Raw genomic sequence first — 56,434 nt, forward strand, 5'->3', positions numbered from 1 at the left:
TGCTCATCGACCGCAGCTGCGCCTCGGCCTGCGAACACTTCAGCTCCGCGGTCAAAGACCTGCGCGTCGGCCAGTTGATCGGCACCAGAACCGCCGGCGTCATCTCCGGACCGGCACAGCCGTACCTCCTCGCCAACAACACCACACTGAGCTTTCCCACCCGACACCACCTGGGGCCCGACCACGAGGTGATCGACCGGATCGGCGTACCCCCCGACCACCACGTACCCCTCACCCCGAAGGACGCGGCCACCGGGCGAGACCCCGCCCTGGCCAAGGCCCTGGCCCTACTGCACAAGTGAACGGACCTCTCCGATGAGACACCTCCTGGCAGTCGCCGCCGGACTGGCCGTCCTCGCCGCGTCCGCCTGCTCCGCACCCACCCCGCCCCGCTCCGCCGCCCCCTCGGCCACACCCACCGGCCCCGCCACCCTGCCCGCCCCCACCGGCCCCCACCCCGTCGGCACCACCACCCTGTACCTCAACGACACCTCCCGCCCCGACCCCTGGGACCTCGACGCCACAACCAGACGGCTCAAGGTCACCCTCTGGTACCCGACCAAGCAGCGCGACGGACAGCGAGCCCCGTACATGACCCCCAAGGAATCCGAGCTCACCCTGAAGGGAGGCAGGATCGCGGGCGTCCCTGACGACACCCTGAGCAAGACCCGAACGAACGCCACCAAAGACGCCGAACCCACAGGCCGCGACCTTCCCCTGGTGGTGCTCTCCCCCGGCTTCACCAAACCCATAAGCACGCTCACCGCCCTGGCCGAGGACCTGGCCAGCCGCGGCTACGTCGTCGCGGGCATCGACCACACCTACGAGAGCTACGCCACGACCCTCGCCGACGGGCGCATCGCCGAATGTCTCGCCTGCGACAGCGACGCCGACCCCGGCTTCGGCACCGGCGTGGTCGCGGGCCGGGCCGCCGACGTCTCGTTCGTGCTCGACCAACTGCCCTCGACCTGGAACGGCGCCGACCGGATCGACCGCTCCCACATCGCCATGGTCGGCCAGTCCATCGGCGGGGCCGGCGCCATGGCGACCATGGTGAAGGACCCCCGGATACGCGCCGGGATCGATATGGACGGCACCACCTACGCCCGGATCCCCAAAACCGGATTCTCCCGGCCCTTCATGTTCATCGGTTCACCGCAGCACATCCCCGGCGGCCGCGACAACTCGTGGGATCGCGACTGGAAACTGCTCACCGGCTGGAAGCGCTGGATCGTGCTGTCAGGCGCGGACCACCAGTCCTTCACCGACCTCCCGCTCCTGTCAGGCGCCCTCGGCATCAAACCCGCCTACGGCATCCTGCCCGCGGCGCGCGCCGCCGAGCTCACCCGCACGTACGTGGCGGCCTTCCTCGACCAGCACCTGAAATCGCAACGGCAGCCCCTCCTGGACAAGCCGTCCGCACGCTACCCCGAGGTCAAATTCTGCCCCGCGGCCTGCGGCCAATCCTGAGGCCCGTTTCAGAGTTTGTGGTTTTGTGCCGTTTTGGATGGGTTTTGCTCTAACCGACGCCCTTTACATTGTAGATTTACACCGGCGCTAACCCCAGGTGAGCGGGTCGAGGTGGAGGTAGAACCGCTCGCGGTCACGGTCTAGGACGACGCCGTACCGCTCGGCGAACCTCTCGTCCGCCAAGCCCGCCTGCCGCTCGTCGGGCCACGTCTCCCGCGCGTTGGCGAGCAGGAGCGCGATGTCGGCGTAGGGGTCGGCCCGTCCGAGGCGGCCGAGGTCGATGAAGCCCGCCACGTCCAGGGTCTCCGGGTCGAGGATGATGTTGGGCAGGCACAGGTCGCCGTGGCAGACGACCGTCTCGGCGGCCTCTTGCGCGAGGCGGTGCTGCAGCTGGAGTTCGAGGCGGGCGAGCAGTTCGCCGGCGGGCGTGTCCTGCTGTTCTTCCGGGAGGAACTCGGGGTTGACCGCGCCTCGCGCGACGACGTCGCGGGCCATGGCGAACATCCGTGTGAGATCCCGCGCGAACGGGCACCTGCGAGCGGGCAGGTCGTGCAGGCGGCGTACGGCATCCGCGATCTTCTCCCAGGCCGCCCGCAGCTTCGCGGCCGGGACCCGATCGGCGGGGACGCCCGCGACGGCGCTGGTCACCAGGTAGGCGCCGTCGGCCGTGGCGCGCCAGTCGAGGACGCGCGGGCCCGGAACGCCCTGCGTGCCCAGCCACTCGACGCGGTCCCGCTCCTCCTCCAGCGAGGTCACGGAATCGGCGGGGACGCCCTTGGCGTATCGGGTGCCGTCCTCGGAGCGGAAGACATCGGCCCCGGACTCGCCGCCGGTGACGGGGATCCATCCGTCCCCGTCACGGCCGTCGTACAGCAGTGCCCGCAAGGCCGATGTCGAGTCGATCATGTGAACCACCCTAGCCGCCGGGTCCGGCCGTGAAGCCCGCCTCCCCCTCACTGGGGAGGGGCCTGCCTCTTGCGGGGGTGCCCGGGCACCCCCGCCGGCCGCGAGGCTCCTGTCATGCGTCTACACATCGAGGTCCGTACGTTCGTGCTGGTGCGCCGCGTCGCCGGGTTCGGCGCGGCGGCGGCGATGTCCCTCTACCTGCTGGTCAAGCTGGTCTGGATCGCCGCCGAGGTGTGGCAGGGCACGGCCCAGTGGGTGCTGCTCAACGCGATCACGGTGGTGATGGCGCTGGCCGGCGTCGCACTGGGCCTGGCGCTGGCCCAGTCGTGGGGGACGCGGCTGCCGGACTGGCTGGTGCTGCCGCTCGGGTGGGTCGCCGGCGGCTTCCTGGTTTCCATGATCCCGTACATGATCGTCGGCAGCCTGGTGGCGCCGAGCGCGCCCGAGCCGGCGGCCACCACGCCGGCCTGGGAGAGCGCGCTCATCGGCGTCGGGTTCGCGGGCATGGCGGTGGCGCTGGTCGTGGGCCTGCCGCTCTTCCTGCGTGAGCGATGGCCCCGCGCCTTCGCCGGGCGGGTGGGCCGGGAACGAGCGGACGGCCGCTTCCTTTGGGTGTTGCCGCCGCTCGTGGTGCTCACCGCGACCTGGATCTCCTGGGCCGCGGGCAGCACCTACGGGCTGCTCACGGTGTGCGACACCCAGGGCAGGCTCCTCATGGCCAACAGCGCGCTGTGCGCGGCGGGCGCCGGTTGGAGCCTGTGGGCGCTCGGCCCGTGGGGCAGCGGGCGGACGCCGGTGTGGCTGCCCATGGCCGTGGGGTTCGTCGCCTCCGGGTCGTTGTTCTCATGGGGAGCGTGGCGGCTGGCGTGGCTGGTGGCCGGAACGTACCAGCCGGTCGAACTTCCCGGGGTGGCCGTGGTCGAGCACTGCGTCGCCGTGGTCGCGGGCCTCGCCGTCCTGCCGGCGTTGACGCAGGCGTACGGGCGCCGGTGAGCGTGCACGCTGCGGGTTGGGTCAGGGGGCTTGGACGAGCGGTTGCAGCACCGTGAGGCCGTAGGACTCCGCCGGTGACGGCGGGGCGGCCTCCGGTGCGGTGCGGCGGAACGTGGTCGGCGCCATCCCGTAAATCGCGCGGAAGCGGCGGGAGAAGTGGTAGGCGTCCGCGAAGCCGCACTGCGCGGCGATCGCCCGCATGGACAGGTTGCTCTGCCACAGGAGCGGTTCGGCCCTGGTCAGGCGGAGGAGTTCGAGGGCGGCGACCGGACCGACCCCGAACGTGCGGCGGAACGTCCGGCACAGCGTGCTCGGCGAGACCCGGGCGGCCGAGGCGAGCTCCCGCATCGGGACCGGCCTGGCCACCCCGTCGGACCAGTGCTCGCGCACCGCGCGCAGCATCGCGGTCACCGGTGACGGCAGGACCGAGGGCGGGCGCTGCGCCGGCGCCGGATCGGCCAGGAACGTCAGCACCAGCAGGCGCAGCGTCTCGCAGGCCTGGACCCGCCACCGCGGCGGGCACTCGGCGCCCAGCCAGAGCAGATACTGGCACAGGGCGCCCATCGGGTCGTGCCGCCCGGTCAGGTCCCGTACCAGCGGCCAGTCCGCCGGCACCTGACCCGTGAGCGTGAAATGCACGTACGCGTGCCGGGTCGGGGTGCGGGGATCCCAGCGGAACGCGTCACGCATACCCGGCCGGATGAGCAGCAGCTTTCCCGGGGTCAGCGACAGCGCGACGTCGTCCCACAGCCAGGTGGCACTGCCGCGGAGCAGCCAGACGAACTGGTACGACCTGGCCTCCCGCGGGCCGAACGTCGAGCCGGGCGGATAGTCCGCGACGCTCGGCTCGAGCCGGGCCACCAGATCGACGGAGATCGTCATCTGTCACAGCCGCCGTCGCGATTCGGGCGGATCCGCGGCCGGCGCACGTCCTGGAGCCCTTTGTAGGCGTACGGGTCGGTGCCGGCGACGAGGACGACGTCCCGGAAGTCCGCCTGCGCCATGCCCGTCCCCTCCGCCGGGACGGCCCAGGGCAGCAGGGATTCGGCGCTCATGTAGTGGTTGACCAGCGCCCGCCGGTAGCCCCGCCGTCCGGTGTTGGGCAGCGACTTGTGCAACAGGTAGCCGTTGAACACCACCACGGTCCCCGCCGCGACCTCGACGGGCACCGCGTCGGAGTCGTCGAACGGGAAGCCGTAGGACTCCACCGTGCAGTCGTAGCGGGGGTCGTCGTGCTCGCGGTTCGGGTAGAGCACGCCGCGCCGGTGCGATCCGGGCAGCACCCAGAGGCACCCGTTCTCCACGGTGGCGTCGTCGAGCGCGATCCAGGCCGCCGCGAGCGAACGGTCGCGGGTCGGGATGAACAGCTCGTCCTGGTGCCAGGCCTGCCCCGGCTCACCCTCGGACTTGATGAACAACATCGACTGCATCGCCTTGACGTTCGGGCCGATCAGCGAGGTCAGCGCCGAGACGATCGCCGGATGGCGCATCGTGTCGAGCATCAGGCCGGACAGCTTGTGCGGGTAGTGGACGCACAGGAACCTGCGCAGCACGTCGTCGTCGCTGTCGGCGTCCCCGGCGGGGAGCGCGCCGCTGATGTCGCCGAGCTCGCCCCGGCAGATGCGGACGGCCTCTTCGAGCAGCTCGCCCACCTCGCCGGGGTCGAGGGCGCGGTCGAGGACGAGGTAGCCGTCGCGCTCGTACGGGGACGTCAGGCCGGGGTTCGTCATCGCCCCATCATCGCCATCGCGGCCCGGTCCCGGCCATGGCCCGATCACGCATCCGGATGGCGAATCGTGTCATCCGCCGACGCCACCTGGGACGAAGAGGCGTCGGCGTAGCGGCGGGCCAGGTGCGCGAAGGCGTCCTTGAGCGCGGCGGGGCCGACGACCTCGATGCCGGCGTCGAACCTGCCGACGCTCGCGGCCAGCCCGACCCAGGACCAGGAGCCCAGGATCAGCCGGCACCGGTCCGGGCCGAGCTCCTCGACCACCCCGTCGTGGACGTAGGGGGAGACGGCGGCGGCCGGCAGGCCGAGGATGACCTCGCCGCGGCAGGGCCAGTCGCCGGAGCCGCCGGAGCCCCGGAACCGATCGGCCACGAAGGCGGCCACCCCTCCCCCGGGCAGCTCGCGCGGCGCGAAACGGGGCCCCGTGGGGACGCGCGGCGCGATCCGGTCGGCCCGGAAGGTCCGCCAGTCCTCCCGGTCGAGATCCCATGCCACGAGATACCAGCGCCCGCCCCAGGTGACGAGGTGGTGGGGCTCCACGCGGCGCGGCGGGCCTCCGTCGTCGCCTCCTGGCGTGGCGTAGCCGAAACGCAGCACCTCCCGGGCACGTACGGCGGCGCCGACGGACACCAGCACCCCGCTGTCGACCTGGGGATCCGGCGCGTACCGCTCGACGGCGGTGATCTGGAGGGCGTCGATGCGGTGGCGCAGCCGTGTCGGCATGACCTGCCGGACGGTGGTCAGCGCGCGGGCCGCGGCCTCCTCGATGCCGGCGCCGGTCGTGGTGGCGGCCTGGAGCGCGATGGCCAGGGCGACGGCCTGCTCGTCGTCGAACAGCAGCGGCGGCAGCCGCGTACCGGCGTCGAGCCGGTAACCGCCCTCGGGTCCCTTGGTGGCCACGATCGGATAGCCGAGCTCACGCAGCCGGTCGACATCGCGGCGCACGGTGCGCGGGCTGATGCCGAGGCGCTCGGCCAGCAGCGCTCCCGGCCAGTCCCGGGGCGCCTGGAGCAGCGAGAGCAACGACAGCAGCCGAGCCGAGGTTTTCTGCACCCGTCCAGTATCGCGCGGAGAAGAGGCCACAACCTGACCGCTACCCCCGGAAGTGTGGTCGGCGACCGGGAAGACGACCGACGAAGGAGCACATCATGTCCGTGAACACCGTGACCCATCTGAACTTCCGCGGAGACGCCCGGGCGGCGCTCGCGTTCTACCAGTCCGTGTTCGGCGGGGACCTGGCCGTGGTCACCTACAAGGACGCCGGCAACGTCCAGGAGCCGTCCGAGGCCGACCAGGTCATGTGGGGCCAGGTGAGCGCCGCCGGCGGATTCGAGGTCATGGCCTACGACGTGCCCTCGCGCCTGCCGTACAGCCGGGGAGAGAACGCGTTCTTCGTCTCGGTGCGCGGCGAGACGGCCGAGGAGATCACCGCGTACTGGGAGAAGCTGTCCGACGGGGCGACCGTGCTGCAGCCTCTGGGGCCCGCGCAGTGGGCCCCGCTGTACGGGATGCTGACGGACCGGTTCGGCGTGACCTGGGTCATCGACGTCGCCGCCCAGTACTGATCATCACAGCACGCGCTGCGGCAGGATGATCGCATGACTGTGCTCGACACCCGGACACTCAACCGCGCGACGCTGGCGCGGCAGCTACTGCTCGACCGCGCCGACTTACCGGTGCGGGACGCCGTCGCGCACCTGTGCGGCCTGCAGGCGCAGGAACCGCAGGAGCCGTTCGTGGGGCTCTGGTCGCGGCTGCGCGCGTTCGAACCGGCGGCGCTCTCGGACCTGCTGACCGGGCGTCACCTGGTGCGGACCATTCTCATGCGCCGCACCGTTCACCTCCTCACCGCGGAGGACGCCCTGGCCTGGCGCGCCCGCCACGACGCCATGCTGCGCCAGCGCATGCTCGGGACCTACCGCCGCGAGCTCGACGGGGTGGACCTCGACGAGCTTTTGGCGGCGGGCCGGGCGGTGATGGCCGACGGGGAGCCCCGCTCGATGGGCGAGATCGGGCGGGCGGTCGCCGAGCGCTGGCCGGCGCCGGGACCGCGCGTGCTGGGCGAGATGCTGGTCGCCGCCCTTATCCCGATGGTGCAGCTGCCGCCGCGCGGGCTGTGGCGGACGAAGGCGGGCGTGAGCAACGCGCTGCTGTCCTCCTGGCTCGGCCGGGAGATCGACCCGCCCGCCCCGAACGGCTCGGACCCGGTCGGCGAGGCGCTGGTGCGGCGCTACCTGGCGGCCTACGGCCCGGCTGCCTCGGCCGACCTGCGCGCCTGGTGCGGCCTGGCCGGGCTGCCGGGCGCGGTGGCCGTGGTCCGCCCCGAGCTCGTCTCCTTCCGCGACGAGCGCGGCCGGGAGCTGCTGGACCTGCCCGACGCGCCGCGTCCCGACCCCGGCACGCCCGCGCCGGTGCGGTTCCTGCCCGCCTTCGACAACGCGATCCTCGGCTACCACGACCGCGGCCGGATCATCGACGACGCCCACCGCGGCCTGTCGGTCGCCGGCGCACGCGTGGTCCTGGTCGACGGCCGGGTCCGCGCGACCTGGACCGTCGAGGACGGCACGGTGGCCGTCACGCCGCTGGGCCACCTGTCCGGAGCCGACCGCGACGCCGTCGGCGAGCAGGGGCGGGCGCTGGCGGCGTTCCTGTCCGACGGCGACAGCCACCGCGTGCGGATCGGCGACGGCTGAGATCACCCAGCCCGGCGGTCGCGTCACCCCATGATGACCGTGAGGTCGAACGTGCCCTGGTGCGGGATGCGGAGGGCGTGGAAGCGGCGGGCGCCGTCGCGGAAGTAGCGCACGCTACCGGCCGCCAGGGTCGCCTGCAGAGGGGTGTTCCAGCGCAGGCGGATCGTGGTGCGGCCCCTGCGAAGGTCGAAACCGTCGGCGGTGGCGGTGGTCGTGCCGCCGAACGCCGCCCGGGTGCCGTCGGTGAAGGTGAGGACGTCCGTGGGGTGCAGGACGAGGGGGATCTGCTCGGTGGCGGCGGCGTTCGCCGTGACCGTGCGCCGGGTCGTCCGGCGGGTGACCAGGACGTCCGTGGTGACGTTCGCGTTGCCGTAGCGGATGCCGAGGGCGGCGGGGGCCCGGCCGCCGCTCCACTCGCGGCCGCCTGGGGCTCCGTGGAAGTAGGTGGCGGGCAGGGAGCCGTTGGAGTCGGGCGCCTGGCCGGGGAAGACGGTGGACCAGCAGGCGTAGTTGTTGTCGTTGAGCCCGCAGATGATCGTGCCGGCGTCGGGGTGCCACAGGAAGGTCAGGCCGGTACGGCTGCGGGAGGCGCGCGTGCCGAAGTAGCCGCCCAGGTACAGGCCGGGCTTGCGGACGTACAGGAAGTCCTGGCTACCGTCCCTGCGCAGCTCGGCGAAGTCGTTCGAGCGCAGGTAGGGCAGGTCGGCGATGGCCTCGGCCCGCTGCCGCCGGCTGGGGAACCGCTCGCCGTACAGGCCGTGGGTGAGGATGCGGGGCGAGGTGTCCTGCTTGGCGAGCGGCGTCACCGGCTCGGTGGAGGCCGCCCAGGCCGTACGGGCCTCGGCCAGGTCCTCGCGGGCGGTCATGAAGGCCGACAGCAGCGGCACCTGGCGGGTGAACGTCCAGTTGAGCGCGGTCCTGTCGGGGTCGGGCCGGACCTCGTCGTACCAGCGGGCGCTGGTGCGGGTGGAGGGAGCGACGTTGACCAGGTATCCGGCGCCGTCGGGCTCGCGCAGCAGGTTGTAGGACAGGAAGCCGGTGAACGCGCGGGCCATGTCCACCAGGTGCGCGTCCTGGCTGTGGAGGTAGGCGTCGGCCAGCTCGGGGAGCATGACCTCGAAGTTGTAGTTCATGTCGTGGCCGCCCTCCTCGTAGAAGAAGCCGGCGGGGCTCTGGCCGACCGCGGGGAGCCGGGCGAACGCCTCGGTCAGGCGGGTGGCGAGCGCGGGGTCGGGGTCGAGCTGGAGCGCGTGCGTGGCCCCTGCCAGGCCCGAGGTGGTCTGGTTCGCCCAGGTGAGGCGATCTTGCCAGACGACCCGGTTGCCGGCGTCCAGGAACCACGTCATGGCCTTGCGCAACGCGGCGGTGAGCTGCGCCTGCCGCGCGGGCAGCACCCCGGACGCGCGCAGGAGGCGCAGGGTCTTGGCCAGGTAGCCGAGGCCGAACCCGGTGGGGGCCAGGCCGTGCTGGTCGCGGCTGTACTCGGGGAAGGAGCCGTCGGGGTGCTGGAGTGACAGGTAGTGGCCGAGCGCCGCGTCGAGCGCGGCCAGCAGGCTCGCGTCCCCGGCGTACGGGTTCCACGGGCGGGCGTTGGCGTGGAACCAGGCCAGCGTGAAGACGTGCTCCTGCACGCGGGCGTTGTACGACGCCGCCGGCGTACGCCACCAGCCGCCGGCGAAGAAGCCGCTGCCGTCCATGTCGTTGACCATGGGCGCGAGGGTGGCCAGGTACGGCGCGAAGCGCTGCTCGTGGGGGGCGAACGACCTACGGTCCACCGCCGGCGGGAGGGAGGGGATGGCGGCGAAGGCGGTGCCGGGCGCGAGCACGGGGACGGCCGGGAGCAGCGCGGCGGCGCGGAGGAGGGTGCGGCGGGAGAGCATGGTCAGCCTTTCAGACCGGTGTGCGCGAGCCCCTCGATGAACTGCCGCTGGGCCAGCACGAAGACGACCAGGATGGGCAGGGCGGTCATCGTGGCGGCGGACAGCTGCACGTTCCACAGGGGCGAGCCGTAGGCGTCGACGAACTGGGTGAGCGCCTGCGGCAGGGTGAACTTCGACGGGGTCGACAGGAACACGATGGGTTCGAGATAGAGGTTCCACGAGTGCAGGAAGGTGAAGATGGCGACGGCGCCGAGCGCCGGCCTGGCCAGCGGCAGCACCACCCGGCAGAAGGTGCCGAAGCGGCCGAGCCCGTCGACCCTGGCGGCCTCCTCCAGCTCGTCCGGCAGCGTGATGAAGAACTGCCGCATGATGAACGTCGCCAGCACGCTGGGCGCGCCCAGGATCGGCACCAGGATCAGCGGCCAGTGCGTGTCGGTCATCCCCGCCGCGTGGAACATCTGGAACAACGGGACGATCGTCACCTCGCTGGGGATCAGCAGGCCGACGAGCACGACCAGGAAGAGCACGTTCTGGCCGGGGAAGCGGATGCGGGCGAAGGCGTAGCCGGCCATCGCGGCCACCGCCATCGTGCCGACGGTCACCACCGCGGCGATGTAGAGGCTGTTGAGGTACTGCTGCCCGAACGGCTGCAGCTCGAAGACCCGGCTGTAGGTGGAGAAGTCGAACCTGGAGGGCACCAGCGCGGGCGGGAAGGCGAAGATGTCGCTGATCGGCTTCACCGACGAGGTGACCATCCACCAGGTCGGGAAGACGAACGGCACGCACAACACGCACAGCAGCGCGTACAACGCGAGCTTGACCCTACGACTCATGGAAGACCCACCTCCGGCGCAGCCGCCACTGCAGCAACGTCAGCGCCGCGACGATCAGGAACAGCAGGACCGACAGGGTGGCGCCGTAGCCGAGGTGCCGGAACTGGAAGGCCTGCTGGTACAGGTAGTAGACGAGGACAGTGGTGGACATACCGGGCCCGCCCTGGGTGAGCACGGCGATCTGCGCGAACACCTGCAGCGACCCCACCACGGTGATGATCGAGGTGAGCAGGATCGTCGGGCTGATCAGGGGCACCGTGATGCGCAGGAACCGGGTCCAGGCGCCGGCGCCGTCGAGCTGCGCCGCCTCGTACAGCTGGCGCGGCACGCCCTGGAGCGCGGCCAGGAACAGGACCATGTTGAGCCCCACGTTCTTGACGACCTGGACGACGACGACCGACAGCAGGGCGGTGGTCTCGCCGCGCAGCCAGTTGGGGCCGTCCACGCCCGCCGCGCCGAGCAGGCCGTTGATGCCGCCGTCCTGCTGGAGCAGGAACTGCCAGACGATGGTCCAGGCGACCAGCGACACCAGCACCGGCGAGAAGAACAGCGTGCGGAAGAACGTGGTGCCGCGCAGCCGCTGGTCGAGCAGGATGGCCAGGGTGAGGGCGAGGGCGAGGTTGAGCACGACCAGGCCGACCGAGAAGAGCGCGGTGCTGGTCAGCACCTGCCCCATGTTCGGGTCGGCGAGCAGCTTGGCGTAGTTCTCGCCCCCGACGAACTCGAACGTGCCCGCCAGCACGTTCCACTCCTGAAGGCTGTAGTAGACGACCAGTCCGAGCGGCAGCAGGACGAACAGCGCGCTTCCGGCGAGCTGCGGCGAGATCAGCAGGTAACCGACGAGAGCGTCGCGCCGGGGGATGGTCCAGAAGTGGCGGGGCCGGGCGGCGGCGCGGTCAGCCACCCGGTTGCCGAGATCCGTCACCGCCACGTCATCCGCCCAGCAGCGGCTGGATCTTCGCGCACACGCCGTCCAGCACCGCCTTGACGTCGGCGTCCGGCTTCCACAGCGGGTCGAGTGCGGCCCTGGCGGTCTGGGCGAGCTCGGCCTGCCCCTTGTGGCTGGGCTTGACCACGCCCTTCTCGATGCCGTCGATCACCACCTTCTGGAGCTGATCGCCGTTCAGCAGGGGGCTGGTCTTGGCCATGGTGTCAGCCGTCAGCAGGGAGGTACGCGCGGGCGGGAAGTACGCGGCGAGCTTGGCGGAGTTCGCGGAGTTGGTGAAGTAGGCCAGGAAGTCGGCGGCCTGCGCGGCCCTCGGCGACTTCTTCAGCACGCCGATCCCGGCCTGGCCGATGACCGCGTACTCGCCCTTCGGCCCGGCGGGCAGCGGCACCAGGTCCCACTTGAACGTCGCGTCCTTCAGCATGGCGGCGCGGGAGATCTGGGCGACGGCCATCGCCGTGTCGCCGGAGAAGAAGTCCACGGAGGTGCCCGGCCCCGGCATGGACTTGTCGGTGAAGATCGCCTTGTGCATGAACGTCATGGCTTCGACCATCTCGGGCGCGTTGAACTGGCACGTGCCGCCGTCGTCGCTCCACGCCTTGGCGCCCCAGCCCTGCCAGACGGTGGCGAGGTTGTCCCAGGCCTTGTAGTCGAAGTTGAGGATGGTCAGGCCGTTCTTGCCCTTCGCCGCCACGGCCTTGTTGATCTCGTTGGCGTGCTCCCAGTCCCACTGGCCGGCCTTGATCAGCTCGCGCGGCGCCTTCTGGCCCGCGGCCTTGACCAGGTCGGTGTTGACGAAGACGCCGAAGGGCGAGGTGGAGAACGGGTAGGCGTACAGCTCGCCGTCGCGCTCCCACAGCCGGGTGGCGGCGGGGACCAGCTCGGCCGCGTTCTCGACCTTGCTCTTGAGCGGGACGAGGGCGCCGGAGCCGACGAAGTCGGGGGCGGAGTTCTCGAGGATCCAGGCCAGGTCGGGGGCGTTGCCGCCGGCGATCTGCGTGGTCAGCGTGGTGGTGTAGTTCTCGAACGGGATCGGGTCGAAGGTGATCTCGCCGACCTGCGGGTGGGACTTGCGGTATTCGGCGGCGATCTCCTTGAACAGCGTCAGGTGGGCCTCGTTGGAGGTCCAGATCGACATGCGCAGCGGCTGCGGGCCCTGCGCGGCCGGCGCTTCACCGCCGCCACAGGCGGTGACCGTAAGGAGGGCGGCCAGCGCGAGGGCAGCCAGGGGTGCTTTCATGGGGGATCTCCTTCTGGCGTCAGTAGCCGGTGACGTCGGGCCAGCGCAGCTCCACGCCGTCGCGGACGAGCCGGTCCTGGTAGTCGGCCAGGAGCCGGCCGTCCGCGCGCACGGCGTGCGGCGTGGTGGCGCGGTCCAGGCAGAAGGCGGCGAGCGCGCCGGCCGCCTCCCCGACGTTCCACTCCACCGGGTGCAGGCGGTAGGCGCCGTTGGTGATGTGGGTGGTGCCGATGTTCTTGCAGGCGGGCAGCAGGTTGCTCATCCGCTGCGGGATCAGCGCCCCGAGAGGGATCTCGAACGGGGAGCAGGCGACGTCGATGTAGTTGTCGCCGCCGGTCGACGGGTGCAGGTCGATGCGGTACATGCCCACGCCCACCGAGTCGTGATAGGAGACGGCGCCCTTGTCGCCGCGTACCGCCACGGACAGGTCCTGTTCGGTGACGGTGGTCAGGGCCCGGACGCGCCGGGACTCGCGGATGTAGGGGGCCTGGGCGAGCCCGTCGGCGCCGCCGGTGACGTCGCCGCGCAGCCGCAGGCCCGGGTAGCCGGTGCCGCCGTCGTGGCGGGGGGCCTCGGTCTGCAGCCAGTACAGCACCGACATCGACAGCTCGCGGGCGGCCGCCAGGTGCCGGTCGGCGTCCGGCACGTCGATGACCGGCCCCTCCAGGTAGTCGATCATCGGCCAGTTGACCAGCGCGATGTCGCTGCCGTACGCGCCCGGCAGGAAGTTGTCGCGGGCGGCGATCCTGCGGAACGTCCACAGGTTGCCGTCTCCCGGGTTGACCCGCTGGTCGGCCGCCACCAGGCGGGGGTCGTCACCCGGGTTCGGGGTGAAGGAACGCTCCACGATCTCCAGCGTCCGCGGGCTCGGGCAGCGCCACGACAGCAGCCGGTCGCCCCAGAAGGGCGGCTGGTAGGCGCGCCAGAAGTCGTACGACGCGGGCTTGTCGACGGTGTGGTCACCGTCCACGTGGTCGATCGCGAAGCACACGGACACGGCCTGCATGTTCATCGGCTGCGCCGCCGCCGGGGCGCTCGGCTCGCCGGTGTCGGCCTGCGACTCGAAGCCGGTCACGTACTCGGTGCCGGTCAGCGGCAGCAGCTCGCCGGTCTCGGTGGCGTCCAGCACGTACGGCGCCACCGCGGTGATCTCGTCGCCCCCGTCGCGGTGCGCGAGCCGCACCGCCGTGACGCGGTCGCCGTCCACCTCGGCCCCGACCGGCCGGTACGGCTGGAGCACGCGCAGCCTGCCCGACCCCCGGTACGGGGCCAGCATGGCCTCGATGACCGCGACCGCGACCCTGGGCTCGTGGCACAACTTGCTGACGTGCCCGGCGCCCGGGTTCAGCTCCGGCCACGCCCGCGCCCGCTCGGTCAGCGGGTAATGGTCGCGGTAGTAGCGCCGGATGCCGTCACGCAGCGCGCGGTAGCTCGCCGTGACGCCGAACCGCTCCACCCAGGTGTGCTCGTCCGGCGGCACCGCCTGGCTGGTGAGCTGGCCGCCCAGCCAGTCGTACTCTTCGGTGAGCACCACCGATCGCCCGGCCCGCAGCAGGGCCAGCGCGGCGGCCACGCCGCCCAGCCCACCGCCGACGACGAGCGCGTCTGCCGATATCTCAACCACGTGGGGGATTACCTCTCCTCATGTACGGGTGCCAGCGTCGATCCCTCGACCAGCTCGCACACCAGCAGTTCCTGCGGGATGCCGCCGCGTTCCAGCACCTGGGTGAGCAGCTCGACGGCCCTGCGGCCCATCTCCCGCCGGGGGATGCGGAGCCCGGAGAAGTCGATGTCGGTCGACACCGGCCTGGTGGGCGCGCCCATCGCGACCATGGACAGGTCGCGCGGCACGTCCAGCCCGCGGGCCTCGGCGGCCTCGGCGATGGCCACGCCGTCGGCCAGCTCCTCGGCGAACACCACGGTCGCGCCACAGTCGAACAGCCCGTCCGCGGTGGTCAGGTGCAGCCCCTCGACGCCGGTCGCGGCCACCCCTTCGGTGAAACCGCGAAACCGGTCGGCGTAGGACTCCGGGCCCTCCCCCGCTCCGACGTAGGCCATCCGCCGGTGCCCGAGCGCCGCCGCCCGCTCGACCAGCGCGCGCACCGCCGGCGGGTAGTCCGCCCCGACGTACGGCACCGGACCGCCCGCGTCGTCGCGGCGGCCGACGGAGACGAACGGAATGCCTTCGGACAGCAGCCTGGACAGATCCTCCCGGTCGATCGTCCGGCCGAGCAGGACGCATCCGTCGGCCAGCCGGATCCGGCTCTCCGCGCTGAAGATCCGCCGGCGCTCCCCCTGCTGCACCTTGGCGCTGGTGAACAGCAGCAGGTCGCAGCCCGCCTCCTCGACGCACTCCTCGATCCCGACCAGGAACGGGTGATAGAAGTCGGCGCTCTCCGCGGGGAAGACGGCCTCGTAGGTGAACACGCCGTAGATGCGGTTGCGCCGTTCGACGAGCCGGCGCGCGGCGGGGTCGGCCACGTACCCGGTCTCCCTGATCACCTGAAGGACCCGATCGCGGGTTTCGGGCGAGATCCGTACCTCGCCCTCGGCCCTTCCGTTGAGCACCAGGGACACCGTCGTCTGGCTCACTCCAGCCATGCGCGCGATGTCCTGCTGCGTCAGCCGCCGCCCTGAAGCAGTCACAGTGCGTATCACCTGTCGTTTCGATAATGCGTATTAGTTCGGTCATTCTGGGACCGGGCGCAACTGGGCGTCAAGAGATAATCGCTGAGTAATTCGTATTATCAGGTGGTACGGCTTCCTCCGGCCATGGCAACATACAGTGACGCCGAGGGGCGCCGGCGAGTCGAAGGCACTGCCGGTCGCACGGCGCCCATCGCCTGTCGCGACCAGGATCGGAGGGCATGTTGACCATCCATCAATCAGGCCGGGACTTACGTCCGCCCACCCGACGCGGCGTGTTACGCGGCGCCGCTTCTCTGGGTGCCGGGTCTTTGGGCGCCGTGGCCACTGCCGGCCTCATCGCCCGGCCGGCCGGCGCCGGGACCGCCGCCCAGCCGGCGGGCATGCCGGTGTTCCGATACGTGCGGGACGCTCTCGCTCTCCCCCTGCACTACAACCGCACCGGGGAGTTCATCTTCCCCTGCATCAGGGGGGTGTACGACAAGCTCGGCAACCCGCGCTCGCGCTACTACCTCTACTACGCCCCCCATGAGAACCCCGGCGGCATCTGCGTGGCCTTCAGCGACACCCTGGAGGGCCCGTTCCACGACTACAGCGGCAACCCGATCATCGACAGGTACCTGCCCACCACCACGGTCAGCCACGTGTCCTCGCCGCACGCCACCTGGGACGCCGCCACGAAGCAGTTCTTCTGCTACTTCCACGGCGAGAACTTCACCACCCGCGTGGCCCGCTCCACCGACGGCATCACCTTCACCGACGAGACCCCCATCCTGAGCACCCGCCTGGTGTCCGGCACCTCCGAGACCTCCTACGCCCGGGTCTTCGAGCATTCCCTTCCGGGCCGCGGCAACAAGTACGTCATGGTCTTCATGGGCGTGAAGAACGGCCGCCGCCTCTTCTACGGCTGGTCCCCCAACGGCTGGGACGGCTGGCAGTTCAGCCAGCAACCGCTGGTCAACCCCGAACCCGACGGAGTGACCGACATCTCGGGCCCGTCCCTGGTCAAGCGCAACGGCACCACGTACGTCGCGTACCACGGCAACGACGGCAACATGCGCATCACCGAGGTCGGCAACGCCTTCGACAAGGAGGTCCACCTCGGCGTCTTCCACTCGCCGATCGCCTCGGACAACGGTCGCGTGGCCGCGCCCTCGTTCGGCACCCAGGGCGGGGTCGAGTTCATGTTCTACGAGGCCGGGCCCCGGCTGCAGGCTCGCATCTGCATCGCCCGCGCCGTTCCCGCCTGACCTGCCCGCACGTCCGGGCACCCTCTTGCCCGTCGACGACCCCGCTGTCCGGCCGGGCCTCCGGAGCGACCCGGCCTGACAGCGACGCCCTCCTCCCCGGGGCCGCCGCTACCGGCCTGCCCCGGGGAGGAGGGCATCGACGAGCAGGTCCAGGAGCCGGCCGGTCTGCTCGGGGGTATCGCGGGCCGCCGTGGCGAGAAAGATGCCCAGGAGCATCGTGGTGACCTCGTCCGGGTCGACGTCCGCACGGAGTGAGCCCGTTTCGGCGCCCTTGGCGAGGATCATCGCGATCGCGGCGGTGATGCGTTCCCTGGTGGTGGAGGTCGGGATACGGCCCGAGGCCTGGCCGGCGCGCAGCGCGTCGGCCATCCCGCGTTTCACCGCGCTGAACGCCGCGTACCGCTCCATCCAGGCGCGCAGCGCGATCTGCGGCGGGAACCGTTCGAGCAGGACGGGGGCGCTCGTCGCGATGTCGTCGAGCTCGGCGGCGTAGACCGCCTCCACCAGCGCTTCGCGGGTGGGGAAATGGCGATAGAGGGTGCCGATCCCGACACCCGCCTCACGGGCGATGCTTTCGAGCGGGACGGTGTCGTCGGCCGCCGCGAAGGCGGCCCGGGCGACGGCGATGAGCATGTCCCGGTTGCGCTGGGCGTGGGCACGCAGCGGGCGCTGTGTCGCGGCCGGCCGCTCGGCGGAGGTGCCGGCGGACGCCGATTCGGGCGAACTCAAAGCGGAGGAACCTCCGGTATTGCTCTATAGTCAGTCAGAGATAGCGGAGGATCCTCCGTTATCTCTGACATCCTACGTGGACGGGGATCCTCATGGCCTCCAGCAACCCCCTTTCCGACGAGCAGCCGGTCAACGCTCTTCGGCCCGGCGGCACCGCGCCGTTCGCCGGACGTACCGTCTCCCGCCTCGGCCACGGCACCGCACAGCTCGAACGCCTGCACCACGACCGCGCCACGGCCCTGGCGCTCCTGCGCCGCGCGATCGACCTCGGCGTCGACCACATCGACACCGCCCAGTTCTACGGCAACGGCTTCGCCAACGAGCTCCTGCGCGAAGCGATCCGGCCGCAGGACGACGTCATGGTCGTCAGCAAGGTCGGCGCCGACCCCAACCCCGGCGGCCCGATCCCACTGCGCCCCGCACAGCGACCCGAAGAACTCCGCGCCAGCGTCGAGGACAACCTCATCAGCCTCGGCCTGGAGCAGATCCCGGTCGTGAACCTGCGCCGCCTGGACGCCGGCCCCGGACTACGGGCCACCGGCGAACAGGCGGTCGACCTCGACGACCAGCTCGCCGTGATGACGGCGATGCGCGACGAGGGCAAGATCGGCGCGATCGGGCTGGGCAGCGTCACCCTCGACGGGCTGCGCCGGGCGATCCCCGCCGGCATCGCCTGCGTACAGAACGCCTACAGCCTCGTCACCCGCGACGACGAGGCCGTGCTCCGGCTGTGCCAGGCCGAGGGGATCGCCTGGGTCCCGTTCTTCCCCCTCGGCGGCGCCTTCCCCCAGATGCCGAAGGTGACCGACGAGGCGGCCGTCCTCACCGCGGCGGCGTCCCTCGACCGCACACCCTCACAGGTCGGCCTCGCCTGGCTGCTGCACCACGCCCCCCACGTCCTGCTCATCCCCGGCACCTCCAGCATCAAGCACCTCGAAGAGAACATCGCCGCCGCCACGATCACCTTCGACCGCGCGACGCTCAACACGCTCGACGCCGTCCCCTCCCGCTCGGCAGAGGTCCCGCTCGGCTGATCCCCGCTTGAGGCTTCTGTCGGGCCCGGCGCAGGGTTCCTCCAGCCCTGCTTGGCGTACCGGCGACCTCCGATCTGGCGCCATCGATCGAGGCCAGGACGCGGCCTTGCGTCTCCGTTCGTGCCGTGAGCTGGTTGCCATGGGAGGGCCGGCTCAGCCGCGCGCGACGTAGCCGCCATCGACCGGCAGGGTGACCCCGGTGATATAGCTCGACCGCGGGGAGGCGAGGAAGAGGATCGCTTCGGCGACCTCCTCCGGACGGCCGAGGCGGCCGAGCGGGTTGCCCGTACGCCCCCACTCCTCGAACATCTCTTCACCGAGGGCCTTCACCACGTTGTCGGTCCTGGTGTTGCCAGGGGCGACGGAGTTGACCCGCACCCCGCGATCGCCGAACTCAGCGGCCCAAGAGCGGGTGAGGGCGTCGAGAGCAGCCTTCGTCGCCCCATACGCGGCGGCGTCCGCGATGCCCTGAAGAGCGGCGATCGAGCTGACATTGACGATGCTGCCGGACCCCTTGGCCCCCATCCTCGGCGCGAGGGCGGCGGTCAGGAAGAACGGCCCCCGCACGTTGGTGTCGAACACCTGCATGAACGACTCCAGATCCTGCTTCGGGGTCGGCATGAAGGGGTAGACGCCCGCGTTGTTGACCAGGATGTCGACGTCGCCGACCTCGTCGGCAAGCCGCTGCAGCGCGTCCAGGTCGTTGAGATCCGTGGGAACGGCACGAGCCCTGCCACCCGCGGCCTCGATCTCCGCGACCGTCTCGGCGAGGCGATCGGCGCTGCGACCGGCGACGATGACGAAGGCCCCCTCGCGGGCGAGCGCCAGCGCGGTCGCCCGGCCGATGCCCGAGCCGCCTCCGGTCACCAGCGCGGTCTGGTTCTGAAGTTCCATGATCGAGCCCTTGATCAGAGAAATGCCGAGCCTGAGGCCGCTCCAACGAGGACCAGGACCGCGATCACACCCCCTGCCGGTCATCAGCGTCCAGCCCGACTCCCGTGACCGAATATGCCCCTAACCAGCCACGATACACGCGACGTCCGACGACCCACTCGGGGGCGAAGGTCGGATGTTGGTCAGGTTGTCGCACCATCCCCACCCGGCGCCTTTACGATGTAGATTCGTTCGGCGCAGAAGGACTGGTCGTGCTCATCAGTCCGCACCGCCGAGGCCACCAGGGTCATGGCTTCACGCGCGCCGGTGCGCGCGTCGTGGGCGGCCGGCAACCCCTCGGGAGTCGCGAGGTAGAGGCGTCCACCGGCCAGGACCGGGCCGGAGATCGGAGAGTGGCCGCCGCCGGCACGCTCGGGGTGCCGCCGGTACGGGTACGCGGCAGGCTGTACCGATAGAGGGGGTATCTCCTGATCAGTACAGCCAGATGGCGTTGCGACGGTGTCGGGCAGGGTGGACCTCGAGATCGTCGACGGCCTCGGTGGCGTTGGCCCTCTGGCGGATCGCTTCGAGCTGGAGACGCAGGCGCTGGCGCGCTCGGCGCTCTTCGATCTTGGCCCATTCCGCCACCGACCGGTCCCGACGATCGGCCCTGGCCCAGGAGTAGACGTCGACCCTGCGGCGGACAGGGGCCGGGCATGCTCGATGGCCGGCTCGTTCTGCCTCGCGCAGGCACGCGGCGCTGTAACGGAGATCGACTATCGTCACCGATCGCCACGGGTCTCCCCGCCGATCACCTCCAGCGGGAATCGGGCGGTCAAGGTGATGGGCGGTGCGGGACATGGGGCTCCCCTGGTAGCACCGCCAGGTATCTCCTGGCGGACTACGTGAAGCCGGTCGGCCCCGTTGATCGCTCGTGATCCATGGCCGGACCCTAGCATCGCGGGCAGCGAGGTTGGGAATGCCCTTGGCCGGACTGGCGCGACGGCGAGGAGGAGGCGCGCCGGAGCGCGGGGCACGATCCGGCGATGGGCGCCGAAGCCGGTCCCGCTCTGCGCCCATCGCTTCCTGCCCGGCGGACGCGGCACCTCCGGCAGCCCTCGGTGGTCAGTCCCAGTGGCCGGCGGCGGCGCTCTCAACGACGTAGTCCTCGAACGACCTCGGCGGCCGGCCGAGGGCCCGTTCCACGCCGTCCGAGACCGGCGAGCCCCGGCCGTCGCGGACGGCCACGAAGAGGCCGGTGAGCAGCCGGGCGACGTCGGCGGGGACGCCATTGGCGACCTGACGCTCGACGAAGACCTCGGGCTCGACGTCGACGTGACGGACCGTACGCCCGGTGGCCTTGCCGATGAGGTCGGCCGCCTCGCCGAAGCTGATCGCCCGCGGTCCGGTCAGCTGGTAGGTCCGGCCGCCGTGGCGGTCCTCGGTGAGCGCGGCCGCGGCGACCTCGGCGATGTCCTCGGCGTCGATGAACGGCGTACCCCCGTCACCGGCGGGCAGGACCAGCTCCCCGGAGAGAACCCCCTGCCGCCAGAAGCTCTCACTGAAGTTCTGCGCGAACCAGTCCGGCCGCAGGATGGTCCAGCCGACGCCGGAGTCGCGCACGGCCTGCTCGGCGGGCTTGAGGGGATGGCTGTCGCCGGCCTCGCCGACGCCGTAGGCCGACAGCAGCACCAGCCGCCGCACCCCCGACGCGACCGCCTCGGCCACGAACCCGGGGATGCGCGCGCGGTGGTCGACGCTCCCCCGCAGGTCCGGCTCCATGAGGTAGCCGGCGGTGACGCCGTCGAGCGCGGGCGCCCACGTCGTCGGATCGCCCAGGTCGAAGGGGAGGTCTCCGCTGGTACGGGCCACCGCCCGTACCGGATGGCCGGCGCTCCGCAGACGCCGGACGATGCGGCGGCCGGTCTTGCCGTTGCCGCCCAGGATGAGGATGTTCGTCATTCCCCCAAGGGAACTCCACAACGCGAAGACGATCCATGGGAGAACATCCGGGATACCTTTGTGATCGTCTACCGTGATGGGCATGGATGTCCTGAGCGATCTGCTGCACCGGGCCCGCGCCAAGAACGCGCCGGTCAGGAAGCTGGTCCAGCGGCCGCCGTGGTCGCTGGGCTTCGCCGACGCTCCCCCGCTCACGGTCGTGGCCACGCTCGGCGGCCACGCGTCGGTCCGGCTCGACGAGGACGTCGCCCCCGTACATCTCGCCGCCGGTGACATCGCCCTCATCAGCGCCACGAGCCGCTACACGATCGCCGACAGCCCCTCCACCCCACCCCAGGTGGTGATTCAGGGGCAGAAGAAGTACGCCGTCGGCGGCGACCAGGTGGCGGCTCACCGGAGCCTGGCGCCCCGCACCTACGGTGACGGCCTGCCCGGGGCCACGGTCATGATCCGGGGCGCGTACGAACTCCGCGGCGACGTGGGCGACCGCCTGCTGGACATGCTCCCGCCGCTGGCGGTCGTGCCCGCCGGGCCGCGGACCCGAGCGGCGCTGGAGCTGCTGGCCACCGAGATCGCCTGCGACGAACCCGGCCAGGACGCCATCCTCGACCGCCTCCTGGATCTGGTGCTCGTGCTGGCGTTGCGCGCTTGGTGCGCCAGGCCGGATCCGGCCCTGCCCGCCTGGCATCGGGCGCTGGGCGACCCCGCGATCGGGGACGTACTGCGCCTGCTGCACGAGGACCCCGCCCACCGGTGGACGGTCGCCGAGTTGGCCGCCAAGGTCGGCATGTCCCGCGCCGCCTTCGCCGCGCGCTTCACCGGCCTGGTCGGCGAGCCCCCGCTCACCTATCTCACCGGCTGGCGCATGGCCCTGGCGGCGGACCTGCTCCGTGACACCGAGGCGACCGTCGCCACCGTGGCCCGGCAGGTCGGGTACGAGGACGCCTTCGCCTTCAGCGTGGCGTTCAAGCGCGCCCGCGCTCTCAGCCCCTCGGTCTGGCGCCGCCAGGCCCGCTGACCTCCGCCGTCGCGGAACGCGGCATCAGGCATGGCCGACATCGCGCAGCCCCGCGAGGGCCGCGGCGGCGAAGGCCGTGGCGACCTCGCCGCCCTGCACCGGCAGCCACACCGCCGAGGTCGACCAGGTCAGCCGGGGTTCGTCGATGGGCCGCCACACCAGCCCGGCGGGCAGCTCGTCGTACGGCTCCTCGTTGAGGTGCGCCCCCAGCCCCGACATGACGAGGCCGTGCACGAAGTGAGGGTTTCTGGCGTGCCTGATCGCGCCGGGCAGGAACCCGTTGTCCCGGCACGCCTCCAGCACGTGGTCGTAGAGCTGAGGCGCCATCTCCCGGGGAAAGATCACCAGCGGTGACCCGTCGAGCGAGCGCAGGCGTACCACCTCCTGACCGGCCGCGCGGTGGCCGGCGGGCAGCACCACGCCGAGCCGCCGGTGGACGACCTCGCTCGACTCCAGCCCCACCGTGTCGCAGGGATGCCGGACGAGGCCCACGTCGAGCTCCTCCGCGCGCAGCTTGGCGAGCTGGCTGGCGGTGGTCAGCTCGTGCAGCTCCAGCAGCACGTCGGGGACACGCTCGGCGAACGTGGCCACCAGCGTCCTGAGCGCCATCGGCGTCGTGTCCGGCGGCACCCCGGCCCGGAGCACGCCCGAGTCGCCCGGGCGGATGCGGCGCATGGCCTCGCGGGCCGCGTCCGCCCGCTCCAGCACCCCGCGCGCGTGTTCGAGCAGCAGCGCGCCGGCCTCGGTGAGCGAGACGCGGTGCGGGTTGCGGTCGAACAGCCGGACGCCCAGCTCCCGCTCCAGGTCGCGGATGCGCTGGGACAGCGGCGGCTGCGCCATGTGCAGCCGCTCCGCGGCCCGGCCGAAGTGCAGCTCCTCGGCGACCATGACGAAATACCGCAGGTGGCGTAGCTCCATCACCCCGACCATATCGCTCTGATATCGCCAAGAGTCCACATTGATGTTGGCCAGCACCCCGCAGGACCTGGTTATATCCCCGACAAGCCCGTTGACCTGCGGAGGGACGCTAGTGAGTGTGCTGCTGGACCGTGACGGACCCGTCGCGGTGATCACCTTGAACCGCCCGGAGAAGCTGAACGCCTGGACCGCCGGGATGCGGGAGCGGCTGATCGAGCTGCTGCGCGCGGCGGGCGCCGACCCGGAGGTGGGCGCCGTCGTCCTCACGGGGGCGGGACGCGCTTTCTGCGCCGGTCAGGACCTGGGTGAGACGGCCGGGATCGACCCCGACGACCACGCCGCCTCCGACGCCTGGATCGACGGCTTCGACCGGCTCTACCGGGCGGTGCTCGACCTCGACAAGCCGGTCGTGGCCGCGGTGAACGGGGTGGCGGCCGGGTCGGGGTTCCAGTTCGCGCTGCTGGCCGACCTGCGCATCGGCCACGCGGGCACCCGGATGGGCCAGCCGGAGGTGCTGTCGGGCATCCCGAGCATCACCGGCATCTGGGCCATGTGGGGCGTGCTCGGCCGCGCGAAGACCATCGAGTTCGCGCTGACCGGACGCCTGGTGTACGGGGCGGAGGCGGAGCGGCTCGGCCTGCTGACCAGGCTCGTGGCGGAGAACGACGTGCTGGCCGCAGCCGTGGCGCAGGCCAAGGAGCTGGCCGCGCTGCCCTCCGGCGCGGTGGCGCTGACGAAGGGGCGGCTCAGGGAACTGGAGCGGGACGCCCTGGCCGACTCGGTCGCGGCCGCCAAGCAGGTGCACGCCGCCGCGTACGCCACGGGCGAACCCCAGCGGGAGATGGCCCGTTTTCTGAAGGGACGCGCCAAGTGACCGAGTGGAGCGTTCCCGGACGCTACAACATGGCCGTGGACGTGGCCGACCGCCACCCCCGCGAGAACCTGGCGCTGATCTTCGAGGATCACACGGGAGCGCGCGAGGAGGTCCGCTGGGGCGCCGTGCAGGACCGCTCCCGCCAGGTGGCCGCCTGCCTGCACGGCCTCGGCGTCCGCCCCGGCGACCGGGTCGCGGTCATGCTCCCCCAGCGCACCGACACCCCGGCGACGTACCTGGGAGTGCTGCGTACCGGCGCCGTGCTCGTGACCATGTCCCTGCTCTGGGCCGACGACCAGATCGCCTACCGGCTCGCCGACTCGGGCGCGTCCGTGCTGGTCACCGAGGCGGGCGCGATCCGGCGGGCGCGCGGGTACGGCGGGACCGTGGTCGACGTGGACGACCCGGCGATCGGCCTGCTGACGCCGGAGTTCGAGGACGCCGACACCGCCGCCGACGACCCCGCGCTGATCTTCTACACCTCCGGCACGACCGGTCCCGCCAAGGGCATCGTGCACGCGCACCGCACGCTGCTCGGCCACAACGAGTTCCGGCACTGCCATGACCTGCGTCCCGGCGACGTCTTCTACGGCGCGGGAGAGTGGGCCTGGTCGATGGCCAAGCTCATGGGCCCGCTCAGGGCGGGCGCGACGCACCTGGTCTACCGGCCGGAGGCCGGGTTCGACCCGGAGGGGCTGCTGGCCAGCATGGCGCGCAACGGCGTCACGACCGGCCTGGTCAACCCCACGTTCCTGCGCAAGATGCGCGAGCAGCTGCCCGACGCGGGCCACCGTCACCCGCAGCGGTTCCGTACGATCTGCTGCGCCAACGAGCCGCTCACCGCCGACCTGATCGGCTGGTTCCGCGACCAGTTCGGGGTCACGCTGCTCGACTACTACGGCTCCACGGAGTCGTACCCGCTGATCGGGAACTTCCCCGGCGTCCCGGTCAAGGAGGGGTCCATGGGCCGGCCGCTGCCCGGCTGGGACGTGGCGCTCCTCGACGAGCACGAGCGGCCGGTCCCGGCGGGCGAGGTCGGCGAGATCTGCCTGCGGGCGCGGAGCAACCCGCAGTTCCCGCTCGGCTACTGGAACCGCCCCGAGCCCTCCCGGGAGGTGTTCGGCGGCGAGTGGTTCCACACCAAGGACCACGCGCGGGTGGACGAGGACGGCTACTACTGGTTCCTCGGCCGCGTCGACGACGTGATCAAGACCTCCGGCTACCGCGTCGGCCCCGACGAGATCGAGGAGGCGCTGCGCGCCCATCCCGCCGTCGCGGACGTGGGCGTGGCCGGGGTGCCCGACCCCGTACGCGGCCAGGCCGTCAAGGCGTGGATCCGGCCGGCGCCCGGCCACCTGCCGGGCGAGGAGCTGGCACGGCAGATCCGCGAGTTCGCCAAGACCACGCACTCGCGCTTCGCCTACCCCAGGGAGATCGAGTTCGTGGACGAGCTGCCCCGGTCGGCGACCGGGAAGATCCAGCGCGCCCAGCTCCGACTCCGTCACCAGAAATAGGGAGCAAGCAATGACCCCCCACGCCTCCACGAACGTCCGGCGCAAGGTCACCCTGGCCTCCGCCATCGGCAACTTCGTCGAATGGTTCGACTCGGCGGCGTACGCGGTGATGTCCGCGACGATCGCCAAGCTGTTCTTCCCCGACTACGACACGACGGCCGCGCTGCTCGCCACCTGGGCGATCTTCGCGGGCGGGTTCGTCGCCCGCCCGCTCGGGGCCGCCTTCTTCGGCAGGTACGGCGACCGCCTCGGCCGCAACAGGATGCTGGCGCTGACCATCCTGACGATGAGCGGCGCCACGTTCCTCATCGGCATCCTGCCCACCTACGCCTCCTGGGGCATGGCCGCGCCGATCCTGCTGTTCCTGCTGCGCTGCGCCCAGGGGTTCTCGACCGGCGGCGAGTACACCGGGGCGTCGGCGTTCATCGTGGAGTACGCGCCGGAGGGGCGGCGGGCCCGCTTCGCCGCCGCCGTGCCGGTGACCGTGGGCCTGGCCAGCGTGGCGGGCTCCGGCGTCGGCTTCCTGATCACCTCGACGGTCACGACCGAGGCGCTGCAGAGCTGGGGCTGGCGCATCCCGTTCCTGCTGGCGGCGCCGCTCGGGCTCATCGGCCTGTATCTGCGGTCCAAGGTCGAGGACACGCCCGTGTTCCGGTCGCTGCAGCAGCACGACGCGGTCGAGCCGGCGCCGCTGCGCGAGGCCGTACGCCGCTGCGGTCGCCAGATCGCCACTCTCTTCGGCTACAGCATCACCAACGCCGTCGGGTACTACCTGATGAGCAGCTACATGATCGCGTACATGTCGGAGGAGCTCGGCTACACCAAGAGCCAGGCCCAGCTCACGAACGTGGTCTCGATGCTCGCCTACAGCGTGGCCTGCCTGTTCGCGGCGGCGGCCAGCGACCGGTTCGGCCGCCGGCCCATGCTCGTCGTCGCGTGCGCGGGCTTCGTGCTGCTGCCGCTGCCGGCGTTCTGGCTGATGGGGTCGAGCCTGGCCGGGGCGATGGTCGGCACATCGGTGCTGGCGATGCTCGTGTCGGTGATCGGCACCTCCAACGTGCCCGCGCTGGTGGAGATGTTCCCCGCGAAGGTGCGGGCGAGCGGCTCGGCCATCGGGTACACGGCGGCGTACGTGCTGTTCGGCGGCACCGCCCCGTTCGCGGCGACCGGGCTGGTCTCCGCGACGGGCAGCGCCGTCGCGCCCGCCTACTACATGGTGGGGCTCGCGGTCGTGTCGCTGGTGGTGGTGCTGACCTCGTTCAGGGAGACCCGCGGCCTGCGGTTGGACCGGGGTGTGGACGAGGTCACCAGCGGGGCCTGACCGGCGGAGCCGGCCCGTCAGCCGGGGCGGCGGAGGGTACGGCGTACGGCCAGGCCGCCGAGGACCGCCGACGCGAGCGCCAGGATTCCCGCCTCGGTCCACTGGAAGCGCCAGAATCGGGACGCCGGATGGTGGTACACCGCGTACCGGTAGCCCTTACCGAACAGGCACGCCTGCCATGCCTCGGCGTTCCTGTTGCTCTGCCCCGCGTCCACCCGACGCGGGCAGCCGCTCCCCGACGGCTCGGCCACCTCCCTCCCGGACGGCTCCACCCAGGCGGCGCTCACCATCCGGGCGTCGGGATCGTCCAGCAGCACGGTGCCGGACAGCTCGGTACGCGCCGGCTCGGCGTAGTAGTCGCTCAGCTGGAACAGGGTGAACATCGTCACCGCCACCCCGGCCACGACCAGCGCCATCGCGGGCAGCGTACGCCGGAACAGGGTGCCGGCCAGCGTGCCCAGCGCGAACGCGTACAGCCACCACGCCGCCGGCTCCACGCCGACCATGTTGAACACGCCGATATTGCCGAACGTGGAGTCGACCCCCTCCCGGAACACCGGCCGCCACAGGCTCACCATGAGCGACAGCAGCAGCCCACCCGCCACGACCGCCCCGCCCAGGATCGACAGCTTGACCGCCAGCCACCGCCACACGGGCACCGCCTGAGTCCAGGCCAGGCGGTGGGTGCCGCGCTCGTACTCGCGGCCGAGCAGGGGCGCGCCCCAGAACGCCCCGATCAGCGCCGGCGCCACCAGCGGCATCCAGCCGAACACCGAGTAGACCGCGTCGTAGCGCCGCCCGAGCGCCACCGCCAGGTCTCCGCACTCCACAGCGGGCCCCGGGCAGCCGGGCGGGGCGTGCTCGGTCACGTACCGGCTCGCCTCCACCGCCGAACCCAGCAGCAGCACCCCCAGCAGCGCCAGGAAGCCCGCCGTCACCAGGAGCTGCGCCCGGTGCTGACGCCACGTCACCCAGATCACGCGCTCACCCCCGTCAGCTCCGGAAGTGCCGCCGACTCGGGACTGCGCAGATAGCCCATGACGAGCTCCTCCAGCCGGGGGCGCCGTGCCTGCCAGCGAGGATCGAGCGGGGGCGCGCCCCTGACCAGCATGCTGACCTGCCTGCCGGCCCGGCTCGCGCTCACCACCTGCATCCCCGCCACCGATGCCCCGTCCGGTCCGGTGAGCACGAGATGCCCGTCGAGGAGGTCCTCGATGTCACCACTGACCTGCAGCCGGCCCCCGTTCAGCACGATCAGCCAGTCACACGTCTCCTCCAGGTCCGAGACGACATGCGAGGACAGCAGCACGGTCAGCTCCCGCCCGGCCATCTCCGCCATGATCGAGCGCATCACGTCGTGGCGGGCGAGGGGGTCGAGGTTGGCCAGCGGTTCGTCCAGCACGAGCAGGTCGGGCCGGCAGGCCAGCGCCATCGTGACCGCCACCTGCGCCTGCTGCCCGCCCGACAGCCCGCTCACCTTCCGCTCCAGCGGGATGCCCAGCCGGGCGAGCCGGTCCGCAGCGGCGGCGTCGTCCCAGCGGGTGTTCATGCGGCGGCCGAAGGTGAGCATCTCGGCGACGGTGAAGCTCTCGTACAGCGGCTTGTCCTGGGCCACGAACGCCACCTCGCCGGCCACGCGGATGCTTCCCAGCGCGGGCCGCAGCAGGCCGACGGCCGCGTGCATGAGAGTGGTCTTGCCCGCGCCGTTGGGCCCGACGAGCGCCGCCACGCGCCCCGCGGGCACGGACAGCGAGCAGTCGCGCAACACCCACGTACGGCGATAGCGGACCCCCAGCCCGGTCGCCTCCAGCACGGGACTCATGCCACGTCCTCCTTCGCGACGTCGGCCAGGACCACGGTGACCAACACCCGCAGGTCCTCCTGGTCGAGCCCGGCCGCGCGGGCCTCGCGCACCCACGCCTCCAGCCCGCGCCGCAGCCGCGTGTGCTCGGCGAGCGTCGCACCGGCGACGCCCCGCTGAACGAACGTCCCCATCCCCTGCCGTCCCTCGACCAGCCCTTCGCGCTCCAGCTCCCGGTACGCCTTGAGCACGGTGTTGGGGTTGATGGCCAGGCTCTCGACCACCTCGCGGGCAGTCGGCAACTGGTCACCGGGCCGCAGCGTACCGAGCCTGAGCGCCTGTTTGACCTGGTGAACGAGCTGCAGGTACGTCGAGACCCCCGAGCCGCGGTCCAGGTTGAACTCGATCAACCGAAAACACCCTTTCACTATTTGAGTAGTGAAAGGGTGTTGTATTCGGGCGCCCGTTGTCAACCCTGCTGTCGTTGCCAGGTTGCGGCCGGCGTGAGAAAGGTCGCATTCTCCTCCGGCAGGCCCACCGTGACGCGCACGCCCTCCCCCGGGAACGCCCGCACGATCACCCCGTTGGCGTGGCAGTGGTCGGCGAAGGGCGCGCTGTCGTGACCGAGCGGGAGCCACAGGAAGTTCGCCTGGGACGGCGGCAGGTCATAGCCGAGGGCCCGGAGCTCGCCGGTGACGCGGTCGCGCTCTTTGACGGTGAGGGCGACTCGCCTGTCCACCTCCTCGTGCTCGCGGAGCGCCGCGATCGCCGCCTCCTGGGCGAGGGCGCTGACGCTGAAGGGCGTCTGCGTCTTGCGTACCTGGGCGATGATCTCCGGTGGCCCGACGCAGTAGCCGACCCGCAGGCCGGCCAGCGCGTACGCCTTGGAGAAGGTCCTGAGCACGACGACGTTCGGCCGGTCGCCGAAGAGCGCGAGCGCGTCCGGCACGGCGGACGGGTCGGCGTACTCGTGGTAGGCCTCGTCCACGGCGACCAGCACGTGCTCGGGCAACTGGTCCACGAAGGCGCGCAGGGCGGCCTCGCCGACGGGGGTGGAGGTCGGGTTGTTCGGGTTGCAGACGAACACCAGCCTGGTCCGCGGGGTGATGGCCGCCGCCATGGCCTGGAGGTCCTGGACGTGGTCGCGCAGCGGGACCCGTACGGGGACTCCGCCCGCCACCGTGGTCAGGATCGGGTACGCCTCGAACGACCGCCACCCGAAGACCACCTCGCTGCCCGGCCCGCACACCGTGTGCAGGACCTGCCCGCAGACCTCGGACGAGCCCGCGCCCACGGCGATGCGATCGGTGCTCACCTCGTGGCGGGCGGCCAGCGCTTCGAGCAGGCGGGTGGCCCCCATGTCCGGGTACCGGGACAGGCCGCCGGTCAGCTCGGCCAGGCGGGCGGCGACGCCGGGCAGCAGGCCGTACGGGCACTCGTTGCTGGCCAGCACGACGGCCCCGGGCGACTTGCGGCCCGGCACGTAGGACTGAAGGTCGAGCAGAGACGAGCGTACGTTGACCACCTGATGTCACTTCCTTCCGTCAGACGTGGGCGAGCAGGACGGCGGGGTTCTCCACGCAGTCGGCCACGAAGCGCAGGAAGCCGCCTGCCGCGCCGCCGTCGCAGACCCGGTGGTCGAACGTGAACGACAGCTGGGTGACCTTGCGGGGCACGACCGCGCCGTCCTTCACCCAGGGGCGGTCGATGATGCGGCCGACGCCGAGGAGCGCCGCCTCGGGATGGTTGATGATCGGGGTGGATCCGTCCACGCCGAAGACGCCGTAGTTGTTGAGCGTGAACGTGCCCCCGGTCAGTGCCGCGGGCGGCAGCGTGCCTTCGCGGGCGAGGGCGGTGAGCCTGGCCAGTTCGGCGGCGAGCTGCGCGGTCGTCATGAGGTGCGCGTCGCGGACCACCGGCACGACCAGGCCGCGATCGGTCTGGGCGGCGAAGCCGAGGTTGACGTGGCCGTGCCGGACGATCTCGGCGCGGGCGATGTCGACCGAGGAGTTCAGCTCGGGGAAGCGGCGCAGGGCGGCCACGCAGCTGCGGGCCAGGAGCGCGAGCAGCCCGATGCCGAGGTCCGGGCGGTCCCGCCGGAGCGCGTCCTTGACCTCGAACAGGCCGGTGGCGTCGACGTCCACCCAGGTGGTGGCGTCGGGGATCTCGGTACGGCTGCGGCTCAGCTTGTCGGCCACCGCCCGCCGGAGTCCGCGCAGGGGGATGCGCTCGGTCCGGAGCGGGGTTCCGGTCGCCTCCGATGTCGTCCGGGTTGCGACCGATGCCGTCCGGGTCGCGGCGGACGCTGTCCCGGTCGCGGCCGACGTCGTCTCGGTCGCTCCCGGTGCCGCCGGGGCGACGGCGGGGACGGTGGAGGCGGCGGGGGCTGCCATGGCGCGTTCGACGTCGCGGCGGAGGATCACGCCGCGGGGTCCGGTGGGGGTGACGGCGGCGAGATCCACCCCGTGCTCGTGGGCGAGCCTGCGCACGAGCGGGGAGATCACCCGAGGCGCCTGCCGCTCACCAGCCGCGGCCGGGGAAGCAGGCGCGGCCGGCGACGCGGACGCGGCCGGCGAGGTGGGCGCGGGCCGGGAGGCCGGGACCGTAGGTGGCCGGCCGGGGGTTGCGGGGGCCTTTCGGGAGCGTCGGCGGGTGGTGGGGGTGTGGCCGGTGCCGTAGCCGATGAGGACATTTCCGGATCCGGCGCGTTCCTCCTCCCGGTAGCGTTCCGCGGCGGCCGAATCGCCCACGCCGCCCGCCGGGCCGACCTCGATGAGCGGCTCCCCCACCGACAGGACGGCCCCCGCCGAAGCGTGCAGGCTCAGCACCGTCCCCGCGTACGGCACAGGCACCTCCACCGCCGCCTTGGCGGTCTCGACCTCCACCACGATCTGGTCGATCTCGACGGTGTCCCCGACGGCGACCTTCCAGTCGACGATCTCGGCCTCCGTCAGCCCCTCGCCCAGGTCGGGCAGGCGGAACACGTGCCGCGTCATGACGCCTCCCCGCCCAGGTGCGCCAGATCGGGCTCGTCACCGAACTGGAGCCGGTCCACCGCGTCCAGCACCCGGTCGGCGTCCGGCAGATGCGAGTGCTCGAGGATCGGAGGCGGGTACGGGATGTCGAACCCCGTGACCCGCAGCACCGGCGCCGCCAGCGAGTGGAAGCACCGCTCCTGCACGCGGGCCGCGATCTCCGCGCCCACCCCGGCGAAGCCCTGGGCCTCCTGGATCACCACGCAGCGCCCGGTCTTGCGTACGGAGGACACGACGGTCGAGTCGTCGAACGGGACGATCGTCCGCAGATCCACCACCTCCAGGGCGAGCCCGTCCTTGGCCGCGGCGTCGGCGGCCTGGAGCGCCACCGAAACGCTCGGCCCGTAGGCGACCAGCGTCGCGTCGCGGCCCTCGCGCAGCACCGCCGCCCGCCCGAACCCCGCCGCCCGCCGGTCCCCGACGGACGTCTCGCCCTTGGACCAGTACAGGCGCTTGGGTTCCATGAAGATCACCGGGTCGGGGTCGGCGATGGCGTCGCGCAGCAGCCAGTACGCGTCGTCGGCCGTCGCGGGGGTCACGACCTTCAGGCCGGGCGTGTGCGCGTAGTACGCCTCGCTGGAGTCGCAGTGGTGCTCGACGCCGCCGATGCCGCCCGCGTACGGGATCCTGATCACCATCGGCAGCGACAGCCGCCCGCGCGTGCGGTTGCGCAGCTTGGCCACGTGCGAGGCGATCTGTTCGAAGGCCGGGTAGGCGAACGCGTCGAACTGCATCTCGATCACCGGCCGGAAGCCGCCCATGGCCAGCCCCACGGCCAGCCCCACGATCCCGGCTTCGGCCAGCGGCGTGTCGAAGCACCGCTCCTCGCCGAACTCCTTGGTCAGCCCGTCGGTGATGCGGAAGACGCCGCCCAGCGGGCCCACGTCCTCACCGAAGACGAGAACGCGTTCGTCCTCGCGCAGGGCGTCCCGGAGCGCGGCGTTCAGCGCCTGAGCCATGCTCAAAGTGGTGCTCAAAGTGGTGCTCAAAGTGGCCATCAGTCCTCCAGCTCGGACGCCAGCAGGGCCCGCTGCTCGCGCAACTGGGGCGTGGCCTCGGCGAAGACGTGCTCGAACAGCTCGAACGGATCCGCCTTCGGATCGGCGTTCATCTCCGCGCGCACCCGGGCGGCGAACTCCTCGGCGGCCTCGTGCGCCGCGTCGACGGCGTCGGCGTCGAGCACGCCGCGCCCACGCAGGTAGGTCTCCAGGCGGGCGAGCGGGTCGGCCGCCTCCCACTGCTCGACCTCCCGCTTGTCCCGGTACCGGGCGGCGTCGTCGGCGTTGGTGTGGGGGTCCATCCGGTACGTGTGCGCCTCCACCAGGAAGGGGCCACCGCCCGTACGCGCGTGCTCCACGGCCGCGGTCAGGACGGACAGCACCGCGACGAGGTCGTTGCCGTCCACCTGCTCGGAGCGGATGCCGTACCCGATGCCCTTGTACGCGAGCGCTGGCGCGGCGCTCTGCTTGGCCAGCGGCACGGAGATCGCGTACTTGTTGTTCTGCACGAAGAACACGACGGGCGCGTGCAGGACCGCGGCGTAGTTCAGCGCCTCGTGGAAGTCGCCCTCGCTGGTGCCGCCGTCGCCGATGAAGGCCATGACGACGCCGTTCTCGTTCTTGCGGCGCAGGGCGTCGGCCATGCCCACGGCGTGGATGGTCTGGGTGGCCAGCGGGGTGCACTGGGGCGCGACCCGGGTGGCGGCGGGGTCGTACCCGCAGTGCCAGCCGCCCCGCAGCAGGGTCAGCACCTCGACGGGGTCGAGGCCCCAGGAGACCAGCGCCACCGAGTCCCGGTAGGTCGGGAACAGCCAATCGTCCTCGCGCAGCGCGAGCACCCCGGCGATCTGGCAGGCCTCCTGCCCGCGGCTGGAGGGGTAGACGGCCAGGCGCCCCTGCTTGGTCAGCGCGGTCGCCTGGCGGTCGAAGCGGCGGCCGACGACCATCCGGCGGTAGGCCTCCAGCAACCGCTCCTCCTCCGGCACCTGGTAGCCGGTGGGCGGCTGGACCGCCGTGCCGTCCTCGGCGACGAAGCGCACCGGCACGGGTGAGGGCAGAAGGACGTCGACGGACATGCGACGCTCCCTTTCTCTGGACGTTTGACAGGGAAAGCGTCCGCGCATGGAGCCAGGTGTTCAAGACATCAGGCATGATGAGCGACAAAAGGTCTGAAACCAGTCTTCAGGAGGACCGATTGTCGTTCAACGACGGTGTCGGAGAGGGGTCGGCGGGACATTCGGCCGCGCCGCTGGACGGGGTGGATCGGGCGATCATCGCCGAGCTGCGGCGGGACGGCCGGATCTCGATGCGTACCCTCGCCGAGCGCGTGCACGTCTCCCGGGCCAACGTCTACGCCAGGATCACCCGGCTCATGGACGCCGGGGTGATCACCGGCTTCACGGCGCGGATCGCGCCGCAGAAGGCCGGCCTGGGCACCAGCGCGTACGTCTCGCTCACCATCGAGCAGAACTCCTGGCGCGCGGTGTCGGCCCGGCTCCGGGAGACTCCGTACGTCGAGAACTTCGCCCTGGTCGGCGGCGACTACGACGTCCTGGCGCTGGTCAGGACCCCGGACAACGCGACGCTCCGGCACGTGGTGCTGGAGCTCATCCAGGACATCCCGGGCATCCGTGCCACCCGCACGTGGCTGGTGTTCGAGGAGGCCCGCGGCGGCGGATCCGAGTGAGCGGTCAGCGTGCCCGCAGCGCCTTGTACTCGCCGAGCAGCGCCTCCAGGCTCCGCACCATGAACGTGTAGTACTCGTACATCTCGGACATGCGGGCGCGCTGCCGATCGGGGAGGTCGGCCGAGCGGGCCCGGGCGTTCTCGGCCAGAGAGAGCAGCTCCGTCGTCTGCTCCAGCTGGTGCTGCAGGCAGCCGATCCAGGCGTCCTCGCGCCACTCGTAGACGTACTGCCGGGACCCGGACTCCTTGAACCGCCGTACGGTCCCGTTGACCACGAGCAGGCGGGTCGTCTCCGAGACCGAGCCCTTGCTGGCGTTCAGGGCGGCCTGCAGCTCGTCCATCGTCATGGGCGTCTCGCTCAGCATGAGCACCCCCGCGGCGCGCCCGGCCATCGGCGGCCAGCCCATCGCGCGGCCGATGCGCAGGCCGAAGTCGTCGATCAGGGGGTTCTCGTCGCCGACGGACACCAGCGGAACACCATCCGTTCAGAAAAAAATGAACTTTCACTATTGACTGAACTTTCTGCTGAGGGCAGTCTACCGGCTAACGGTGGCCCGGGCGGTTCCGGGCCGAGCGCAGGAGGTTCGCCGTGACAGACACGGGCTGGGACATCATCGTCGTGGGAGCGGGTTCCGCCGGCGCGGCACTCGCCGCCCGCTCCGCCGAGCTGGGCAAGCGCGTCCTGCTGCTGGAGGCCGGTCCCGACTACCGTTCGGCGCGGATGCACGAGGCGTGGCGCTCGCCGAACCCGGTCCGCGCACTGCTGGACCCCACCGCCGTCGAGGGCATGGTGTGGATGGGCGTCACCTCCTCCCGCACCGACAGGCAGGCCCCGGCTCCGTACTGGCGGGGCAGGGGCGTCGGCGGCAGCTCGTCGATCAACGGGCAGATCGCGATCCGCCCGCCGATGGACGACTTCGACGACTGGGCCGCGGCGGGATGCGCCGGCTGGTCGTGGCGGGACGTGCTGCCGTACTTCGCGAAGCTGGAGGACGACGAGGAGTTCGGCGACGAGCCGTACCACGGGCGCGGCGGGCCGACTCCGATCTTCCGGATGCCGCGCGAGCAGTGGGGCGGGGCGGACGCCGCGCTGGCCGCCGCCGCGCTGGCGGCCGGGCACGCCTGGGCGCCGGACGTGAACGCGCCCGGCGCCGCCGGGGTCTCCCCCTACCCGATCAACTCGCGCGCCGGGCGCCGGGTCACGGTCAACGACGGCTACCTCGAGCCCGCCCGGTCCCTGGCCGGCCTCACCGTCCGCGGTGACGCCCTGGTCGACCAGGTCCTCTTCGCCGGTGACCGCGCCGTCGGCGTACAGGCCGTCGTGGGCGGGACGGCGGTGACCGAGTACGCGGACGAGATCGTCCTCAGCGCGGGCGTGATCCACTCCCCCGCGATCCTCATGCGCTCGGGCGTCGGCCCGGCCGCCGACCTGCGCCGCCTGGGGATCACGGTACGGCGGGATCTCCCGGTCGGGCTCGGCATGCAGGACCATCCGATGATCGTCGTCGAGCTGCCGCTGACCCAGGAGGCCGCCATCAAGACGGCCGACGACCGCCACACCAACGTCTGCGTCCGCTACACCAGCGGGCCCGGAGGGCTGCCGCACGACATGATGTTCGTCTCGCTGAACCAGAACGTGCTGTCCATGGAGGCCGCCGACACCCGCTTCCCGGCGGGCGGCTTCGGCGTGTGGCTCAACCAGAACCACTCACGCGGCGTGCTGACGCTGACCTCCGCCGACCCGCAGGCCCAGCCCGAGGTGCGCGAACGCATGCTGTCGGACTCCCGCGACCTGGAACGCCTGCGCGATGGCGTGCGCGCCCTGGTCGAGCTGGCGCGCGGCCCCGAGGCGGCCACGATCGTCGCGGGCTCCGGCTCCGTGGAGGCCAGCAACGAACGGCTGTTCGCGGTGCTGGACGACGACGCCGCGCTCGACGGGCACATCCTCGCCACCGCGGTCGACGCCCAGCACGGCACCAGCACCTGCCGGATGGGCGCGCCCGGGGACGCCGCCACGGTGGTGGACCCGTCGTGCCGCGTCCTCGGGGTCGAGGGGCTGCGCGTGGTGGACGCGTCGATCTTCCCATCTGTACCCCGGGCCAACACCAACCTGGCATCGATCATGGTCGGCGAGCTCATGGCCGACCGCCTCTAAGGAGCCCTGTGAAAACCCTGCAGAACCTGATCGGCGGCATCTGGGAAGACTCCCGGGGCGACGCGTTCCACGATGTGGTCAACCCCGCGACCGAGGAGGTCGTCGCCCGCTGCCCCAGCGGCTCACCGGAGGACGTACGCCTGGCCGTGGACGCGGCCGTGCGCGCGCAACCGGCCTGGGCCGCGCTGACCGTCGCCGAACGGGTGGAGCGGCTGTCCCAGTGGGCGGACACGATCGCCGCCCACGCCGACGAGCTGGCGGAGATCGAATGCCGGGAGATGGGCAAGCCCGTCGCCCTCGGCACGGCCTTCATCGGCGGCGCGGCGATGGGGTTCAAGGCGGCGGCGGCCGAGGCCCTGGAGTACGCGTTCGAGGAGACCGTCCCGGCGCCGGACGGGGGCAGCACCACGATCGTGCGCGCCCCGCTCGGCGCGACGGCCGTGATCGTGCCGTGGAACTTCCCCGTGCCCATGACCCTGGGCGCGCTCGGCCCGCTGCTGGCCGCCGGGAACACCGTCGTGCTCAAGCCGTCCGAGCGCTCGCCGATGTCGGCGGTGCGGCTGCTTGAGCTGATGGACCTGCCGCCCGGCGTGGTCAACCTGGTCCTCGGCGACTCCCGCGCGGGCGCGCCGCTGGTGGCCGACGAACGCGTCGGGCTCGTGCACTTCACCGGCTCCGTCGAGTCCGGGCGCAAGGTCGGCGAGCGGACCGGGGCACTGCTGCGCCGCTCGATCCTGGAGCTGGGCGGCAAGGACCCCGTGGTGGTCGACGCGGGGGTGGACCCGGTGGCCACCGCCGCCGCGGTCGCGTTCGGCGCCTTCGCGAACTCCGGCCAGATCTGCACCTCCATGGAACGCGTCTACGTGCACCGCGACGTCGCCGAGCCGTTCATCGAGGCCCTGGTCGAGGCCGCGGGGACCTACGCGCTCGGCGACGGGCACGACGCGGGCACCGTGCTCGGCCCGCTGGTCGACCGGCGGCAGCGCGACATCGTGGCACGGCACGTCGCCGACGCGGTATCGCGCGGCGCGACCGTACGGGCCGGCGGGGTGGTGCCCGAGGGCAGGGGCTTCTTCTACCCCGCGACCGTGCTCACCGGCGTGGACGAGTCCATGCTGGTCATGACCGAGGAGACCTTCGGCCCGATCGCCCCGGTCGTCGTGGTCTCCTCCTTCGAGGAGGGGCTGGAGCGGGCGAGCGCGTCGCGCTTCGGCCTGGCCGCCACCGTGTACACCGCCGACCCCGCGCACATGGCGGCCGCCCGCCGCATCCCCGCCGGTGTCGTGTGGGTGAACCAGTGGCAGGGCGGCGGCCCCGAGCGGCTGTACGAACCGGCCGGGGACAGCGGCATGGGCGCGACCGGCTCCCGCGCCGCCTACGACGCGGCCACCCGCCCCACCTCGATCCACACCGCCCCCGCCGCGTGACGGCCAAACTGCGGGCCGCCGACGTCGTACGGGCCTGGAGTGACCGGCTCGTGGGCCTGTCCCATCGCATCCACGCCCACCCCGAACCGGCCTTCGAGGAGACGCGGGCCAGCGCGTGGGTGGCGCAGGCGCTGGACGCGGCCGGGTTCGACGTCCGGCACGGCTGCTACGACCTGCCCACCGCCGTCCACGCGACGGTGGGCTCGGGTCCGCTGCACGTCGGGATCTGCGCCGAGTACGACGCGCTGCCCGGCATCGGCCACGCCTGCGGCCACAACGTCATCGCCGCGGCCGCGGTCGGCGCGGGAGCGGCGCTGGCCGGGCTGGCCGACGAGCTGGGGCTGACGGTGTCCGTGCTCGGCACCCCGGCCGAGGAGGGCGGCGGCGGCAAGATCCTCATGATGGAACGCGGCGCGTTCGCGGGGCTGGACGCGGCCATGATGGTCCACCCGGCCGCCGTGGAGATGGCGGCGATGCCCGGCTCGGCCGTCGCCCAGTTCGAGATCTCGTACCAGGGCAAACCTGCCCATGCCGGTGCGTACCCCGAGCTGGGCGTCAACGCGGCCGACGCCATGACCGTCGCCCAGGTGGCGATCGGGCTGCTCCGCCAGCAGACAGCCGCGGGCGACCGGGTGCACGGCGTCGTCACCGAGGCGGGTACGGCGCCGAACGTGATCCCCGACGCGAGCCGGGGCCGGTGGATCGTCCGCTCCCCCACGATGGAGGGCCTGACCGAGCTCAAGCCGCGCGTGCTGCGCTGCTTCGAGGCCGGGGCGCTGGCCTCCGGGAGCTCGCTGACGGTCACCGCACCCGGGCCCGACTACGCCGACCTGCGGCCGGACGCGGCCATGCTGGGTCTGTACCGGGCCAACGCCGAGGCGCTCGGGCGCGTCTTCCCCGACCTGCCCGGCGGGCCCCCGGCCGGGGCGGCGACCGACATGGGCAACGTCTCCCACGTCGTGCCCACCATCCATCCGATGCTCGGGCTGGACTGCCTGCCCGCGGTCAACCACCAGCCGGAGTTCACCGCGGCCTGCGTCACCCCGGCCGCCGACCGGGCGGTCCTGGACGGGGCGGTGGCCATGGCCTGGACCGCCATCGACCTGGCCTTCCGTTAGCCCCGCCCGAAAGCCCTCAGCGCACGTCGGCGGGGCCCTCCACCACGCAGCGGCCACCCCCAAGGGCCCCGGCCCACGTCGGCGGAGAGGGGCCGTCCGACGGGGTCGGGGGGACTGCGGGTCCGTGCTCAGCGGCCCTCGAAGGTGGGTTTGCGTTTCTCGAGGAACGCCTCCACCGCTCCCGCGTGGTCGGCGGTCAGCCCCAGGCGGGCCTGGGCGCGGGCCTCGGCGGTGAGTGCCGCGCCGAGGTCCTGGTCCCAGGCTCCGGCGATCAGCCGCTTGGACTCGGCGTACGCGGCGGTCGGCCCGGCGGCGAGCCGGGCCGCCAGCTCGCGCGCCACCGCACCGGCCTCCTCCCGAGGGACCACGCGCCCCGTGATCCCCCACTCCACCGCCTGCCGGGCGCCGAACGACTCACCCAGCAGGACCAGCTCCTTGGCCCGGGCCTCGCCGACCGCCCGTACGAGCGTCAGGGACAGCCCCGAGTCGCACGTCAGCCCGATCGCCGTGAACGCCGTCGCGAAGACGGCCTCCTCCGCGAGCACCCGCAGGTCACAGGCCAGGGCGAGGGCCAGACCGGCGCCGACGCACGTGCCGTTGACGGCGGCGACGACCGGTTTGCCCATGGTGGCCAGGAGCCGGACGATCGGCGCGTAGTCCTCCTCGACGGTGTCGAAGGCGTGCCCGGCGTCCGAGCGGAGCGCCGCCGCGTGCTCGGCGAGGTCCTGGCCGACGCAGAAGGCGGTCCCCGCCCCGGTCAGCACCACCGCGCGTACGGCGTCGTCCGCCGCGACCTCCTCCAGCTCCCGGCGCAGCGCCGTCTTCAGCCCGGTGTCCAGCGCGTTGCGGCGGTCCGGGCGGTTGAGGGTCAGGACGGCCACGGCGCCGTCGCGTTCCAGCAGGATCGAGGCCCCGTCCAGCTCAGGCTCCACCTCAGGCCTCCTGTCCGGGCAGCGGCCAGGTCTTGGCCACGAGGGTCAGCACGTCGTACGTGGCGACCGGCTGGCCGTCCTGGTTGGCGACGACGGCGTCCCAGCGGACCTCGCCGTAGTCGGCGGAGCTGCGCGGGGTGATCTGCTTGACGGTCAGCGTCACGTCGATCGTGTCGCCCGCCTTCACGGGGGTGAGGAAGCGCAGGGAGTCGACGCCGAAGTTGGCCAGGACCGGTCCGGGCGCCGGGTCCACGAAGAGCCCGGCGGCCAGGGACACGACGAGGTACCCGTGGGCGACGATGCCGCCGAACAGCGGGTTGCGCGCGGCGGCCGCGGCGTCGGTGTGCGCGTAGAAGGTGTCCCCGGTGAACTCGGCGAAGTGCTCGATGTCGGCGAGCGAGACCGTGCGCGGCGCGGAGGCGATCGTGTCACCGACGCGCAGCTCCGCCAGGGACTTGCGGAACGGGTGAACGTCCGACTCGGCGCGCGCGGCGCCCGTGGTCCAGCGGCCGGTGACCGCGGTGAGCAGGTCCGGGGAGGCCTGGACGGCGGTGCGCTGCATGTGGTGCAGGACCCCGCGGACGCCGCCCAGCTCCTCGCCGCCGCCGGCCCGGCCCGGGCCGCCGTGGACGAGGACGGGCAGCGGCGAGCCGTGCCCGGTGGACTCCTTGGCGTCGTCCCTGTCCAGGACGAGGACCCGGCCGTGCCACGGCGCCAGCCCCAGCACGACGGTCCGCGCGACCTCCGGGTCGTGGGTGGCGACGGAGGCGACGAGGCTGCCCCTGCCGCGCGCCGCGAGCGCGATCGCCGAGTCCAGGCCGTCGTAGGCGAGCACGGTGCCGACCGGCCCGAACGGCTCCACGTCGTGCGGCTCGGTGGCGCCGGGACGGGCGCGCAGCAGGAGCGGGGTCATGAACGCGCCGCGCTCGGCGTCGCCGTCGAGCAGGGCGGCGCCGGAGGGGTCGCCGAAGGCGATCTCGGCGCCGGCTCGCAGCGCCTCGACGGCCTTGCGCACCTCGTCGCGCTGGCCGAGGCTGGCCAGCGCGCCCATCCGTACGTCCGGATTGCGGGGATCGCCGACGGTCACCTTGGCCAGGCGCGCGGCCAGCGCCTCGACGACCTGGCCGGCCATGGGCGAGGGCACGAGGACCCGGCGGATGGCGGTGCACTTCTGGCCCGCCTTGACCGTCATCTCGGTGACGACGCCCTTGACGAACAGGTCGAACTCCGGGTCCTCCGGCCGCACGTCCGGCCCCAGGATCGAGCAGTTCAGCGAGTCGGCCTCGACGCCCAGCAGGACGCCGCCGTCCAGCACGTTCGGGTGGCGGCGCAGGATGCCCGCGGTGTGCGCGGAGCCGGTGAAGGCGACGGAGTCCTGGACGGTCAGCTCGTCGAGCAGCCCTCCGGCGCCGCCGGAGACGAGCTGGAGCGTGCCTTCGGGCAGGATGCCCGACTCGATGATCAGCCGTACGGCCAGCTCGGTCAGGTACGCGGTCTGGCTCGCGGGCTTGACGATCGAGGGCAGCCCGGCGAGGAAGGCCGGGGCCAGCTTCTCGAGCATCCCCCAGACCGGGAAGTTGAAGGCGTTGATCTGCACCGCGACGCCCGGCCGCGAGGTGTAGAGGTGCTGGCCAACGAACGTGCCGCCCTTGCCCAGGCGCTCCAGGCCGCCGTCCAGGACGACGGTGTCGTTCGGCAGCTCGCGCACCCCCTTGCTCGCGTAGCTGAACAGGGTGCCGATGCCGCCGTCCACATCGATCATCGTGTCGCGCGAGGTGGCGCCCGTACGCACGGACAGCGCGTACAGCTCCTCCTTGCGCTCGGTCAGGTGCTTGGCCAGCGCCTTCAGCAGGGCCGCCCGCTCGTGGAAGGTCAGGGACCGCAGCGCGGGCCCGCCGGTGTCGCGGGCGTGGCGGACCATCGCGGCGACGTCCAGCCCCCGGCTGGAGATCCGCGCGACCTCCTCGCCCGTGGCGGCGTCGAGCAGCGGCTCCCCTTCATCGGCCGCCCGGAACCATCGTCCGGCGGCGTAGCTCTCCAGCAGCGCGCTCACGCGTCCTCTCCTCTCCACGGGCCCCTTGCGCAGGTACCCCGACACGTGCCACGGTATTACTGACCGAGCGATAAGTAAATACGACTCGACGCCCGAGGAGGGAAATCGATGACGACGACACCGGCGGAGCCGGAAGCGCTCGAAGCCGCGTTCGAGGCGACGATCGCGCGCCACGACCGGATCGAGCCCCGGGACTGGATGCCGGACGCCTACCGCCGGACGCTCGTACGCCAGATCGCCCAGCACGCGCACTCCGAGATCATCGGCATGCAGCCCGAAGGCGCGTGGATCGGCCGCGCGCCGTCCCTGCGCCGCAAGGCGATCCTGCTGGCCAAGGTGCAGGACGAGGCCGGGCACGGGCTGTACCTGTACTCGGCGTGCGAGACCCTGGGCGTCTCCCGCGCCGAGCTGACCGAGCTGCTGCTCACGGGCCGGCAGAAGTACTCCTCGATCTTCAACTACCCGACGCCGTCGTACGCCGACGTCGGGACGATCGGCTGGCTGGTGGACGGCGCCGCGATCTGTAACCAGGTGCCGCTCTGCCGCACCTCGTACGGCCCGTACGGGCGGGCCATGATCCGCATCTGCAAGGAGGAGTCGTTCCACCAGCGGCAGGGCTACGAGCTGCTGATGACGATGATGAGCGGCACCGACGCCCAGCGGGCGATGGTCCAGGAGTCGGTGGACCGGTTCTGGTGGCCGTCGCTGATGATGTTCGGCCCGCCGGACGCCGACTCGCCCAACAGCGCGCGGTCGATGGCCTGGGGCGTCAAGCGCAACTCCAACGACGAGCTGCGCCAGAAGTTCGTGGACATGACGGTCCCGCAGGCCGAGGCGCTCGGCGTCACGCTGCCCGACCCCGACCTGCGCTGGAACGCCGAACGCGGCCACCACGACTTCGGCGAGCCCGACTGGCAGGAGCTCGCCGCCGTGATCCGCGGGGACGGGCCGTGCAACGCGCAGCGCATGGCGCACCGCCGGGCCGCGCACGAGGACGGCGCCTGGGTACGCGAGGCCGCGTCGGCGTTCGCGGAGCGGGCGGGCACACGATGAGCGCCGACCGGCGGGAGTGGCCGCTGTACGAGGTGTTCGTCCGCGGCAAGCGGGGCCTCAACCACGTGCACGTCGGATCGCTGCACGCCGCCGACGACGCGATGGCCGTACGGCACGCGCGTGACGTCTACACCCGGCGCAACGAGGGCGTGAGCATCTGGGTCGTACGGGCCGACGCCATCACGGCCTCCAGCCCGGACGAGAAGGACCCGCTGTTCGCGCCGAGCGGCGACAAGGTCTACCGACACCCGACGTTCTACGACATTCCCGACAACGTCCCGCACATGTGATCGGTTGGCACTCATGAACGACGAATTCGCCGGCGACTCCCCGCAGTGGGCCTTCGGCACCGGCTTCGAGGACCCCCTGGCCGGGGTCGACACCACGGTGCCGCCGGGCGTCGACGCCGCCGAGCTGGCCGCGTACTGCCTCATGCTCGGCGACGACGCGCTGATCATGTCGCAGCGCCTGTCCGAGTGGTGCAGCCGCGCGCCCGACCTGGAAGAGGACATCGCGCTGGCGAACATGGCGCTCGACCTGCTCGGACAGGCCCGCCTTCTGCTGTCGCGGGCGGCCGCCGCCGATCCCGGCGTCGTGCCCGCCCTGCCCGAGGGCTCGCCGGTGCCCGCCGAGGACGCGCTGGCGTACTTCCGCGACGCGGAGCAGTTCCGCAACGCCCGGCTCGCCGAGGTGGAGAACGGGGACTTCGCGCACGTCGTCGTGCGGCTGCTGCTGTTCTCGGTGGCCCGGCTCGCGCTGCTGGAGCGGCTGCGGACCAGCCGTGACCAGGTCCTGGCGGCGGTGGCGGCCAAGGGCGTGAAGGAGATCACCTACCACCGCGACTGGGCGGGACGCTGGTTCCGCACCCTGGCGCAGGGGACCGGGGAGTCGCGGCGCAGGCTGGTGGCGGCGCTGGACTCCCTGTGGCCGTACCAGGCCGAGCTCACCGATTTTGGCGAGGACCTGCGCGACGAGGTGGACGCCGTCCTCGACCAGATCTTCGCCGTGAGCGGCGTCGAGCGGCCCGAGCGCGCGCCGCTGGCCGGCACCGGCCGCGACGGCGCGCACACCGACGCCCTCGGCCCGCTGCTCGCCGAGATGCAGGTCGTCGCCCGCGCCCACCCGAGCGGGCGCTGGTGAGCGCCCGCGACCGGGCCGCCGAGGTCGCGGCGCAGGTACGCGACCCCGAGATGCCCATGCTCACCCTCGCGGACCTCGGCGTGCTGCGCGGCGTCGAGGTATCCGGTGGCGAGGACGTGGTCGTGTCGATCACCCCGACGTACACCGGCTGCCCGGCCATGGCGACCATGCGCGACGACCTCGTCCACCGGCTGCGGGAGGCCGGGTTCGACCGGGTCGAGGTGCGGATCGTCCTGGATCCGCCCTGGTCGAGCGACTGGATCACCGAACGCGGCCGGGCCGCCCTGCGGGAGGCCGGGCTGTCGGCCCCCGGCCCCGCCCCCCGGCGCAGCCGCCCGATCCCGCTCACGCTGGGGCCGGCCAGGAGCGCCCCGCCCTGCCCGCGCTGCGGATCGGCGGCGACCCGGCTGACGTCCGAGTTCGGCGCGACCGCCTGCAAGGCCCTCTACCGCTGCACCGGCTGCCTTGAGCCGTTCGAGCACGTCAAGGAGATCTGACATGGCCGCTTTCCACCCGCTCACCGTGTCGGCGGTGGACCGCCTGTGCGAGGACGCCGCGGCGATCACGTTCGCCGTCCCGGACGAGCTGCGCGAGGCGTACGCCTTCCGCGCCGGGCAGTCGCTCACCCTGCGCCGCGTCGTGGACGGGCGGGAGGAGCGCCGGTCGTACTCGATCTGCGCGCCGGCCGGCGCACGGCCCCGGATCGGGGTCCGCGAGATCCCGGGCGGGCTGTTCTCGTCCTGGCTGGTACGCGAGGTCGCGCCGGGGACGCGGATCGAGGTCCAGACGCCGACCGGCTCCTGGCGGGCCGACCCCGCCGCGGGCGAGCGGCACCTGTGCGTCGCCGCCGGGTCGGGCATCACCCCGATGCTGTCGCTCGCCTCGACCGTGCTCACCCATCCAGAAGCCCAGGTGTCGCTGCTGTACGGCAACCGGACCAGCCGGACCGTGATGTTCGCCGAGGAGCTGGGCGACCTGAAGAACCGCTACGGCCCCCGGCTCCAGGTGGTCCACGCGCTCTCGCGGGAGCCGCACGACGTCGAGCTGTTCTCGGGGCGGATCGACGGCGACCGGCTGCGCCGCCTGCTGACCGAGGTGGTGCCGGTCGAGGTGTTCGACCACGTCTGGCTCTGCGGGCCGCTGGCGATGATCCAGGAGGCGCGTACGGTGCTCGCCGACCTGGGCGTACCCGCCTCCCGCGTGCACGTCGAGCTGTTCTACGTCGACGAGCCGCCGCCGCAGCCGCGACGGGCCGCGGAGGGGGTCGCGCCCGGCGCGACGAGCGAGCTGACGACGGTGCTGGACGGCCTGCGGACGACCTCGACGGTCTCCCGCGACGCGACGCTGCTCGACGGCGCCCAGGCGGCGCGCGCTGACCTGCCGTTCGCCTGCAAGGGCGGCGTCTGCGGGACGTGCCGCGCGGTCGTACGGTCGGGCGAGGTGGACATGCGCCGCAACTACGCCCTCGAGCAGGCCGAGATTGACGCCGGATTCGTCCTGACCTGCCAGACATTTCCGGTCGGCGAGCGCGTCACCGTCGACTACGACGCATAAGGAGCCCACTGATGCCCGAATCCTTCGTCGTCTCCGGCGTGCGGACGCCGATAGGCCGCTACGGCGGCGCGCTCGCCCACGTCCGGCCCGACGATCTGGCCGCCCTCGTCGTGGGCGAGGCCGTCGCCCGCGCCGGGATCGCCCCGGACCTCGTGGACGAGGTGGTGCTCGGCGCGGCCAACCAGGCCGGCGAGGACAACCGGAACGTCGCCCGGATGGCCCTCCTGCTGGCGGGCCTGCCCGACTCGGTGCCCGGGTTCACCGTCAACCGGCTCTGCGCCTCGGGGCTGACCGCGGTCGCGACCGCGCGTGCCCTGATCGCCGCCGGGGACGCGGACGTGGTGGTCGCGGGCGGGGTGGAGTCGATGACCCGGGCTCCGTGGGTGACCGAGAAGCCGGCCAAGGCGTTCGCGAAGCCGGGGCCGTCGTTCGACACCTCGATCGGCTGGCGGTTCACCAACCCGCGCTTCGACGCCGCGACGACCGCTTCCATGCCGCAGACGGCCGAGACGGTCGCGCGGCGCTGGGGGCTGACCCGTGAGGAGCTGGACGCGTACGCGCTGCGCTCCCACGAACGGGCGGTCACGGCCATCAAGGAGGGCCGGTTCACCGGCGAGATCGTCCCGGTTCCCACGGGTGCGGGCGTCGTCGACACCGACGAGGGGCCGCGGCCGGACACGAGCCTGGAACGGCTGGCGCGGCTGCGCCCGGTCAACGGCCCCGACGGGGTCGTCACCGCGGGCAACTCCAGCTCGCTGAACGACGGCGCCGCGGCCGTCGTCGTGGTCAGCGACCGCTTCCTCGAACGGCACGGCCTGACACCCCGCGCGCGCCTGGTGGCGGCGGCCAACGCCGGGGTGGCGCCGGAGATCATGGGCGTCGGCCCGGTCCCGGCGACCCGCAAGGCGCTCGAACGCGCGGGCTGGGCCGTCGGCGACCTGGACGCCGTGGAGCTGAACGAGGCGTTCGCGTCCCAGTCGCTCGCCTGCGTCCGGGATCTCGGGCTCGACCTCGGCCGCGTCAACGCCGACGGCGGCGCGATCGCCCTCGGGCACCCGCTGGGCGCGTCCGGCGCCCGGATCCTCGTCACCCTGCTCGGCCGGCTCGAACGCACCGGAGGCCGGCGCGGCCTGGCGACCATGTGCGTCGGCGTCGGCCAGGGCAGCGCTCTCCTGGTGGAGCGCCCATGACCAGCCTGATCGTCGAGGAAGGCGAGGACCGGGTGGTGTGGCGGCTCAACCGCCCCGAGGTCCGCAACGCCATCGACCGCGAGCTGGTCGCCAGGCTCCACGAGGCGTGCGCCGCCGTCGAGGAGGAGCCGCGCGTCGTCCTGCTCACCGGCGAGGGCACGACGTTCGCGGCCGGGGCCGACATCGCCCAGCTGCGCGAACGCGACCTGTACGACGCGCTGCGCGGCATCAACTCCAAGCTCTTCGACCGGATCCACCGGCTGCCCATGCCGACCGTGGCCCTGCTCGACGGGTACGCCCTGGGCGGCGGGGCCGAGCTGGCCTACGCCTGCGACTTCCGGATCGGCACGCCGGGCACGCGGATCGGCAACCCGGAGACCGGCCTCGGCATCCTGGCGGCGGCCGGGGCGGCCTGGCGGCTGGCCGAGCTGGTCGGGGAGCCGCTGGCCAAGGAGATCCTGCTCGCGGGCCGGGTGCTCACGGCCGAGGAGGCGCACGCCGTACGGCTGCTCAACGAGGTCGTGGAGCCGGAGGAGCTGCTGGCGGCCGGGCACCGGCTGGCCGACCGGATCACCGCGCGGGCGCCGCTGGCGACCCGGCTGACCAAGGCGGTCTTCCACGCCCCTCGGGGCGCGCACCCGTTCGTGGACGACGTGGCTCAGGCGGTCCTGTTCGAGACGGAGGAGAAGCACGTGCGCATGACGGCATTCCTGGAGCGGCGCTCATGAGCCTGCCACGGACGGTCGGCGTCTTCGGCGGCGGGCGGATGGGGTCCGGGATCGCGCAGGCGTTCCTGACCTCGGGCAGCCGCGTGATCGTCGTCGAGGACAGTCCGGAGGCGGCCGAGCGGGCCAGGGCCCGGGTACGCGACGGCCTGGCCAAGGGACACGCGGACCCGGACGCGCTCGCGCGGCTGCGGACGACTTCGGACCCCGGCGAGCTGGGCCCGTGCGAGCTCGTCGTCGAGGCGGTCCCGGAGGACGCGGCGCTCAAGGCCCAGGTGTTCGCCCTGGTCGAGAAGGTGGCGCCGGGCGCGGTGCTGGCCTCGAACACCAGCAGCCTGTCGATCGGCGCGCTGGCCGCCGGCCTGGCCGCGCCGGAGCGCTTCCTCGGGCTGCACTTCTTCAACCCCGTCCCGGTGAGCGCGCTCATCGAGATCGTCACCGGGCCGCGTACCGATCCGGCGCTCGTGGCGCTGGCCCAGGAGTGGGCGGCCGGGCTGGGCAAGACGCCGATCACGGTCGCGGACTCGCCGGGGTTCGCCAGCAGCCGGCTGGGCGTCTGCCTGGCGCTGGAGGCGATGCGGATGCTGGAGGAGGGCGTCGCGAGCGCGGCCGACATCGACACGGCGATGACCCTCGGCTACCGGCACCCGATGGGGCCCCTGCGGACCACCGACGTGGTGGGGCTGGACGTGCGGCTCGCGATCGCCGAGCACCTGGCGCACGAGCTGGGGCCCCGGTTCGAGCCGCCGCGGATCCTGCGCAACCTGGTCGCCGCCGGGCATCTCGGCCGTAAGACGGGCCAGGGCTTCTACACCTGGTGAGACCCCCCGGCCTCGTGTCGGGCCAGGCCGTCGAAGGCGATGGCGGTGATGGCGTCGGCGACCATCGCCCGGTCGTACGCGCCGTCGGGCCGGTACCACTCGACCAGCGAGTTCACCATGCCGAACAGCAGCCGGCTGACCAGCGTCGCCGGCACGTCGTCGCGGAGCGCGCCCTCCGCGACGGCGTCGGTGACGAGCGCGGCCAGGCGGTCGTCGAGCCAGCGGCGCCGCTCCAGCGCCGCCAGCTCGACCTCGCTGTTGCCGCGCACCCGCAGCAGGAGCGTGACCGAGGGCTGGTGCGCCACCAGCACCTCGACGCTGCGGCGTAGCACCTCGCGCAGCCGTCCGTACGCGCTCGTCCCGGCCTGGTCCCTGGAGGCCTCGGTCACGACGGCGGTCAGCTCGTCGAGCGCGTCGTCCAGGGCCTGGCCGAGCAGTTGCTCCTTGCTGGTGACGTGGTGGTAGATGGCCGGCTTGGTCAGGCCCAGCTCCTTGGCCAGGTCGCCCATGCTGGTGGCGTCGTACCCCTTGCGGTTGAACAGCTCCACCGCGGCGCGCAGGACCGCGGCCTGGTCATGGCCGGGACGGCCACGCCCGCGGCGCGGGGGCGGTTCGGCAGGCTGAGTCGTCACGAATGCAGCATCTCACGACGGATCAGAGGCCCCTCCACGCGCAGCGGGTGGGGTCCAGGTCATCGCGCTCAGCGTGGCGTTACGCAGAACTCACATCGTGGGCATTTTAGCCGCGGCCCGCCAAAAAGCGATTGATTTGAAAATTCTTCAAAGCATTCGGATTTACGTTTACAACGTCGCGATCCAGTCGTTAATCTGCTGAATGCGAAAGGGAATCAGCGCCATGAAAGACTTGAACGCGATGAACCACCCGGTTGTCACAGCAGATGTCGACCAGATGCGCGATTTGCTGGTGCAGCATTTCCCGCCTTACTATCTCGAAATCGGCAGGCCGCACCCGCGCGGCGCTCGATACCAGCTTCTCCACAAAGGAAAGATCGCCCTGCACACCGCGACATACGGAGCGGAGATTCGCGTCGGAACGTCGGAGTCGTTCAACTTCTATGCGGTCATGATGCCGTTGCGGGGAACCGGCGGGGTGACGCTCAACGGGCAGGACGTCACCGCGCCGATCTCCCTCATCGGCCCCAAGCAGAAAATCGACATGCGTTGGAGCCTCGACCACGAGGTGTTGATGATGCAGGTTCCGTTGGCGGCCATGGAAGAGGCGCTTGAGGCCTACCTTGGCGATCCTCCCAAGGAGCGGCTGCGGTTCGAGCCTGGGGTGGACGCCACCGGCGCGCTCGGCCACGCGCTCAGAATGGTGTCATCGGGCGGCACGCTGCTCTTCGCGGCTTCGAAGCTGGCCGAGCATCACTTCGAGCAGTTTCTGCTGCACACCTTGCTCGCCTCCCAGCCGCACAACTACTCGGACGCACTCAGCGAGTCCGCTGCACCCTGGACCCCCGCCGCTCTCCGGCGTGCCGTCCGCTACTGCGAAGACCACGCCGGCGAGGCGATCTGCCTCGGCGACATCGCCGCCGCGGCCAGAGTCAGCGTCCGTACCCTCCAGCTCGGCTTCCGTGAACACCTGCAGACCACCCCGATGGCCTATCTCCGTTCCGTACGGTTGGCTCACGTACACGCCGATCTCGTCCGCATCGCGGACACGGGCAGCCGGACGACCGTCACGGAGGTGGCCCTGCGATGGGGATTCACCCATCTCGGCCGCTTCTCGGCCCTGTACAGGCAGACCTACGGCCGGCTTCCGTCCAGCACCCGGCAAGGACACCGATGAGGCCGTCGGCGCCTACCTCAGCGCCTCGGTCTCGGGCCGGCCCCGGCGGCGGAAGTCGGCCAGCACGTCCGACCAGGGGATGACCGCGTTGTCCTTGGCCCATTGTTCCCAGACCGCTGCGAGCTCCGCGACGAGCGACGGCTCCCGCGGGGCGAGATCCTCGCTCTCGGCGCGGTCGGCCTCGATGTCGTACAGCTCCCAGGGGCCGCCCCACTCGCGTACGAGCTTCCAGCGCCCCCGTCGTACGGCGGCATTGCCGATGTGTTCCCAGCACAACGTCCGGGGTTCGTCGGCGGCGGGAAGGTCGTCGCCCCGCCACACGGGCAGCAGGCTGTGGCCCGCCGTGTCCGCGTGGCCGTACGCCGCCTCCACGATGGTGGAGGTCAGGTCGACCAGGTGACCGGGGCGCCGTTCGACCCGGTCGGCGGGCAGCGCGCTCGGCCACGACACGATGAAGGGGGAGGCGACACCACCCTCGTGAACCCAGCGCTTGTAGAGGCGGAACGGCGTGTTGGACAGGTTCGCCCAGCCTCGGCCGTAGCTGATGTAGCCCTGCTCGGGACCGGGCATGATCCGGGGGGTGTTGCCCGCCTCGATGGGTTCGCCGAGCCGGGTGTGCCGGGGGCAGATCTCCTCGCCGAAGAACGGCTGTCCGGGACGGTGCGGCAGTTCCTCGGCGCACCCGCCGTTGTCGGAGAGGAACATCACGATCGTGTTCTCGCGGGTCCCTGACCGTTCGAGCTGGTCGAGGACCTGACCGATGCCGCGGTCCATCACCTCGACCTGGGCGGCGTACGTGGCCATCCGCTCCACCTGCCAGGCGTGGTCGTCGACATCGGCCCACGGTGGAACCGCCTCGTCCCGCGGGGACAGTTCCGCGACGCCGGCGACACCGAGGTCGGCCTGGCGCCGGAAGCGTTCCGCGCGGAGCGTGTCCCAGCCGGCCCGGTACCGTTCGCGGTATTTCGCGATGTCGGGCTCGCGGGCGTGCAACGGCCAATGGGGAGCCGTGTACGCCAGGTAGAGGAAGAACGGCGTGTCACCGGCCGAGGCGCGGGCGACGAAGTCTCGGGCGTGCTCGCTGAGGTCGTCGGTGATGTAGTAGTCCGGATCCGCGTGTGCCTCGGGCACCCTCGATTCGCCCGACATGAGCGGCGGCTGGTAGTAGCTGCTGCACCCGGGCAGGATGCCGTAGAACTCGTCGAATCCGCGGCGCGTGGGCCACGTGTCGTTGGGTGTCGTGGTGTCGGACGACAGGTGCCATTTGCCGACCAGCCCGGTTCGGTAACCCAGGTCTTTCAGCCTCTGCGCGAGGGTCGGGACGCTCTGGTCCAGGGAGCCCCGGTAGCCGGCCGGCCTGTTGTCGGCCGTCAGGACACCGATTCCGACCGAGTGAGGGTGCCGGCCGGTCAGCAGGGCCGCACGGGAGGGGCTGCAGCGCGGCGTGACGTAGAACGACGTCATCCGGACGCCGCTGCGGGCGAGGCGGTCGAGATGCGGAGTGTCGATCTCCCCACCGAAGCTGCCGAGGTCGGAATAGCCGAGGTCGTCGGCGAGGATCACGATCACGTTGGGGGCTGGCATGCGGGCCTTTCTGTTTCCGTCGGAGGGGTGGTGATGTGCCGGTTGTGCTCACGTATCCGATGCCTCGCCGGCCGGCCCGGCCGGGTTCGTGTTCGGCCGGGTCAGTGAGCGCAGCAGGTCGGCGAACTGGCGGACCGCCTCCGCCCGGCTCACCGCGTCGGGGTCCAGCAGCCATTGGACGCGCAGCCCGTCAGCGAGCGCGATGAGCCATCGCGCGACCGTCTCCGTGGTCAGCCCCGGAGGCAGGTTGCGCTCGTCGATCACCTCGGTGAGCCACCCCTGCACGGAGATCACGATGGCCCGGTACCGCTCGACCCACCATTCGTGGGACGGGTGCTCAAGGCTCAGCCCCTCGGCCGACAGCAGGGCGAACAGCTGGACGAGCACGGGGTTGCGCTCGTTGTCCTCGAGGGTGCGGAGGAACACCTCCATCCGGTCCTCCCCCTCGGCCAGCCGGCGCCTCGAACTCCCCTGCCGGCAGGGTCTTCGATGCGATGGTGTGCGCGTTCCGAGCAGCGTGGCCACGAGGTCATCGTCGAGGCGGGCCAGCAGCTCACGCACCGTCGCCGGTTCCGAACCGGCCAGGTCCGTGGTCTCGTACGGATCGGATTCCAGGTCGAACAGGGCCGGCGTGGGCAGGTCGGCGCTCACCACGAGCTTGCGCGTCCTGGTGGAGACGGCACGCCAGCGGCGCAGGGCCACCCACCGGTTGTCCCCGTAGTGACGCTGGGCGAGCTCGATCTCGCGGGCGGACCGGTCGAGCCCGGACACGACATGGTCGCGGTGCTCGGGCGTCTCCCCTCGCACGACGGGCAGCAGCGACCGCGCGGTCATCCACCGCGCGGGTGCCGGCCCCGCGACGTCGAGGAAGGTCGCGGCCAGGTCCTCCAGCGAGACCAGGGCGTCGCTGGTGAGGCCAGGGTGCCTGACGACCGGTCCGGCGATGATCATCGGGATGCGGATGCTCGGGTCCAGGGCGACCTGCTTGCCCCAGATGCCCTGGTCACCGAGCATCTCGCCATGGTCGCTGGTGTAGACGACCACCGTGTTCTCCAGTTCGCCCCGTTCCGCGATCAGGTCGAGCAGCCCGCCGACGTGGCCGTCGATGTTCTCGATCATGGCCGCGTAGCGGCGCCGCACCTCCTGGTGGCGGGGGTCGGCCGGATCCTCACCGGCCGGAACCGGGAACTCGACGTCCCGCCACCTGTCGATCAGCCCTGGCGGCACGTCCATCGGATCGTGCGGGCCGGCGAAGTTCACCACCACGTGCCAGGGCCGCCCCTGAGGGCAGTTCGACAGGACGTCGCGGGCGTTGCGCGCGATCCAGTGGTCCAGGTAGGCGTCCTCCGGCAGCGGGCTGGGCTCGACGTCGAAGTAGGGCTCGTGCCGTCTGCGTTCGAAGTCCCGCAGGTGCAGGCACGCGACCCCGCGTCCGTACAGATGGTTCATGTACGGCCCTTTGGGTCCGGTACGCCCCGACCAGAGCAAGTCGAACTTGCCCTCGTTGTCGATGCCACCGTCCAGACCCCACTCGCGCAGGCACCGCGAGCCGTCGAGATTCCAGTCGAACGTCGCCTTGTGCAGGTCGAACTTCCCGACACCCGCCACGTGGTACCCGGCCTCGTCCCGGAGCGTCCGGAAATAGGTACGCGTCTCCGGCGGCAGATCGTGGAAATTGCTCGGCACCGGGCCGGAGTCGTAGTCCAGACCGGTGGCCAGGCAGGCCCGCGCCGGTGCGCACAGCGGCGCGGGAGTCACGGCGCGGCGGAACGTCATGCCACGCTCGGCCAGTCTCCGCAGGTGAGGTGTGCGTACCGGCAGGTCGCCCGTTCCCTCGATCCAGTCGTAGCGGTGCTGGTCCGCCACGATCAGGAGCACGTTCGGTGCATCCTCGAGGTTGTTCCGGACGATCTGCGCCGCGGCCGTGTTGTTCGGCAAGCTGATCACGGGCAGGCCGTCAGGGCTACCGGCAGGCCCGTCCCGACGCCGAGCAATTGACCGACAGGACCGCGTCGCGGTCCAGAACGTCCAGCAGGCATGGCGATCGTTCCTCGCGTTCTCGTCCGTTCCCCAGGTGCGACGGACGAGCACCTCGCGGAATGTAACGGGACCATACCTAACTTACCGAGTACTCGGTAGGTTAGCGCGACAAAAAAATTAGGGGCCATGCTTCCGGATCGTGCCGCGGCACCGTCAACCTGCTCAGGCTCATGGCCGATGAGCTGCGTCTCGACGCGCTCGAGACCGCGCTGGCACGCGAGTCGCACGATCCGGTGGACCGCCGAGCGAGGCGCGTGGACGGCCGGAGGCCGAATGGCGGTGGATGCACTGTGGGCCGGTCGGCAACAGCGTGCCGGCCGGCGCCTCGGACCGCCGCCATCGGAGTGTGGCGGCGGTGTGAACGGTCAGCGCAGGGAGCGGAAGAACTCACGCACGTCGGCGACGAACGGGCCGGGCTGTTCCAGGGCCAGGAAGTGTCCGCCGCGCTCGAATTCGGTCCAATGCACGATGGTGTGATCGCGTTCTGCGAATCGACGGATGGCGACGTCCTGGGTGAGGGAGACCGCCACGCCGGTGGGCACGGTCCCGGGGTCGCGCGGTGCCCAGGCCGAGGGGTCGTGGTGGGCCTCGTAGTAGAGGTGGGCCGAAGAGGCGCCGGTCTGCGTGAACCAGTAGATGCTGACATCGGTGAGGAGAGCGTCGCGGCCGACGGCGTCTTCGGGCAGGTCCGCGGCGCTGTCGGTCCATTCCTTGAACTTCTCGGCGATCCAGGCGAGCTGGCCGGCCGGGGAGTCGTTCAGGCCGTGCCCCAGGGTCTGCGGACGGGTGCCTTGGATCTTGTCGTAGCCGCTCTGCTCCTGCTGCCAGTGCTCCAGGCGCGCCAGCCGCTCCAGTTCGGACGTGGTCAGGTCGTCCATCTCACCATCGAGCCCGATCGGGAAGGTGACCAGGGCGTTGACGTGCACGCCTAGGACGCGCTCGGCATCCTGGCGGCCCATTTCCGGGGCGACGAAGGCGCCGACGTCGCCGCCCTGCACGCCGTAGCGGGAGTAGCCGAGCCGGTGCATCAGCTCGGTGAAAGCGCCGGCGATGCGGCCGTGCGTCCAGCCCGCCTCGCGCAGCGGAACGGAGAAGCCGAACCCCGGCAGAGAGGGGATCACCAGGTGGAAGGCGTCGGCAGGGTCGCCGCCGTAAGAGCGCGGGTCGGTCAGGGGGCCGACGACGTCCAGGAACTCGGCGATCGAGCCGGGCCAGCCGTGGACGAGCATCAGCGGGGTGGCGTCGGCCTCGGGAGAGCGAATGTGCGCGAAATGGATGGTCTGCCCGTCGATGTCGGTGGTGAACTGGGGCAGGTCGTTCAGCCTGGCCTCGTGCTTGCGCCAGTCGTAGCCGTCGGCCCAGTAGGCGGCGAGCTGCTGCAGGTACCCGGTCGGGACGCCGCGGCTCCAGCCTTGGCCGCCGATCTCGCCGCTCCAGCGGGTACGGGCGAGCCGGTCTCGTAAGTCATCCAGCTCGTCCTGCGGGATGTCTATGCGGAACGGGTTGATCATCGAACTGTTCCTTCCAGCAACGGAATACTTATATGAAAAAGGCGGTGGACCGTTGTTTGCGGTTCACCGCCGTTCCCGGGGAACGGGCTCATGCCTCCGGCCGGCCCAGCCACGCTCCGGATGGCCCCCTCTGCCTGGGGTCGAGCAGCCGCCGTGCGCAGCGGCGCGCTGATTTCATCAAGAAAGTACGCGACTCCCGCGCTTGCCCCGGAGAAATGCGCGCGGTGCCGCCTGAATTCATGGAGTGGGAGATTCTCCCGTGATGCGGACGCTGTCGGTCTCGTCACCCACGACCGTACTCGGGACAGCGCCGTTACCCGACTCCGGACCGGCGGCCACGGCCGGCGATGCGGCGACCACGACGCCTCCCACCCCCATGGCAAGTGTCGCGGCCAAGACAAGCAGGACACGATTCACGTTCGGTTTCCTTTCGCAGGGCCGGAGATGCCGATGCCTTCTGGCCATGCGAGCCTATGAGCGTTGCACGAGCTCCCACTATCCACATAGCGCTCATGCCGATGCGTTCACCGGATAGGCGCGGGCACGGGTCTCCTTGCCCGGAACCGGCGGCTTGGAGCTCCTACCGTTGCCGGGTCACCAGGTGACGGGGAGCTCGAAGACGCCGTAAACCAGCCCGTTGTGCTTGAATGGGACCCGGTCCAGCTCGGTGGCCAGTTTCAAGGTCGGGATGCGCCGGTAGAGGGTGCCGTAGACCACCTGCAGTTCCATGCGGGCCAGCGGCTGGCCGAGGCACTGGTGGACGCCGAAGCCGAAGGCCACGTGGCGGCGGGCGTCGCGCCGGATGTCCAGCTCGTCGGGGTCGGGGAACGCCTCGGGGTCGCGGTTGCCCATCTCGTTGACCATGATCAGTCCTTCACCGGCGCGCACGGTCTGCCCGGCGACCTCGAGGTCCTCCGTGGCGACGCGCAGCCGCCCGTTGTGCACGATGTTCAGGTAGCGCAGCAGCTCTTCC

The 56,434-nt window shown here is 71.8% G+C and carries 54 protein-coding genes (2 of these 54 running past the window's edge); 24 read left to right on the forward strand and 30 right to left on the reverse strand.

Translation table 11 applies throughout. The features are described 5' to 3' along the window. Together ABZX61_RS21285 and ABZX61_RS21290 are read left to right on the forward strand one after the other, a co-directional pair. On the forward strand, positions 1–302 hold the end of the coding sequence (locus ABZX61_RS21285) for a S41 family peptidase (protein ID WP_355196873.1). It extends 1,117 nt beyond the left edge of the window; only the last 302 of its 1,419 coding nucleotides appear in the window; the start codon falls outside the window, past its left edge; the stop codon is at positions 300–302. Positions 303–315: 13 nt separating this feature from the next. After that, entirely contained in the window at positions 316–1,470 is a 1,155-nt protein-coding gene (locus tag ABZX61_RS21290) for an alpha/beta hydrolase (protein ID WP_355196875.1), read from the forward strand. 87 nt (positions 1,471–1,557) lie between these two features. On the opposite strand, the gene ABZX61_RS21295 is transcribed toward ABZX61_RS21290, so the two are convergent. Beyond that, complete coding sequence (locus tag ABZX61_RS21295) at positions 1,558–2,376, reverse strand: APH(3'') family aminoglycoside O-phosphotransferase (RefSeq protein ID WP_355196876.1); 819 nt, start codon at positions 2,374–2,376, stop codon at positions 1,558–1,560. Positions 2,377–2,490: 114 nt separating this feature from the next. Between ABZX61_RS21295 and ABZX61_RS21300 the strand changes: the two genes are divergently transcribed. Next, positions 2,491–3,369, forward strand: coding sequence for a hypothetical protein (locus ABZX61_RS21300; RefSeq protein WP_355196878.1), 879 nt, complete (start codon positions 2,491–2,493; stop codon positions 3,367–3,369). Between the two features lie 21 nt (positions 3,370–3,390). Here the strand turns inward: ABZX61_RS21300 and ABZX61_RS21305 are convergent, their stop codons facing one another. The 3 genes from ABZX61_RS21305 to ABZX61_RS21315 are packed head-to-tail and all read right to left on the reverse strand — an operon-like array spanning position 3,391 to position 6,151. Beyond that, positions 3,391–4,251, reverse strand: a complete 861-nt coding sequence (locus ABZX61_RS21305) for a helix-turn-helix domain-containing protein (protein ID WP_350742037.1) — start codon at positions 4,249–4,251, stop codon at positions 3,391–3,393. Then, positions 4,248–5,099, reverse strand: coding sequence for a phytanoyl-CoA dioxygenase family protein (locus ABZX61_RS21310; RefSeq protein WP_355196880.1), 852 nt, complete (start codon positions 5,097–5,099; stop codon positions 4,248–4,250). Before ABZX61_RS21310 ends, ABZX61_RS21305 begins: the two co-directional genes overlap by 4 nt. A gap of 44 nt (positions 5,100–5,143) precedes the next feature. Then, the gene (locus tag ABZX61_RS21315; protein ID WP_355196882.1) at positions 5,144–6,151 is read right to left on the reverse strand and encodes a WYL domain-containing protein; all 1,008 of its coding nucleotides are present in this window, start codon (positions 6,149–6,151) and stop codon (positions 5,144–5,146) included. Between the two features lie 95 nt (positions 6,152–6,246). On the opposite strand from ABZX61_RS21315, the gene ABZX61_RS21320 reads away from it, so the two are divergent. Both ABZX61_RS21320 and ABZX61_RS21325 read left to right on the forward strand, forming a co-directional pair. Then, complete coding sequence (locus ABZX61_RS21320) at positions 6,247–6,663, forward strand: VOC family protein (RefSeq protein WP_355196884.1); 417 nt, start codon at positions 6,247–6,249, stop codon at positions 6,661–6,663. Positions 6,664–6,696: 33 nt separating this feature from the next. Then, positions 6,697–7,791 carry a winged helix DNA-binding domain-containing protein gene (locus ABZX61_RS21325; protein WP_355196886.1) on the forward strand — a complete coding sequence of 365 codons (1,095 nt, stop codon included), beginning with the start codon at positions 6,697–6,699 and terminating at the stop codon, positions 7,789–7,791. A 23-nt stretch (positions 7,792–7,814) separates the two neighbouring features. Here ABZX61_RS21325 and ABZX61_RS21330 read toward each other — a convergent pair whose 3' ends face one another. Genes ABZX61_RS21330 through ABZX61_RS21355 form a run of 6 tightly spaced genes read right to left on the reverse strand, consistent with a single transcriptional unit; the run spans position 7,815 to position 15,336 of the window. Then, positions 7,815–9,671, reverse strand: a complete 1,857-nt coding sequence (locus ABZX61_RS21330; protein ID WP_355196888.1) for a hypothetical protein — start codon at positions 9,669–9,671, stop codon at positions 7,815–7,817. 2 nt (positions 9,672–9,673) lie between these two features. After that, entirely contained in the window at positions 9,674–10,504 is an 831-nt protein-coding gene (locus ABZX61_RS21335) for a carbohydrate ABC transporter permease (RefSeq protein ID WP_350742026.1), read from the reverse strand. Continuing rightward, complete coding sequence (locus ABZX61_RS21340; protein ID WP_355196890.1) at positions 10,494–11,435, reverse strand: sugar ABC transporter permease; 942 nt, start codon at positions 11,433–11,435, stop codon at positions 10,494–10,496. The genes ABZX61_RS21335 and ABZX61_RS21340 overlap by 11 nt, the downstream gene beginning before the upstream one ends. 1 nt (position 11,436) lies before the next feature. After that, positions 11,437–12,690, reverse strand: a complete 1,254-nt coding sequence (locus tag ABZX61_RS21345; RefSeq protein ID WP_355196892.1) for a sugar ABC transporter substrate-binding protein — start codon at positions 12,688–12,690, stop codon at positions 11,437–11,439. Positions 12,691–12,709: 19 nt separating this feature from the next. Then, the gene (locus tag ABZX61_RS21350; protein WP_355196894.1) at positions 12,710–14,314 is read right to left on the reverse strand and encodes an FAD-dependent oxidoreductase; all 1,605 of its coding nucleotides are present in this window, start codon (positions 14,312–14,314) and stop codon (positions 12,710–12,712) included. A gap of 8 nt (positions 14,315–14,322) precedes the next feature. Beyond that, positions 14,323–15,336 carry a LacI family DNA-binding transcriptional regulator gene (locus ABZX61_RS21355; protein ID WP_350742018.1) on the reverse strand — a complete coding sequence of 338 codons (1,014 nt, stop codon included), beginning with the start codon at positions 15,334–15,336 and terminating at the stop codon, positions 14,323–14,325. Between the two features lie 320 nt (positions 15,337–15,656). Between ABZX61_RS21355 and ABZX61_RS21360 the strand changes: the two genes are divergently transcribed. Then, positions 15,657–16,586 (forward strand): hypothetical protein, encoded by a 930-nt coding sequence (locus ABZX61_RS21360; protein ID WP_355196896.1) that lies wholly within the window; start codon positions 15,657–15,659, stop codon positions 16,584–16,586. A 108-nt stretch (positions 16,587–16,694) separates the two neighbouring features. Here ABZX61_RS21360 and ABZX61_RS21365 read toward each other — a convergent pair whose 3' ends face one another. Then, the gene (locus ABZX61_RS21365) at positions 16,695–17,315 is read right to left on the reverse strand and encodes a helix-turn-helix domain-containing protein (RefSeq protein ID WP_355196898.1); all 621 of its coding nucleotides are present in this window, start codon (positions 17,313–17,315) and stop codon (positions 16,695–16,697) included. A 92-nt stretch (positions 17,316–17,407) separates the two neighbouring features. On the opposite strand from ABZX61_RS21365, the gene ABZX61_RS21370 reads away from it, so the two are divergent. Further along, complete coding sequence (locus ABZX61_RS21370; protein WP_355196900.1) at positions 17,408–18,349, forward strand: aldo/keto reductase; 942 nt, start codon at positions 17,408–17,410, stop codon at positions 18,347–18,349. 153 nt (positions 18,350–18,502) lie between these two features. Here the strand turns inward: ABZX61_RS21370 and ABZX61_RS21375 are convergent, their stop codons facing one another. From ABZX61_RS21375 to ABZX61_RS21385, 3 genes are all read right to left on the reverse strand, one after another. Beyond that, positions 18,503–19,243 carry an SDR family oxidoreductase gene (locus ABZX61_RS21375; RefSeq protein ID WP_355196902.1) on the reverse strand — a complete coding sequence of 247 codons (741 nt, stop codon included), beginning with the start codon at positions 19,241–19,243 and terminating at the stop codon, positions 18,503–18,505. 471 nt (positions 19,244–19,714) lie between these two features. After that, positions 19,715–19,870 carry a hypothetical protein gene (locus tag ABZX61_RS21380; RefSeq protein ID WP_350742008.1) on the reverse strand — a complete coding sequence of 52 codons (156 nt, stop codon included), beginning with the start codon at positions 19,868–19,870 and terminating at the stop codon, positions 19,715–19,717. Positions 19,871–20,347: 477 nt separating this feature from the next. Further along, positions 20,348–21,184 (reverse strand): SDR family oxidoreductase, encoded by an 837-nt coding sequence (locus ABZX61_RS21385; RefSeq protein ID WP_355196904.1) that lies wholly within the window; start codon positions 21,182–21,184, stop codon positions 20,348–20,350. Between the two features lie 82 nt (positions 21,185–21,266). On the opposite strand from ABZX61_RS21385, the gene ABZX61_RS21390 reads away from it, so the two are divergent. Further along, on the forward strand, positions 21,267–22,202 hold the full coding sequence (locus ABZX61_RS21390; protein WP_355196906.1) for an AraC family transcriptional regulator: 936 nt from the start codon (positions 21,267–21,269) through the stop codon (positions 22,200–22,202). 24 nt (positions 22,203–22,226) lie between these two features. Here ABZX61_RS21390 and ABZX61_RS21395 read toward each other — a convergent pair whose 3' ends face one another. Next, the gene (locus ABZX61_RS21395) at positions 22,227–23,120 is read right to left on the reverse strand and encodes a LysR substrate-binding domain-containing protein (protein ID WP_355196908.1); all 894 of its coding nucleotides are present in this window, start codon (positions 23,118–23,120) and stop codon (positions 22,227–22,229) included. Positions 23,121–23,238: 118 nt separating this feature from the next. Here ABZX61_RS21395 and ABZX61_RS21400 point away from each other — a divergent pair, with 118 nt between their 5' ends. The 3 genes from ABZX61_RS21400 to ABZX61_RS21410 are packed head-to-tail and all read left to right on the forward strand — an operon-like array spanning position 23,239 to position 26,829. Further along, complete coding sequence (locus ABZX61_RS21400; RefSeq protein ID WP_355196910.1) at positions 23,239–23,994, forward strand: enoyl-CoA hydratase/isomerase family protein; 756 nt, start codon at positions 23,239–23,241, stop codon at positions 23,992–23,994. Beyond that, on the forward strand, positions 23,991–25,508 hold the full coding sequence (locus ABZX61_RS21405) for an AMP-binding protein (RefSeq protein ID WP_355196912.1): 1,518 nt from the start codon (positions 23,991–23,993) through the stop codon (positions 25,506–25,508). Before ABZX61_RS21400 ends, ABZX61_RS21405 begins: the two co-directional genes overlap by 4 nt. Positions 25,509–25,518: 10 nt before the next feature. Beyond that, a complete protein-coding gene (locus ABZX61_RS21410; protein WP_355196914.1) occupies positions 25,519–26,829 on the forward strand; it encodes an MFS transporter in 1,311 nt (436 codons plus the stop codon). 17 nt (positions 26,830–26,846) lie between these two features. On the opposite strand, the gene ABZX61_RS21415 is transcribed toward ABZX61_RS21410, so the two are convergent. From ABZX61_RS21415 to pdhA, 7 genes are read right to left on the reverse strand one after another with little or no spacing between them, the layout of a single operon-like run. Continuing rightward, the gene (locus tag ABZX61_RS21415) at positions 26,847–27,809 is read right to left on the reverse strand and encodes a hypothetical protein (protein WP_355196916.1); all 963 of its coding nucleotides are present in this window, start codon (positions 27,807–27,809) and stop codon (positions 26,847–26,849) included. Then, positions 27,806–28,651: an ABC transporter ATP-binding protein gene (locus ABZX61_RS21420; RefSeq protein ID WP_355196918.1), complete on the reverse strand. Its 846-nt coding sequence runs from the start codon at positions 28,649–28,651 to the stop codon at positions 27,806–27,808. The genes ABZX61_RS21415 and ABZX61_RS21420 overlap by 4 nt, the downstream gene beginning before the upstream one ends. Further along, a complete protein-coding gene (locus ABZX61_RS21425; protein ID WP_355196920.1) occupies positions 28,648–29,040 on the reverse strand; it encodes a GntR family transcriptional regulator in 393 nt (130 codons plus the stop codon). The genes ABZX61_RS21420 and ABZX61_RS21425 overlap by 4 nt, the downstream gene beginning before the upstream one ends. 59 nt (positions 29,041–29,099) lie before the next feature. Further along, positions 29,100–30,155 carry a histidinol-phosphate transaminase gene (gene hisC / locus ABZX61_RS21430; protein ID WP_355196922.1) on the reverse strand — a complete coding sequence of 352 codons (1,056 nt, stop codon included), beginning with the start codon at positions 30,153–30,155 and terminating at the stop codon, positions 29,100–29,102. Positions 30,156–30,174: 19 nt separating this feature from the next. Beyond that, positions 30,175–31,626 (reverse strand): dihydrolipoamide acetyltransferase family protein, encoded by a 1,452-nt coding sequence (locus ABZX61_RS21435; protein ID WP_355196924.1) that lies wholly within the window; start codon positions 31,624–31,626, stop codon positions 30,175–30,177. Next, positions 31,623–32,624 carry an alpha-ketoacid dehydrogenase subunit beta gene (locus ABZX61_RS21440; protein ID WP_355196926.1) on the reverse strand — a complete coding sequence of 334 codons (1,002 nt, stop codon included), beginning with the start codon at positions 32,622–32,624 and terminating at the stop codon, positions 31,623–31,625. Before ABZX61_RS21440 ends, ABZX61_RS21435 begins: the two co-directional genes overlap by 4 nt. A gap of 38 nt (positions 32,625–32,662) precedes the next feature. Further along, positions 32,663–33,739: a pyruvate dehydrogenase (acetyl-transferring) E1 component subunit alpha gene (pdhA, locus tag ABZX61_RS21445; RefSeq protein ID WP_355196928.1), complete on the reverse strand. Its 1,077-nt coding sequence runs from the start codon at positions 33,737–33,739 to the stop codon at positions 32,663–32,665. A 119-nt stretch (positions 33,740–33,858) separates the two neighbouring features. Between pdhA and ABZX61_RS21450 the strand changes: the two genes are divergently transcribed. Continuing rightward, the gene (locus ABZX61_RS21450; RefSeq protein WP_355196930.1) at positions 33,859–34,350 is read left to right on the forward strand and encodes an Lrp/AsnC family transcriptional regulator; all 492 of its coding nucleotides are present in this window, start codon (positions 33,859–33,861) and stop codon (positions 34,348–34,350) included. Between the two features lie 4 nt (positions 34,351–34,354). Here the strand turns inward: ABZX61_RS21450 and ABZX61_RS21455 are convergent, their stop codons facing one another. Continuing rightward, entirely contained in the window at positions 34,355–34,816 is a 462-nt protein-coding gene (locus ABZX61_RS21455; RefSeq protein ID WP_355196932.1) for a hypothetical protein, read from the reverse strand. A 122-nt stretch (positions 34,817–34,938) separates the two neighbouring features. Here ABZX61_RS21455 and ABZX61_RS21460 point away from each other — a divergent pair, with 122 nt between their 5' ends. Genes ABZX61_RS21460 through ABZX61_RS21470 form a run of 3 tightly spaced genes read left to right on the forward strand, consistent with a single transcriptional unit; the run spans position 34,939 to position 39,049 of the window. Continuing rightward, complete coding sequence (locus tag ABZX61_RS21460) at positions 34,939–36,504, forward strand: GMC family oxidoreductase N-terminal domain-containing protein (RefSeq protein WP_355196934.1); 1,566 nt, start codon at positions 34,939–34,941, stop codon at positions 36,502–36,504. An 8-nt stretch (positions 36,505–36,512) separates the two neighbouring features. Beyond that, complete coding sequence (locus ABZX61_RS21465; protein WP_355196936.1) at positions 36,513–37,931, forward strand: aldehyde dehydrogenase family protein; 1,419 nt, start codon at positions 36,513–36,515, stop codon at positions 37,929–37,931. Beyond that, complete coding sequence (locus tag ABZX61_RS21470) at positions 37,928–39,049, forward strand: M20 family metallopeptidase (protein ID WP_355196938.1); 1,122 nt, start codon at positions 37,928–37,930, stop codon at positions 39,047–39,049. Before ABZX61_RS21465 ends, ABZX61_RS21470 begins: the two co-directional genes overlap by 4 nt. A 128-nt stretch (positions 39,050–39,177) precedes the next feature. Here ABZX61_RS21470 and ABZX61_RS21475 read toward each other — a convergent pair whose 3' ends face one another. Together ABZX61_RS21475 and paaZ are read right to left on the reverse strand one after the other, a co-directional pair. Then, the gene (locus tag ABZX61_RS21475) at positions 39,178–39,981 is read right to left on the reverse strand and encodes an enoyl-CoA hydratase-related protein (RefSeq protein ID WP_355196940.1); all 804 of its coding nucleotides are present in this window, start codon (positions 39,979–39,981) and stop codon (positions 39,178–39,180) included. Position 39,982: 1 nt separating this feature from the next. Continuing rightward, the gene (gene paaZ / locus ABZX61_RS21480; RefSeq protein WP_355196942.1) at positions 39,983–42,034 is read right to left on the reverse strand and encodes a phenylacetic acid degradation bifunctional protein PaaZ; all 2,052 of its coding nucleotides are present in this window, start codon (positions 42,032–42,034) and stop codon (positions 39,983–39,985) included. Positions 42,035–42,142: 108 nt separating this feature from the next. Here paaZ and paaA point away from each other — a divergent pair, with 108 nt between their 5' ends. From paaA to ABZX61_RS21520, 8 genes are read left to right on the forward strand one after another with little or no spacing between them, the layout of a single operon-like run. Beyond that, positions 42,143–43,087, forward strand: a complete 945-nt coding sequence (gene paaA, locus ABZX61_RS21485; protein WP_355196944.1) for a 1,2-phenylacetyl-CoA epoxidase subunit PaaA — start codon at positions 42,143–42,145, stop codon at positions 43,085–43,087. After that, a complete protein-coding gene (paaB, locus tag ABZX61_RS21490; protein ID WP_192783751.1) occupies positions 43,084–43,377 on the forward strand; it encodes a 1,2-phenylacetyl-CoA epoxidase subunit PaaB in 294 nt (97 codons plus the stop codon). Before paaA ends, paaB begins: the two co-directional genes overlap by 4 nt. 13 nt (positions 43,378–43,390) lie before the next feature. Further along, on the forward strand, positions 43,391–44,227 hold the full coding sequence (gene paaC, locus ABZX61_RS21495; protein ID WP_355196947.1) for a 1,2-phenylacetyl-CoA epoxidase subunit PaaC: 837 nt from the start codon (positions 43,391–43,393) through the stop codon (positions 44,225–44,227). Continuing rightward, positions 44,224–44,724, forward strand: coding sequence for a 1,2-phenylacetyl-CoA epoxidase subunit PaaD (paaD, locus tag ABZX61_RS21500; RefSeq protein ID WP_355196949.1), 501 nt, complete (start codon positions 44,224–44,226; stop codon positions 44,722–44,724). Before paaC ends, paaD begins: the two co-directional genes overlap by 4 nt. 1 nt (position 44,725) lies before the next feature. After that, positions 44,726–45,781, forward strand: coding sequence for a 1,2-phenylacetyl-CoA epoxidase subunit PaaE (paaE, locus tag ABZX61_RS21505; protein ID WP_355196951.1), 1,056 nt, complete (start codon positions 44,726–44,728; stop codon positions 45,779–45,781). An 11-nt stretch (positions 45,782–45,792) separates the two neighbouring features. Continuing rightward, positions 45,793–46,971 carry a thiolase family protein gene (locus ABZX61_RS21510; RefSeq protein ID WP_355196953.1) on the forward strand — a complete coding sequence of 393 codons (1,179 nt, stop codon included), beginning with the start codon at positions 45,793–45,795 and terminating at the stop codon, positions 46,969–46,971. Beyond that, on the forward strand, positions 46,968–47,699 hold the full coding sequence (locus ABZX61_RS21515; protein ID WP_355196955.1) for an enoyl-CoA hydratase/isomerase family protein: 732 nt from the start codon (positions 46,968–46,970) through the stop codon (positions 47,697–47,699). Before ABZX61_RS21510 ends, ABZX61_RS21515 begins: the two co-directional genes overlap by 4 nt. Beyond that, positions 47,696–48,517 carry a 3-hydroxyacyl-CoA dehydrogenase family protein gene (locus ABZX61_RS21520; RefSeq protein WP_355196957.1) on the forward strand — a complete coding sequence of 274 codons (822 nt, stop codon included), beginning with the start codon at positions 47,696–47,698 and terminating at the stop codon, positions 48,515–48,517. The genes ABZX61_RS21515 and ABZX61_RS21520 overlap by 4 nt, the downstream gene beginning before the upstream one ends. Here the strand turns inward: ABZX61_RS21520 and ABZX61_RS21525 are convergent. Continuing rightward, positions 48,505–49,149: a TetR/AcrR family transcriptional regulator gene (locus ABZX61_RS21525; protein ID WP_355196958.1), complete on the reverse strand. Its 645-nt coding sequence runs from the start codon at positions 49,147–49,149 to the stop codon at positions 48,505–48,507. The two genes, ABZX61_RS21520 and ABZX61_RS21525, sit on opposite strands and share 13 nt — an antisense overlap. A 223-nt stretch (positions 49,150–49,372) precedes the next feature. Between ABZX61_RS21525 and ABZX61_RS21530 the strand changes: the two genes are divergently transcribed. Next, positions 49,373–50,326 carry an AraC family transcriptional regulator gene (locus ABZX61_RS21530; RefSeq protein ID WP_355196959.1) on the forward strand — a complete coding sequence of 318 codons (954 nt, stop codon included), beginning with the start codon at positions 49,373–49,375 and terminating at the stop codon, positions 50,324–50,326. A gap of 12 nt (positions 50,327–50,338) precedes the next feature. On the opposite strand, the gene ABZX61_RS21535 is transcribed toward ABZX61_RS21530, so the two are convergent. The 4 genes from ABZX61_RS21535 to ABZX61_RS21550 form a co-directional block, all read right to left on the reverse strand. Further along, complete coding sequence (locus ABZX61_RS21535; protein ID WP_355196960.1) at positions 50,339–51,910, reverse strand: arylsulfatase; 1,572 nt, start codon at positions 51,908–51,910, stop codon at positions 50,339–50,341. A gap of 48 nt (positions 51,911–51,958) precedes the next feature. Further along, positions 51,959–53,857: a sulfatase-like hydrolase/transferase gene (locus ABZX61_RS21540; RefSeq protein ID WP_355196962.1), complete on the reverse strand. Its 1,899-nt coding sequence runs from the start codon at positions 53,855–53,857 to the stop codon at positions 51,959–51,961. Between the two features lie 458 nt (positions 53,858–54,315). Then, the gene (locus ABZX61_RS21545; RefSeq protein ID WP_355196964.1) at positions 54,316–55,461 is read right to left on the reverse strand and encodes an epoxide hydrolase family protein; all 1,146 of its coding nucleotides are present in this window, start codon (positions 55,459–55,461) and stop codon (positions 54,316–54,318) included. Positions 55,462–56,055: 594 nt separating this feature from the next. Beyond that, positions 56,056–56,434, reverse strand: the final stretch of a protein-coding gene (locus ABZX61_RS21550; RefSeq protein WP_355196966.1) for a cytochrome P450. Its footprint extends 833 nt past the window's final position; only the last 379 of its 1,212 coding nucleotides appear in the window; the start codon falls outside the window, past its right edge; its stop codon occupies positions 56,056–56,058.

Source organism: Nonomuraea sp. NPDC003709 (assembly GCF_040610775.1).
GTDB classification, from domain to species: Bacteria; Actinomycetota; Actinomycetes; order Streptosporangiales; family Streptosporangiaceae; genus Nonomuraea; species Nonomuraea angiospora_A.

Coding starts and splice junctions, on each gene's coding strand:
- ABZX61_RS21290 (WP_355196875.1), top strand. CDS start 316: ATGAGACACCTCCTGGCAGTCGCCGCCGGACTGGCCGTCCTCGCCGCG.
- ABZX61_RS21295 (WP_355196876.1), bottom strand. CDS start 2,376: ATGATCGACTCGACATCGGCCTTGCGGGCACTGCTGTACGACGGCCGT.
- ABZX61_RS21300 (WP_355196878.1), top strand. CDS start 2,491: ATGCGTCTACACATCGAGGTCCGTACGTTCGTGCTGGTGCGCCGCGTC.
- ABZX61_RS21305 (WP_350742037.1), bottom strand. CDS start 4,251: ATGACGATCTCCGTCGATCTGGTGGCCCGGCTCGAGCCGAGCGTCGCG.
- ABZX61_RS21310 (WP_355196880.1), bottom strand. CDS start 5,099: ATGACGAACCCCGGCCTGACGTCCCCGTACGAGCGCGACGGCTACCTC.
- ABZX61_RS21320 (WP_355196884.1), top strand. CDS start 6,247: ATGTCCGTGAACACCGTGACCCATCTGAACTTCCGCGGAGACGCCCGG.
- ABZX61_RS21325 (WP_355196886.1), top strand. CDS start 6,697: ATGACTGTGCTCGACACCCGGACACTCAACCGCGCGACGCTGGCGCGG.
- ABZX61_RS21330 (WP_355196888.1), bottom strand. CDS start 9,671: ATGCTCTCCCGCCGCACCCTCCTCCGCGCCGCCGCGCTGCTCCCGGCC.
- ABZX61_RS21335 (WP_350742026.1), bottom strand. CDS start 10,504: ATGAGTCGTAGGGTCAAGCTCGCGTTGTACGCGCTGCTGTGCGTGTTG.
- ABZX61_RS21345 (WP_355196892.1), bottom strand. CDS start 12,690: ATGAAAGCACCCCTGGCTGCCCTCGCGCTGGCCGCCCTCCTTACGGTC.
- ABZX61_RS21370 (WP_355196900.1), top strand. CDS start 17,408: ATGGCCTCCAGCAACCCCCTTTCCGACGAGCAGCCGGTCAACGCTCTT.
- ABZX61_RS21375 (WP_355196902.1), bottom strand. CDS start 19,243: ATGGAACTTCAGAACCAGACCGCGCTGGTGACCGGAGGCGGCTCGGGC.
- ABZX61_RS21385 (WP_355196904.1), bottom strand. CDS start 21,184: ATGACGAACATCCTCATCCTGGGCGGCAACGGCAAGACCGGCCGCCGC.
- ABZX61_RS21390 (WP_355196906.1), top strand. CDS start 21,267: ATGGATGTCCTGAGCGATCTGCTGCACCGGGCCCGCGCCAAGAACGCG.
- ABZX61_RS21395 (WP_355196908.1), bottom strand. CDS start 23,120: ATGGAGCTACGCCACCTGCGGTATTTCGTCATGGTCGCCGAGGAGCTG.
- ABZX61_RS21410 (WP_355196914.1), top strand. CDS start 25,519: ATGACCCCCCACGCCTCCACGAACGTCCGGCGCAAGGTCACCCTGGCC.
- ABZX61_RS21420 (WP_355196918.1), bottom strand. CDS start 28,651: ATGAGTCCCGTGCTGGAGGCGACCGGGCTGGGGGTCCGCTATCGCCGT.
- ABZX61_RS21435 (WP_355196924.1), bottom strand. CDS start 31,626: ATGACGCGGCACGTGTTCCGCCTGCCCGACCTGGGCGAGGGGCTGACG.
- ABZX61_RS21440 (WP_355196926.1), bottom strand. CDS start 32,624: ATGGCTCAGGCGCTGAACGCCGCGCTCCGGGACGCCCTGCGCGAGGAC.
- pdhA (WP_355196928.1), bottom strand. CDS start 33,739: ATGTCCGTCGACGTCCTTCTGCCCTCACCCGTGCCGGTGCGCTTCGTC.
- paaA (WP_355196944.1), top strand. CDS start 42,143: ATGACGACGACACCGGCGGAGCCGGAAGCGCTCGAAGCCGCGTTCGAG.
- paaB (WP_192783751.1), top strand. CDS start 43,084: ATGAGCGCCGACCGGCGGGAGTGGCCGCTGTACGAGGTGTTCGTCCGC.
- paaC (WP_355196947.1), top strand. CDS start 43,391: ATGAACGACGAATTCGCCGGCGACTCCCCGCAGTGGGCCTTCGGCACC.
- paaE (WP_355196951.1), top strand. CDS start 44,726: ATGGCCGCTTTCCACCCGCTCACCGTGTCGGCGGTGGACCGCCTGTGC.
- ABZX61_RS21510 (WP_355196953.1), top strand. CDS start 45,793: ATGCCCGAATCCTTCGTCGTCTCCGGCGTGCGGACGCCGATAGGCCGC.
- ABZX61_RS21515 (WP_355196955.1), top strand. CDS start 46,968: ATGACCAGCCTGATCGTCGAGGAAGGCGAGGACCGGGTGGTGTGGCGG.
- ABZX61_RS21520 (WP_355196957.1), top strand. CDS start 47,696: ATGAGCCTGCCACGGACGGTCGGCGTCTTCGGCGGCGGGCGGATGGGG.
- ABZX61_RS21530 (WP_355196959.1), top strand. CDS start 49,373: ATGAAAGACTTGAACGCGATGAACCACCCGGTTGTCACAGCAGATGTC.
- ABZX61_RS21535 (WP_355196960.1), bottom strand. CDS start 51,910: ATGCCAGCCCCCAACGTGATCGTGATCCTCGCCGACGACCTCGGCTAT.
- ABZX61_RS21545 (WP_355196964.1), bottom strand. CDS start 55,461: ATGATCAACCCGTTCCGCATAGACATCCCGCAGGACGAGCTGGATGAC.